48 protein-coding genes, 1 tRNA gene and 3 pseudogenes (2 of these 52 running past the window's edge) are annotated in these 57,671 nt (G+C 70.7%); 20 read left to right on the top strand and 32 right to left on the bottom strand.

The genetic code is table 11. From position 1 onward, the window contains the following. From DSC45_RS25220 to DSC45_RS25195, 6 genes are all read left to right on the top strand, one after another. Positions 1-333, top strand: partial view of an ABC transporter substrate-binding protein gene (locus DSC45_RS25220; RefSeq protein WP_119294217.1) — the 3' portion only. It extends 1,263 nt beyond the left edge of the window; 333 of the gene's 1,596 nt are visible here — the last part of the coding sequence; its start codon lies off the left edge, out of view; it ends in the stop codon at positions 331-333. A gap of 69 nt (positions 334-402) precedes the next feature. Then, positions 403-1,353, top strand: coding sequence for an ABC transporter permease (locus DSC45_RS25215; protein ID WP_119294216.1), 951 nt, complete (start codon positions 403-405; stop codon positions 1,351-1,353). A 1-nt stretch (position 1,354) separates the two neighbouring features. After that, the gene (locus tag DSC45_RS25210) at positions 1,355-3,328 is read left to right on the top strand and encodes a dipeptide/oligopeptide/nickel ABC transporter permease/ATP-binding protein (RefSeq protein ID WP_119294215.1); all 1,974 of its coding nucleotides are present in this window, start codon (positions 1,355-1,357) and stop codon (positions 3,326-3,328) included. Next, positions 3,325-4,374: an oligopeptide/dipeptide ABC transporter ATP-binding protein gene (locus DSC45_RS25205; protein WP_119294214.1), complete on the top strand. Its 1,050-nt coding sequence runs from the start codon at positions 3,325-3,327 to the stop codon at positions 4,372-4,374. The genes DSC45_RS25210 and DSC45_RS25205 overlap by 4 nt, the downstream gene beginning before the upstream one ends. After that, on the top strand, positions 4,371-5,306 hold the full coding sequence (locus DSC45_RS25200) for a dihydrodipicolinate synthase family protein (protein ID WP_119294213.1): 936 nt from the start codon (positions 4,371-4,373) through the stop codon (positions 5,304-5,306). The genes DSC45_RS25205 and DSC45_RS25200 overlap by 4 nt, the downstream gene beginning before the upstream one ends. Before the next feature lie 140 nt (positions 5,307-5,446). After that, on the top strand, positions 5,447-6,280 hold the full coding sequence (locus DSC45_RS25195) for a class I SAM-dependent methyltransferase (protein WP_162929348.1): 834 nt from the start codon (positions 5,447-5,449) through the stop codon (positions 6,278-6,280). Positions 6,281-6,301: 21 nt separating this feature from the next. Here the strand turns inward: DSC45_RS25195 and DSC45_RS25190 are convergent, their stop codons facing one another. Further along, entirely contained in the window at positions 6,302-6,817 is a 516-nt protein-coding gene (locus DSC45_RS25190) for a MarR family winged helix-turn-helix transcriptional regulator (RefSeq protein ID WP_119294211.1), read from the bottom strand. A 262-nt stretch (positions 6,818-7,079) separates the two neighbouring features. Between DSC45_RS25190 and DSC45_RS25185 the strand changes: the two genes are divergently transcribed. Further along, positions 7,080-8,642 carry an MFS transporter gene (locus DSC45_RS25185; RefSeq protein WP_240434846.1) on the top strand — a complete coding sequence of 521 codons (1,563 nt, stop codon included), beginning with the start codon at positions 7,080-7,082 and terminating at the stop codon, positions 8,640-8,642. A 40-nt stretch (positions 8,643-8,682) separates the two neighbouring features. Here DSC45_RS25185 and DSC45_RS25180 read toward each other — a convergent pair whose 3' ends face one another. The 4 genes from DSC45_RS25180 to DSC45_RS25165 form a co-directional block, all read right to left on the bottom strand. Then, positions 8,683-9,276: a TetR/AcrR family transcriptional regulator gene (locus DSC45_RS25180; RefSeq protein WP_119294314.1), complete on the bottom strand. Its 594-nt coding sequence runs from the start codon at positions 9,274-9,276 to the stop codon at positions 8,683-8,685. 292 nt (positions 9,277-9,568) lie between these two features. Beyond that, entirely contained in the window at positions 9,569-10,012 is a 444-nt protein-coding gene (locus DSC45_RS25175) for a nuclear transport factor 2 family protein (protein WP_119294209.1), read from the bottom strand. A 99-nt stretch (positions 10,013-10,111) separates the two neighbouring features. Beyond that, positions 10,112-11,191, bottom strand: coding sequence for a winged helix DNA-binding domain-containing protein (locus DSC45_RS25170; protein ID WP_119294208.1), 1,080 nt, complete (start codon positions 11,189-11,191; stop codon positions 10,112-10,114). 44 nt (positions 11,192-11,235) lie between these two features. Next, positions 11,236-12,930 carry an MFS transporter gene (locus tag DSC45_RS25165; protein ID WP_119294313.1) on the bottom strand — a complete coding sequence of 565 codons (1,695 nt, stop codon included), beginning with the start codon at positions 12,928-12,930 and terminating at the stop codon, positions 11,236-11,238. Between the two features lie 116 nt (positions 12,931-13,046). Between DSC45_RS25165 and DSC45_RS25160 the strand changes: the two genes are divergently transcribed. Further along, positions 13,047-13,961, top strand: coding sequence for a TetR/AcrR family transcriptional regulator C-terminal domain-containing protein (locus DSC45_RS25160; RefSeq protein ID WP_119294207.1), 915 nt, complete (start codon positions 13,047-13,049; stop codon positions 13,959-13,961). 18 nt (positions 13,962-13,979) lie between these two features. Here DSC45_RS25160 and DSC45_RS25155 read toward each other — a convergent pair whose 3' ends face one another. Together DSC45_RS25155 and DSC45_RS25150 are read right to left on the bottom strand one after the other, a co-directional pair. Then, entirely contained in the window at positions 13,980-14,708 is a 729-nt protein-coding gene (locus DSC45_RS25155; RefSeq protein ID WP_119294312.1) for an alpha/beta fold hydrolase, read from the bottom strand. A gap of 122 nt (positions 14,709-14,830) precedes the next feature. Beyond that, the gene (locus DSC45_RS25150; protein ID WP_162929343.1) at positions 14,831-15,310 is read right to left on the bottom strand and encodes a hypothetical protein; all 480 of its coding nucleotides are present in this window, start codon (positions 15,308-15,310) and stop codon (positions 14,831-14,833) included. On the opposite strand from DSC45_RS25150, the pseudogene DSC45_RS36605 reads away from it, so the two are divergent. Next, positions 15,266-15,385: pseudogene (locus tag DSC45_RS36605) on the top strand (NUDIX hydrolase); the annotation flags it as partial. The gene DSC45_RS25150 and the pseudogene DSC45_RS36605 sit on opposite strands and share 45 nt — an antisense overlap. A gap of 703 nt (positions 15,386-16,088) precedes the next feature. Here the strand turns inward: DSC45_RS36605 and DSC45_RS25140 are convergent. Further along, entirely contained in the window at positions 16,089-17,069 is a 981-nt protein-coding gene (locus tag DSC45_RS25140) for an AraC family transcriptional regulator (protein ID WP_240434837.1), read from the bottom strand. Between the two features lie 40 nt (positions 17,070-17,109). Here DSC45_RS25140 and DSC45_RS25135 point away from each other — a divergent pair, with 40 nt between their 5' ends. From DSC45_RS25135 to DSC45_RS36950, 4 genes and pseudogenes are all read left to right on the top strand, one after another. Next, positions 17,110-18,024 carry an alpha/beta fold hydrolase gene (locus tag DSC45_RS25135; RefSeq protein ID WP_119294205.1) on the top strand — a complete coding sequence of 305 codons (915 nt, stop codon included), beginning with the start codon at positions 17,110-17,112 and terminating at the stop codon, positions 18,022-18,024. 394 nt (positions 18,025-18,418) lie between these two features. After that, entirely contained in the window at positions 18,419-19,120 is a 702-nt protein-coding gene (locus DSC45_RS25130; RefSeq protein WP_240434845.1) for an SDR family NAD(P)-dependent oxidoreductase, read from the top strand. Positions 19,121-19,132: 12 nt separating this feature from the next. Next, a pseudogene (locus DSC45_RS36955) lies at positions 19,133-19,456 on the top strand (hypothetical protein); the annotation flags it as partial. Between the two features lie 606 nt (positions 19,457-20,062). After that, positions 20,063-21,187: a GAF and ANTAR domain-containing protein gene (locus DSC45_RS36950; RefSeq protein ID WP_346426678.1), complete on the top strand. Its 1,125-nt coding sequence runs from the start codon at positions 20,063-20,065 to the stop codon at positions 21,185-21,187. A gap of 22 nt (positions 21,188-21,209) precedes the next feature. On the opposite strand, the pseudogene DSC45_RS25115 reads toward DSC45_RS36950, so the two are convergent. Together DSC45_RS25115 and DSC45_RS25110 are read right to left on the bottom strand one after the other, a co-directional pair. Next, positions 21,210-21,553, bottom strand: a pseudogene (locus tag DSC45_RS25115) (hypothetical protein). A 233-nt stretch (positions 21,554-21,786) separates the two neighbouring features. Further along, entirely contained in the window at positions 21,787-22,908 is a 1,122-nt protein-coding gene (locus tag DSC45_RS25110) for a hypothetical protein (RefSeq protein WP_205571422.1), read from the bottom strand. Between the two features lie 332 nt (positions 22,909-23,240). On the opposite strand from DSC45_RS25110, the gene uvrA reads away from it, so the two are divergent. From uvrA to DSC45_RS25085, 5 genes are all read left to right on the top strand, one after another. Then, on the top strand, positions 23,241-25,709 hold the full coding sequence (gene uvrA / locus DSC45_RS25105; RefSeq protein ID WP_119294202.1) for an excinuclease ABC subunit UvrA: 2,469 nt from the start codon (positions 23,241-23,243) through the stop codon (positions 25,707-25,709). Positions 25,710-26,023: 314 nt separating this feature from the next. After that, positions 26,024-27,184 (top strand): glutathione-independent formaldehyde dehydrogenase, encoded by a 1,161-nt coding sequence (locus DSC45_RS25100; protein ID WP_119294201.1) that lies wholly within the window; start codon positions 26,024-26,026, stop codon positions 27,182-27,184. Positions 27,185-27,413: 229 nt separating this feature from the next. Beyond that, positions 27,414-27,605: a hypothetical protein gene (locus DSC45_RS36590; protein WP_119294308.1), complete on the top strand. Its 192-nt coding sequence runs from the start codon at positions 27,414-27,416 to the stop codon at positions 27,603-27,605. Beyond that, on the top strand, positions 27,602-27,865 hold the full coding sequence (locus DSC45_RS25090; protein ID WP_119294200.1) for a hypothetical protein: 264 nt from the start codon (positions 27,602-27,604) through the stop codon (positions 27,863-27,865). Before DSC45_RS36590 ends, DSC45_RS25090 begins: the two co-directional genes overlap by 4 nt. 126 nt (positions 27,866-27,991) lie before the next feature. Next, the gene (locus tag DSC45_RS25085) at positions 27,992-28,891 is read left to right on the top strand and encodes an SPDY domain-containing protein (RefSeq protein WP_119294199.1); all 900 of its coding nucleotides are present in this window, start codon (positions 27,992-27,994) and stop codon (positions 28,889-28,891) included. 462 nt (positions 28,892-29,353) lie between these two features. Here the strand turns inward: DSC45_RS25085 and DSC45_RS25080 are convergent, their stop codons facing one another. The 5 genes from DSC45_RS25080 to DSC45_RS25055 all read right to left on the bottom strand — a co-directional run bounded on the left by DSC45_RS25080 (position 29,354) and on the right by DSC45_RS25055 (position 33,127). Beyond that, on the bottom strand, positions 29,354-30,547 hold the full coding sequence (locus DSC45_RS25080; RefSeq protein ID WP_119294198.1) for an alcohol dehydrogenase catalytic domain-containing protein: 1,194 nt from the start codon (positions 30,545-30,547) through the stop codon (positions 29,354-29,356). A gap of 79 nt (positions 30,548-30,626) precedes the next feature. After that, positions 30,627-31,184, bottom strand: a complete 558-nt coding sequence (locus DSC45_RS25075; protein ID WP_097866011.1) for a type 1 glutamine amidotransferase domain-containing protein — start codon at positions 31,182-31,184, stop codon at positions 30,627-30,629. A gap of 108 nt (positions 31,185-31,292) precedes the next feature. After that, on the bottom strand, positions 31,293-31,706 hold the full coding sequence (locus DSC45_RS25070) for a GlcG/HbpS family heme-binding protein (protein ID WP_119294197.1): 414 nt from the start codon (positions 31,704-31,706) through the stop codon (positions 31,293-31,295). A 207-nt stretch (positions 31,707-31,913) separates the two neighbouring features. Beyond that, positions 31,914-32,219: a putative quinol monooxygenase gene (locus DSC45_RS25065; protein WP_097866013.1), complete on the bottom strand. Its 306-nt coding sequence runs from the start codon at positions 32,217-32,219 to the stop codon at positions 31,914-31,916. A gap of 644 nt (positions 32,220-32,863) precedes the next feature. Then, positions 32,864-33,127 carry a hypothetical protein gene (locus tag DSC45_RS25055; protein WP_097866014.1) on the bottom strand — a complete coding sequence of 88 codons (264 nt, stop codon included), beginning with the start codon at positions 33,125-33,127 and terminating at the stop codon, positions 32,864-32,866. 219 nt (positions 33,128-33,346) lie between these two features. Here DSC45_RS25055 and DSC45_RS25050 point away from each other — a divergent pair, with 219 nt between their 5' ends. Next, positions 33,347-33,694 (top strand): SPDY domain-containing protein, encoded by a 348-nt coding sequence (locus DSC45_RS25050; RefSeq protein WP_119294196.1) that lies wholly within the window; start codon positions 33,347-33,349, stop codon positions 33,692-33,694. A gap of 258 nt (positions 33,695-33,952) precedes the next feature. Here the strand turns inward: DSC45_RS25050 and DSC45_RS25045 are convergent. The 11 genes from DSC45_RS25045 to bldG all read right to left on the bottom strand — a co-directional run bounded on the left by DSC45_RS25045 (position 33,953) and on the right by bldG (position 50,121). Next, positions 33,953-34,026: transfer RNA gene (locus tag DSC45_RS25045), tRNA-Thr, on the bottom strand. A gap of 126 nt (positions 34,027-34,152) precedes the next feature. Further along, positions 34,153-35,691: an alpha/beta hydrolase gene (locus DSC45_RS25040; RefSeq protein WP_119294195.1), complete on the bottom strand. Its 1,539-nt coding sequence runs from the start codon at positions 35,689-35,691 to the stop codon at positions 34,153-34,155. Between the two features lie 124 nt (positions 35,692-35,815). Then, positions 35,816-37,021 (bottom strand): DNA polymerase III subunit delta', encoded by a 1,206-nt coding sequence (locus DSC45_RS25035; protein WP_119294194.1) that lies wholly within the window; start codon positions 37,019-37,021, stop codon positions 35,816-35,818. Between the two features lie 158 nt (positions 37,022-37,179). Further along, positions 37,180-40,323 (bottom strand): dTMP kinase, encoded by a 3,144-nt coding sequence (gene tmk, locus DSC45_RS25030; protein ID WP_119294193.1) that lies wholly within the window; start codon positions 40,321-40,323, stop codon positions 37,180-37,182. An 87-nt stretch (positions 40,324-40,410) separates the two neighbouring features. Further along, positions 40,411-43,272 carry a type I DNA topoisomerase gene (gene topA / locus DSC45_RS25025; protein WP_119294192.1) on the bottom strand — a complete coding sequence of 954 codons (2,862 nt, stop codon included), beginning with the start codon at positions 43,270-43,272 and terminating at the stop codon, positions 40,411-40,413. Between the two features lie 335 nt (positions 43,273-43,607). Continuing rightward, a complete protein-coding gene (locus DSC45_RS25020; protein ID WP_119294191.1) occupies positions 43,608-43,805 on the bottom strand; it encodes a hypothetical protein in 198 nt (65 codons plus the stop codon). Positions 43,806-43,932: 127 nt separating this feature from the next. Beyond that, positions 43,933-45,450, bottom strand: coding sequence for a DUF7059 domain-containing protein (locus tag DSC45_RS25015; protein ID WP_119294190.1), 1,518 nt, complete (start codon positions 45,448-45,450; stop codon positions 43,933-43,935). Positions 45,451-45,583: 133 nt separating this feature from the next. Beyond that, complete coding sequence (locus DSC45_RS25010) at positions 45,584-46,165, bottom strand: small secreted protein (protein ID WP_240434836.1); 582 nt, start codon at positions 46,163-46,165, stop codon at positions 45,584-45,586. 263 nt (positions 46,166-46,428) lie between these two features. Beyond that, entirely contained in the window at positions 46,429-48,909 is a 2,481-nt protein-coding gene (locus DSC45_RS25005; RefSeq protein WP_119294188.1) for a sodium-translocating pyrophosphatase, read from the bottom strand. Between the two features lie 325 nt (positions 48,910-49,234). Further along, on the bottom strand, positions 49,235-49,675 hold the full coding sequence (locus tag DSC45_RS25000) for an ATP-binding protein (RefSeq protein ID WP_119294187.1): 441 nt from the start codon (positions 49,673-49,675) through the stop codon (positions 49,235-49,237). A 104-nt stretch (positions 49,676-49,779) separates the two neighbouring features. Continuing rightward, positions 49,780-50,121, bottom strand: a complete 342-nt coding sequence (gene bldG / locus DSC45_RS24995; protein WP_119294186.1) for an anti-sigma factor antagonist BldG — start codon at positions 50,119-50,121, stop codon at positions 49,780-49,782. Between the two features lie 106 nt (positions 50,122-50,227). Between bldG and DSC45_RS24990 the strand changes: the two genes are divergently transcribed. Beyond that, the gene (locus DSC45_RS24990) at positions 50,228-52,654 is read left to right on the top strand and encodes a DEAD/DEAH box helicase (protein ID WP_119294185.1); all 2,427 of its coding nucleotides are present in this window, start codon (positions 50,228-50,230) and stop codon (positions 52,652-52,654) included. A 15-nt stretch (positions 52,655-52,669) separates the two neighbouring features. On the opposite strand, the gene DSC45_RS24985 is transcribed toward DSC45_RS24990, so the two are convergent. The 6 genes in view from DSC45_RS24985 to DSC45_RS24960 are tightly spaced (each overlapping or abutting the next) and all read right to left on the bottom strand, a layout consistent with a single transcriptional unit that may run on beyond the window. Further along, on the bottom strand, positions 52,670-53,962 hold the full coding sequence (locus DSC45_RS24985; RefSeq protein ID WP_119294184.1) for a cytochrome P450 family protein: 1,293 nt from the start codon (positions 53,960-53,962) through the stop codon (positions 52,670-52,672). Further along, on the bottom strand, positions 53,959-55,458 hold the full coding sequence (locus DSC45_RS24980) for a cytochrome P450 (protein ID WP_240434834.1): 1,500 nt from the start codon (positions 55,456-55,458) through the stop codon (positions 53,959-53,961). Before DSC45_RS24980 ends, DSC45_RS24985 begins: the two co-directional genes overlap by 4 nt. Next, a complete protein-coding gene (locus DSC45_RS24975) occupies positions 55,455-56,165 on the bottom strand; it encodes a GTP-binding protein (protein WP_119294183.1) in 711 nt (236 codons plus the stop codon). The genes DSC45_RS24980 and DSC45_RS24975 overlap by 4 nt, the downstream gene beginning before the upstream one ends. Then, on the bottom strand, positions 56,143-56,505 hold the full coding sequence (locus DSC45_RS24970; RefSeq protein ID WP_119294182.1) for a DUF742 domain-containing protein: 363 nt from the start codon (positions 56,503-56,505) through the stop codon (positions 56,143-56,145). Before DSC45_RS24970 ends, DSC45_RS24975 begins: the two co-directional genes overlap by 23 nt. Further along, a complete protein-coding gene (locus DSC45_RS24965) occupies positions 56,502-56,948 on the bottom strand; it encodes a roadblock/LC7 domain-containing protein (protein ID WP_119294181.1) in 447 nt (148 codons plus the stop codon). The genes DSC45_RS24970 and DSC45_RS24965 overlap by 4 nt, the downstream gene beginning before the upstream one ends. Beyond that, positions 56,945-57,671 carry the 3' end of an ATP-binding protein gene (locus DSC45_RS24960; protein ID WP_346426677.1) on the bottom strand. It continues 1,193 nt past the right edge of the window, so the window shows 727 of its 1,920 coding nt (coding positions 1,194-1,920); its start codon lies off the right edge, out of view — the gene reads right to left on this strand; it ends in the stop codon at positions 56,945-56,947. Before DSC45_RS24960 ends, DSC45_RS24965 begins: the two co-directional genes overlap by 4 nt.

The following is a 57,671-nucleotide window of genomic DNA, read 5'->3' as shown; positions in this document are numbered from 1 at the left end:
GCCGCCCCCGGCGACCCCTCGGTGTTCGGCAACGACGTCGACCTGCTGCTGCGCTGGTTCTACTACGGCATCTGGCCCGAGACCCGCTACGGCTGGGCCGAGAGCGCCGAGTACAAGAAGGTCAAGAAGCTCCTCGACCAGGCCGCCCAGTCCGCCGACGAGGACAAGCGCAAGCAGCTGTGGGGCGAGGTGACCGACCTCGTCGCCGACGAGGCCCCGCTCTACCCGATCCTGCACCGCAAGCTGCCCACGGCCTGGTCCGACGAGGCGCTCTCCGGCTTCAAGCCGCTGCCCACCACGGGCCTGTCGTTCATCGACGTGGCACGCGCCTGACCATCGGCATCGGCCCGGGGCACCCAGCGCGCCCCGGGCCCGATCCGCCCGACCGCTAGGAACACCTCGATGGTTGCTTTTCTCCGGCTCGCGATGCGGCGCGTCGCCATGATGCCGGTGATGATCCTCGGTATCGCGCTGCTCGTCTTCGTGGTACTTCAGTTCTCCCCGGCAGACCCCGCCCTGCAGGCGCTCGGCGAGGGCGCCAGTCCCGCGGCGCGCGCCGCCTTCGAAGAGGCGAACGGTCTCAACGACCCGCTGCCGCTGCGCTACCTGACCTTCCTCCAGCAGCTGGTCCAGTTCGACCTCGGGGTGACCGTGCCCCCGAGCCAGCCGGTCGGTGACCGGATCTCCGCCGCCTTCCCGCTGACCCTGCAGCTCACCTTCCTCGGCCTGCTGCTCGCGGTGGTCCTCGCCGTCATCGGCGGCGTGCTCGGCGCCGTGTACCGCGACCGCTGGCCCGACCAGCTCTTCCGCGTCCTGTCGATGGCCGGTGTCGCCATCCCCTCGTTCTGGCTCGGTGTGCTGCTCATCCAGCAGTTCTCACTGAACGTCAAACTCTTCCCGACCGGCGGCTACACCAACCCGGCCGACTCCTTCAGCGGCTGGCTCAACTCCATGGCGCTGCCCGCCGTTTCGCTGGCCGTCCCGGTCGCCGCCTCGCTCGCCCGCCTGGTCCGCACCTCGATGGTCGCCGAACTCGACCGCGACTACGTACGGACGGCCCGCGGCAACGGACTGCCGAACAGCCTGGTGATCCGCTCGGTGCTGCGCAACGCGCTCGTCACCCCGCTCACCGTGCTCGGCGTGAAGGTCGGCTATCTGCTCAGCGGCGCGGTCGTGATCGAGGCGATCTTCGACCTGCCCGGCATGGGCAAGCTCATTCTCGAAGGTGTCACCGGCGGCGATGTCGCCCTGGTGCAGGGCACCGTACTGACCATCGCCATCGCGTTCCTGGTGGTCAACGTCATCGTCGACCTGCTCTACCTGCTGGTCAATCCGCGCATCAGGACGGTGTGACATGTTCGCCACCGGCTCTCTGGCCACCAAACTCTCCCGGCCGGGCATCGCCTTCCGCAGGCTCCCGACCACCTCCCGCATCGCACTCGGCGTCCTGCTCGTCGTCATCCTCGGTGCCGTACTCGCCCCGCTGCTCACGCAGAATCCGCTGGCCACCGGCACACCCGTGCAGGCCCCGAGCGGCGAGCACTGGTTCGGCACCGACCGGGCCGGGCGCGACGTCTTCGCCCGCGTCGTGCACGGCTCGCGCTACTCGCTGATCATCGGACTCGGCGCGACCGCCGCCTCCCTCGTACTCGGCTCGATCCTCGGGTCACTCGCCGCCACCTCGCGGGGGCTCGGCGACGAGTCCGTGATGCGGACCCTCGACGTCGTCATGTCGTTCCCGCCGATCGCGCTCGCCGCGGTGCTCGTCGCGGTCTTCGGCACCAGCGTCCCGGTCATCATCTTCACCATCGCCTTCGTCTACACGCCGTCCCTGGCCCGGGTCGTACGCGCCAACGTCCTCGCCCAGTACGGCGAGGACTACGTGGCCGCCGAGAAGGTGATCGGAGCGCGCCGGGGCTTCATCGTGGTCAAGCACGTCGCCGTCAACTGCATGGCGCCGGTCATGGTGTTCGCGACCGTCATGGTCGCCGAGGCGATCATCTTCGAGGCCAGCCTGTCCTTCATCGGCGCGGGCGTGCAGGACCCCGACCCCAGCTGGGGCAGCGTCCTCGCCTACGGACGGCAGATCCTGCTGGCCGGCGGCTGGTGGGCGACGTTCTTCCCGGGCCTCGCCCTGCTGATCACCGTGCTCGCCCTGAACATCCTCTCCGAGGGCCTCACCGACGCCTCGGCCGCGCCGAAGGCGGCGGCCGCCCCCACCACCGAGAACGCCGACGAGCCGGCCCCCGACGTGCAGAAGGACCCCTCCGGCCCCGACGTCGACGCCGCACTCGCCAAGCTCGCCGCACGCGTCAACGCCACCGAGCCGCACATCAAACCCGTCGCCGAGGACGCCACCGAACTCCTCGTCGTACGCGACCTGTCCATCCGCTTCCCGGACCGCTACGGCGACACGGCCGTCGTCGACTCGCTGAACTTCACCGTGCACGAGGGCGAGACCCTCGGCCTCGTCGGCGAATCCGGCTGCGGCAAGTCGATCACCAGCCTCGCGGTGATGGGCCTGCTCGCCCGCAACGCCGAGACGAGCGGCGAGATCCTGTACCGCGGCAAGGACCTGCTGAAGCTGCCGCCGAAGCAGCGGCACGCCCTGATGGGCCCGGAGATCGCGATGGTCTACCAGGACGCCCTGTCCTCCCTGAACCCGTCGGTCCTGGTCGGCACCCAACTGCGCCAACTGACCTCGCGCGGCGGCACCAGGACACCCGCCGAGCTGCTCGGTCTCGTCGGCCTCTCGCCGGAACGCACCCTGCGCAGCTACCCGCACGAACTCTCCGGCGGCCAGCGCCAACGCGTCCTGATCGCCATGGCCCTGTCCCGCAACCCGCGGCTGCTGATCGCCGACGAGCCGACCACCGCGCTCGACGTCACCGTGCAGGCCCAGGTCGTCGATCTGCTGGTCGAGCTGCGCGACGAACTCGGCTTCGCCATGGTCCTGGTCAGCCACGACCTGGCCCTGGTCGGCGATCTCGCGCACCGCGTCGCCGTGATGTACGCGGGCCGACTCGCCGAGACCGGCGCCATCCGGTCCGTACTCACCGACCCGTCGCACCACTACAGCCGCGGCCTGCTCGGGTCGGTCGTCTCGCTCGAGGCGGGTGCGCAGCGGCTGCACCAGATCCGCGGAGTGGTGCCGGCGCCACGGGAGTTCGGGACGGGCTGCCGGTTCGCCTCCCGGTGCGCGGCCGTTACCGACACCTGTCGCACGACACCGCCCGACATGACCGTCCGAGGCGACGCCCACGACCACGGCTTCGCCTGCCACCACCCGGCCGAGGCCGCCGTACAGCTGGAGGAGAGCGCCCTGTGATCAGGCTCGACAGCGTCCACGTACGCCACAAGGCGCGCAGCGGAGGCCTGTTCCGGCGGGATGCCGTGTACGCGCTCACCGACGCGACCCTGGAGATCGGCAAGGGCGAGATCGTCGGGATCGTCGGCGAGTCCGGCTGCGGAAAGTCCACCCTGGCCCGGGTCCTGATCGGACTACAGAAGCCCACCGAGGGCCAAGTCGCCTTCCATGGCGGTGACTTGTGGAAGATGACCGGTTCCGACCGGCGTGACAACTTCGGTTCGTCCGTGGGCGTCGTCTTCCAGGATCCCGCCACGGCGCTCAATCCGCGGCTCACCGTCGAGCAGATCCTGCGCGACCCGCTCGACGTGCACCGGCGCGGCAGCCGCGAGGAACGCACGGCCCGGGTGCGCGAACTCCTCGGCCTGGTCGGCCTTCCCGGCCACACGCTCGGATCGCTGCCGGGCCAGCTCTCCGGCGGCCAGCGCCAGCGCGTGGCGATCGCCCGCGCCCTGGCGCTCGAACCGGAGCTGATCGTCGCCGACGAACCGACCTCCGCGCTCGACGTCTCGGTCCGCGCCCAGGTCCTCAATCTCCTCATCGACCTGCGCGAACGCCTCGGCCTCGCCCTGGTGTTCATCTCCCACGACATCCAGACGGTGCGCTACCTGGCCGACCGGATCGCCGTGCTCTACCTCGGCCGCATCGTCGAGCAGGGCCCGGCCGAGCAGGTCGCGTCCGCGCCCCGCCACCCCTACACCGAGGCACTGCTCTCGGCGACGCCGAGCCTGCTCGAGACGACCGAACGCATCGTCCTGACCGGCCCGGTCCCCTCGGCCACCAACCCGCCGTCGGGCTGCCCCTTCCGTACCCGATGCCCCTCGGCCGACTCGGCGTGCGCCGGGGTGTTCCCCGAGCCTTCGACCGGCACGGGCGGACACCGCTGGCACTGCGTCCATCCCCGAACCCCCGACACACCGACGTCCCTTCCCGAGGCCCAGCTCTCAACTCCCGGGCCCGACACCGGAACCCCGGCCCCCGCAACGTCCGCAAGGAGCCACGCATGACCGCTCGCGCCCCCCGCTACACCGGCGTGATCCCGCCCGTCGTCACCCCGCTGACCCCCGACGGCGACATCGACCGGCCCTCGCTCGAGCGGGTCGTCGGCCATCTCATCGACGGTGGCGTCAGCGGACTCTTCGCCCTCGGCAGCTCCGGCGAGACGGCGTATCTGACGCCCGCGCAGCAGGACGAGGTGATCAAGGTCATCGGCGCGGCCTCGGCCGGTCAGGTGCCCGTGGTCGTCGGCGCCATCGAGACCACCACCAACCGGGCCGTGGGGCGCGGGCGCGCCGCCGTCGGACTCGGCGCGGACGCCGTCGTCGTCACCGCGCCGTTCTACACCCGCACCCACGACACCGAGATCGACCGGCACTTCCGTACGATCGCCGCGGCCCTCGACGTCCCGGTCCTCGCCTACGACGTGCCGGTCTGCGTACACACCAAGCTGACGCCCGAAATGCTGCTGCCGCTCGCCGCGGACGGGGTGATCGCCGGAGTGAAGGACTCCAGCGGCGACGACGGCTCGCTGCGGCGGCTGATCATCGGCGCGCGGGCGCTGCCGGAGTTCTCGGTCCTGACCGGGCACGAACTCGTCGTGGACGCCGCCATGTTGTCCGGCGCCGACGGCTCGGTGCCGGGCCTCGGCAACGTGGACCCGCACGGCTACGTACGCCTCCACGAGGCCGCCGTACGCGGCGACTGGGAGACGGCCCGCGCCGAGCAGGACCGCCTGGTCGGCCTCGCCGGGATCTTCTCGGCCGCCGACGGCACCACGGCCTCCGCGACCGCGGCGGGCCTCGGCGCCTTCAAGACGGCCCTGATGCTGCGCGGCGTCATCACGTCCCACACCATGAGCCCGCCGATGCGCGCACTCGACGCCGCCGAGACAGCCCGGGTGGCCGAGTGCCTGGACCGGGCGGGGCTCACGCGGGCGTAAGCCGTGGCCGCACGGTCCTGGTCGCCTGCCGCACCCTGAGAGGTACGAGGGTGCCCGAGGGGCGGAGCGGATGTTCCATGGAAGTACATCCGGCCGTCCCTCCACCGCGACGGCTGCCTTGCGAGCCGGGGGAGCAGCGCGTGAGCGAGAACGAGCGGACGTCTCAGTCGTATGTGATGGACAGTACGTCCGAGGAGACCCGGCGGCTGCAGCTGCAGAGCGCGGTGTACCGGCAGGCCTCCGAGCATCTGCTGCGGCGCGCCGGAATCGTCCCCGGGATGCGGGTCCTCGACGTGGGGTGCGGCCCCGGGGACGTGAGCATGCTGCTGGCGGAACTGGTCGGGCCGAGCGGTTCGGTGATCGGCGTCGACCTCGACGAGCACCTGCTCGGCGTCGCCAAGGACCGGGCTGCCGCCGCGGGGCTCGGCGACCGGATCGAGTTCCGGCAGGACGACATCACCGCTCTGGCCCTCGACGGACAGGTGGACGCGGTGGTCGGCCGCATCATCCTGCTGCACCTGCCCGACCCGGCCGGCGCTCTCGACTCGTTGCGTCAACTGGTCCGTCCCGCGGGGCTGGTGGCCTTTCTCGAGCTCACCATGTCCGTGTTCCGCTCCATGCCCTCGGTGCCGCTGGTCGAGAAGTCCCGCTCCTGGGTGATCGACGCCTTGCTCGCCGCGGGAGTGGATCCGTACGCGGGGGACAATCTGGCGGCGATGTTCCGCGGCGCGGACCTGCCCGTCGACGGCATGGCCACCGCCTCCCCCGCGTTCGTGGACCCCGCGCAGGCCGCCGACCTGCCCGCCGCGACCGTCCGCGGCCTGGCCCCCGTACTGATCGCGCACGGGATGATCACGGCCGAGGAGCTGGACACCGACACCCTGGAGAGCCGGCTCCGCGAGCAGCTCACCACCTCTCGCGCCACCGTCTTCATGCCCCAACTGGTCGGCGCGTGGAGTCGGTTGCCGGCCTGACCGCACCGCAGACCCAGGGTCTCAGCCCGCGCTCCCGCCGGCGCCCGGCCCCGGCGGCCGGTACTCGTCGCCGAGCAGGGCGTCCATGGCGCGGGTGAGGTGACCCACGAAGTCCTCGAACTCCTGGAGCCGTTCCGGGGTGTAGCGCGCCATCTCGGCCGTCATCCGGGTCGAGTACGGGCCGAAGAATTCCTCCGCACGCGGCCGGATGTCCGGACTGCTGCGCAGGGTCACCACCCGGCCGTCGGTGGCCTCACGGGTGCGGACGACGTGTCCGGCCTGCTCGAGCCGGTTGAGCAGGATCGTCGTGGCGCCCGAGGACAGGCCGATGCGCGCGCGCAGCCGGGCCGGCGACAGCGGCTGGCCCTGGTCCTCCGCGAAGAGGATCTCGGTGAGGGCCACGGCATCGGTGGAGTGCAGGCCGAGCCACTCCGCGAAGCGCCGGGTGAACTCGGCGTAGTTGGCGCCGTAGGCGCGCAGACCGTCGATGACCCGGACGTGCTGCGCCGTCATGCGGTCGAACTCGGGCTTCGCCATCCCGTACTCCACTCTCCGTCCGGCGCGGATCGCCGTTCCACCACGTCGATTGACAACCTACCCTCCGAGTTTTACCTTTGCCACAAAGCTATTTAGCTTTGTCATAGAGGTACTTTCTCGTACTCTCCGTGGCGGGGCGGACTGGAGCGGGGTCGTGGTGGACAGCACGGATCGGCCGGAGGGCGGGGCGACAGGGGCGAAGGGCGGAACGACAGGTGCGGAGCCGTCGCCGCACCCCCACCCCTGGCTCGGTCTCATCGCGGTGGCCCTCGGCGTCGCCCTGATCGTCGTCGACCTGACGATCGTCAACGTCATCCTGGCGCCGGTCATCGACGACCTCGGCATCAACTCCGTCCAGGCACAGTGGATCCAGGAGTCGTACGCGATCGTCTTCGCGGCGCTCCTGCTGATCACCGGACGGCTCTGCGATCTGCTCGGAGCACGCCGCGTCTTCGTCGTCGGCCTGCTCGTGTTCGCCGCGACGAGCCTGCTGGCCGCGCTCGCGCCGAGCGGTGCGCCGCTCATCCTGGCCCGGTTCCTGCAGGGTGTGGGCGGCGCGATGATCCTGCCCGCCTCCCTGGCCCTGGTGAACGCGACGTTCTCGGGCCGGGCCCGCGGGCAGGCGTTCGCCGTCTGGGGCTCGACGATCGGCGCCGCCGCGGCGGTCGGGCCGCTGCTCGGCGGCTACCTCGCGGACCACTCCTGGCGCTGGGCCTTCGGCATCAACATCCCGCTCGGGGCACTCATCCTCGTCGGTGTCCTGCGGTACCTGCCCGTGTCGCCGCGCCGCCCCGGCCGGGTGGACCTCGCAGGCGGCGCCCTGTCCGCGGCCGGGCTCGGGCTGCTGGCGTTCGGTCTGATCGAGGGCCGCACCCACGGCTGGCTGCTCACCACGCAGCCGCTGGGGGCCGGCGGCCTGTCCTGGTCCGGCGGCCCCTCCCCCACCCTGACGGCCTTCGCACTGTCGGCCTGCGCGCTCCGGGCGTTCTGGCGCCGCCAGTCCGCACTCGCCCGCCGTGACGCCCAACCCCTGGTGGACGTACGGCTCTTCGCCCTGCCCTCCTTCCGCAACGGCAACGCGGTGACCCTGCTCGTCGGCCTCGGCGAGTTCGGGATCATCGCGGTGCTGCCGCTCTGGCTCCAATTCACCCTCGGCTACAGCGCGTTCCAGGCCGGCCTGGCACTCGTCGCCCTGGCCGTGGGCAGCTTCTGCGCCAGCGGGATGAGCTTCTCGACGTCCGCGTCGGCGCTCGCCCAGGTACGGGCCGGACTCACTCTCGAGGCCGTAGGTCTCACGCTGCTCGCCCTCGTCGCCGCGGCGGACAGCCCCTGGTGGCCCATCGCCCTCGCCCTCTTCCTGTACGGGACCGGAGTGGGCCTCGCCACCGCCCAGGTCACCAACGTCGTCCTGGCGGACGTGCCCGCCGAGAGCGCCGGACAGGGCTCCGGCATCCAGAGCGCGGCGCGCGAACTCGGCGCGGCCCTCGGCATCGCCGTCCTCACCACCCTGTTCTTCAGCACTCTGTCCTCCGGCCTGTACGACCGGCTCAGGTCGGACGGGACTCCGGCCGCTGCCGCGGAACACCTGAGCGGGACGGTCACGGACAGCGCGGGCTCGGCCATCCCCGCACTGTCCGCCGACCCACGGACCGAGGCGGCCGCGCAGTCCGCGCGCGAGGCGATGACCACAGCGCTCCAGTGGTCCGGCCTCCTGGCGGCGGGACTGCTGGTACTCGCCCTCGCGGCCACGCTGTCGATCGGGCGGCGGAGGTCGTCCCCATCGGGGGAGCTCGGCGATCGAGGAGGTGCGGAGTCGGCCCCGTAGGAACTCCGGGCAGGCTTGCGATGCCCGAACAACCCCTGCTTCAGGGCTTGATGGAGTTCCAGATCCGGTCCGGCAGGACGGCCGCGGCCTCATCGAGGTCGACGTCGCCGAGGCCCGAGACCCAGCGGCGGGCCACAGCGACGACCGGGCCCATGATCAGCGCCTCGAGCAACGGGGTGGACAGCGGGGCGAGTTCTCCTGCCGCCACGTACCCGTCGAGCCACTCCGCCAGCGGCGAGAGCCGCGCCTCCTGAGCGTCGCGAATCCGCCGTGTGTCCGCCATTCCGTACCGGTCGGCGTAGGCCGAGTGCAACAGACGGGCGGCGTCCGGGTGTTCCTGGACGAAGGTGAGATAGCCGCTGACCAGGTCCTGTACACCGGACCGCGCGGAACGGGACCGGGCGACCGCCGTGACGAGTGCTTCGAGGAGGCGGCCGAGCCAGCGCCCGAGCAACGCCTTCATCAGCCCGTCCACACTGCCGAAGTGGTGGTAGAGACTGCCGAGGCTGACACCGCTCGCTCCGGTGAGGGCACTGACCGTGACGCCCTGTTCGCCGGATTCCGCATACAGGCGGAGTGCTGTGTCCAGGAGACGGGCGGCCGTCTCCTCTCCACGCTGCTGCTTCGGACTCATGGTGGACATCAGCGTAAAGCACGCAGATTCCGCTTCCGGACGCCCGTTTCTAGAGCGATCTTCTAGAAATGCCTTCCACTTCGGCACATCGATGGTCCAGACTGATCCCGCGCCCGAGCCTGCGCCGGTCCGCCTGCGCTCAGGGGGAGCAACGCGGGACGGCACGGACCGAACGGGACCGTGCCCGGACCGGCCTCGGGGGAGGCTCGGGCGCGAACCTCTCACGGGGCGCGTCTGCGACGAGGTCCTTCCGCACGGCGCCGTCCCCGCCGCCCCGTCGTGCCGGCGGCTCCTACCGTCCTTCGGTGTCGAACGCCCGGTGAACGGCGAGGCTGTCCTCGTAGATGTGGTGCCGGACCACCAAGCCGCCCTCGAAGGTGAGGTGCATGGCGAACCGAGCGCGGTACGCACGTCCGGTGGGCCGGGCGGCCTGGCGGATCTCGCCGGTCACGACGGCGTCGTTCCCGTCGACGAGGATGCGCTCCACCTCGGTCGCCACCTGGTCCGGCACGTGGTGCTCGGCAAGTTCGCGATAGTGCGCGGCCGCGTCGGCCCGGGTGGACCGATGACGGATCCAGGGCGTGGCAGCACGGCCGTGCTCGGACTCCGGCCAGTTCAGCTTCCATTCGCCCCGCTCGGCGTACAGCTCCGCGATGTGGTCGGGGTCGCCCGCACCGATCCTGCGAAGCAACTCCTCCACCGCGGTACGTGTGTTCATGGACGTGGCTGTGGACATGCTCGGCCCCTCCGTCTGATCCGCGGTCCGCTCACGCGGCGAAGCCTCAGGCTAGCCAGCGGTGTTCAGCGGGGGCGATTACCTCGGAGGTAGGCAAGGTCAACCCCGCAGCGCACCCTGGTCGCCGGACGCGTGGAAGCGGGCCACGTCGGCGCTCTCGCGGGCGATGCCCGCCACCACTCCCGCCGTGAACGGCTCGCTGCCGGGGAACGGCTCCACCCGCGGCTCGACGCCGCCACGCCCGCCCGACCAGGTGCCCACCGCCCGGCCGTCGACCATGACCGTGGGACGGATCATCCCGCCGCCGGGCCAGACCCGGCGCTCGTCCGCTGCGGGTACGGACAGCTCTCTACTCCCGTACGCCAGAAGGTAGTTGTCGAAGGCGGGGAGCAGCCGCACATCGGGTTCCGGGGCACCGGCGGAGCCGTCCTCGCCCGTCGCCGCCTCCCCGGCCGCGCTCGTCCCGGCTTCCGCCCAGGCCCGTTGAGCCACGGACTTCCGCAACCCGCTCCAGCGGGCGAAGTCTTGAGCATCGCTCGGCCCGTGTGCCGACCGGTACCGCCGGGCAAGCTCGACCTCCGCGTCCCGGCCGGAGAAGGAGAGCGGACCGGAGTCCGGCAGCCAGTCGTCGAGCAGTACGAAGGCCGCCTCCCCGTCCCGATGCGGACCGTGGCAGATGAGCCCCGACAACGCAGCCCGACGAATGAGGTGAAAGGCGGACTGGCCTCGCCTTGGGACGCCCGACGTCCCGAGCAGAGCCGTCAGTTGCGTCCGGTTCAACGGACCTTCACCGTCGATCGCCCGCACGATCAAACGCTCGGCCCGCGCGCACATCCCCTCGTCGAGGCCCAGCTCACGCAGTCGACGCGCGCCCCGCGCGAGGTGCACCGGACCGAACAGCCCCAGCAGCCGGCGGACATCGGCGGCGGGCACGATCTGAAGCGTGCCCCGCATGAACCACCCGCGTACCGCGGTGCGTTCGACCTCGATGGCATCCCGCACCCCGTCCGCGTCCAGGCCGACGACACGAGCGCGCAGCCCCAGACCGGCGGCACCGAAATCCTGCGCCTGAACGGCACACACCTGCTCCAGAGCACCGGCGACGGACGCGGCCCTCGCCTGCCCGCCGACCAGCTGCGCGCGTGCCCTCGACAGCCGGCGCCCCGTACTCGTGTCCACAGCTCCCCTTCTCGCGGCCGCCCGCCTCGCGCAAGCGCACGCAGTCAACGCCCCTTGTACTCAGCCGACTTACCGCGATCCGCCGCCCCATCCGCCGCCCTCCCGGACACGGACGCCGGGGTCGGATCCGCGGTCGAGGTCGAGGCCGACGTCGCCGCCGACGTCGCCGCCGGAGCCGGAGCCGAAGCCGAAGCCGACGATACGGACGGACCCCCGCCCCCAGCCACCCCCCGCAGCACCAGCACCGAGACCACCCCCGCCGCAGCCATCACCCCGGCCGCGGCGACCGCCGCCAGGCCCATGCCGTGGGTGAAGGCCTCACGCGCGGCCGTCAGGAGCCGGTCCGCGTCCGCGCCGGGCAGTCGGCCGGCCACCGCCGCCGCGCCGCCCAGCGTTTCGCGTACCGCCTCCCTCTGGCCGGCGTCCGGCAGCAGGCCGGGCGGCACCGCGTCGGCCATGTCCCGGCCGTATACGGCGGCACCGATCGACCCGAGCAGCGCCATGCCCAGCGAACCACCCAGCTCCTGGCCCGACTCGAGCACGGCCGCGGCCGATCCGGCGCGGTCCGGCGGGGCGGCGCCGAGGGCGAGTTCGTTGGCCAGGGTCATCGCGGCGACCAGACCACCGGCGTAGAGCGCACCGCCGGCCAGGGTGAACCACAGGGGCGAGTCGACCCGTACCTGCGTCATCCACAGGAAGCCGCACGCGGACAGCAGGAAGCCGCCGGCCATCACATGAGCACGCTCGAAGCGTTGCGCGAGCACCGCCGCGCACGGTGCCACGACGGCCACCCCGGCCGCCGGCACCAGGCTCCACAGGGCCGCCTCGAAGGGCCCCAGACCGAGTACCGACTGCAGGTACTGCGTGAGGAAGACGGCCATCCCGACCGTCGCGAACATCGCGAGCAGGTTGGCGCACACCGGACCGCCGAACGCCCGCCGCCCCAGCAGTCCGAGGTCGACCATCGGGTGCGCCGCGTGCCGCTGCCGCAGGACGAAGACCACCCCGAGCACCAGACCGGTGGACAGCGCGAGCGCGGGCAGCGGGTGCCAGCCGTCCCGGGCCAGCTCCTTGAGCCCGTGGATGAACGGGAGCAGCGCGGCGAGCGACAGCACCGACCCCGGCAGATCGAAGCGGCCGTCGGGCCGCGGCCTGAACTCCGGTACCAGGAACGGTACGAGGACCAGCAGCAGCACCATCGCCGGCAGGTTCACCAGGAACACCGACCCCCACCAGAAGTGCTCGAGCAGCAGCCCGCTGAGCACCGGCCCGAGCGAGATCCCGGTGGTCATCACGGCCGTCCACACGGTGACCGCGACGGCACGCTGGCGGGCGTCGGCGAAGAGGTTGCGGATCAGGGCGAGCGTCGAGGGCATCAGCGCGGCGCCACCGATGCCGAGCAACGCCCTCGCGGCGATGAGCAGTTCGGACGTGTGGGCGTACGCCGCGAGCACCGAGGCCGCGCCGAAGACGGCGGCTCCCGCGAGGACGAGACGGCGCCTGCCGATCCGGTCACCGAGCGCTCCCATGGTGATGAGCAGCCCGGCGAGCACGAAGCCGTACATGTCGAGGATCCACAGCTGCTGCGTCGCGCTCGGCGCCAGATCCTCGCTGACGTAGGGGATGGCGAAGTACAGGATCGAGACGTCCATCGAGACGAGCAGCAGCGGCAGCATCAGTACGGCGAGGGCGATCCATTCCTTGCGGCCCGCGCGGGGGCCGGGTGCTGTGTTCTCCATGTCCGCCACCAGAACCGAACACCTGCGTACGCCACAAACACCCCCCTAGTGCACCTCCCCCTATCCCCTGTACCACCTGCCATATTCACCATCTGGTGCACTAGTACAGTTCACCCATGAGCACCGCCCCGCCCTACCTCCGTATCGCGGCCGGCATCCGTCGCCGTATCGAGTCCGGCAGCCTCGCACCCGGCGACCCGGTGCCGTCGACGCGGCGGATCACCGAGGAATGGGGCGTGGCGATGGCGACCGCCACCAAGGCGCTGGCGACGCTGCGGCAGGAGGGTCTGGTGCGGGCCGTGCCCGGAGTCGGCACGGTGGTCACCGAGCCGACGACCGAACGCCGGGTCGCGCCGGGCGCGGCCCTGACCCGCGAACGCATCGTGCGCACCGCCATGGCCCTCGTCGACACCGAAGGACTCGCCGTCCTCTCGATGCGCCGCGTCGCGACCGAGTTCGGCGTCTCCACGATGGCCTTGTACCGACACGTGCCGAACAAGGGTGAACTGGTGCGGCTGATGTCGGAGGCGGTGTTCCAGGAGGAGCCGCCGGGCCCGGTCCCGGTCGGGTGGCGGGCCCGACTGACCCGCGAGGCACGGTGGTTGTGGTCGGCGTACGAACGTCATCCGTGGCTCGCACGGGCGATGGCGTCCCTCACCCGACCGATGGCGTCCCCGCACGCGATGCACTACGCGGAACGCGTCCTGAGCTCGGTGAAAGGCCTCGGCCTCAGCCCGGAGCAGATGCTCCACATCCATCTGAGCGTCCTCGGATACGCCCAAGGCATCGCGCTCGCCATCGAGTCGGAGTCGCAGGCCCGGCAGGACACCGGCATGTCACCCGAGGAGTGGATGGCCTCCCACGAGCCGCGGATGGAGCAGATCCAGACGTCCGGCGCGTACCCGGTCCTCTCCACCCTCTTCGGCGACGGCGACTTCGACCTGGAGCTCGACTCCCTCTTCGAGTTCGGCCTGGACCGCCTCCTGGACGGCATCGAGACCCTGATCGAGCGCCAGCGGCGCCGACCCTGATCAGGGTCGCCCGAACCGTCAGGCGGTATCCAGTTCCCGGGCGAAACGCCGTACCGCGTCCGTAAAGGCCTCCGGCTGGTCGAAGTTGACCAAATGCCGTGCCCGCGGGATGAGTTCGATACGCGCCTGCGGGTGCTCAGCCGCGAACTCCCGCTCCCCGGCCCGGAACACCATGTCCTTCTCGCCGTTCAGGATCAGCACCGGCGCCGCGACGTCCCGCATCGCCTCCGCGCCGAACCGCCCGAGCACCTCGCCCCACGCGGCGGGCAGCGCAGCGAAGCCGTACCCGGCCCGCACGGTCGGACCCGCCACGTCCGGCGTGTACATCCGGCGCAACAACCAGTCGTTCCACCGCGTCAACCGCTCCTCGGAGACTCGCGGCACCAGACCTGCCACCCAACGGTACGGAGTCGCCCACCGGCCCCGGGTCGAGGCGCTGGCACCCGCGAGCACCAGTCCGCCCAGCAACTCGGGCCGCACCCGCGCGAATTCGAGCCCGACGTACCCGCCGAGCGAATGCCCGACGACCAGAGCGGGACCCCGGCCGAGCGCATCCACCGCCTCCGCCACGACCTCCGCGGCCGCAGCCAGGCTCCACGGCTCACCACGCCGCGCCCCGTGCCCGGGCAGATCCACCGCCTCGACGTCGAACTCCTCGCGCAGCGGCCCCAGTTGAGGACTCCACTGCGCCGCACTGAAACGCGTCCCGTGCACCAGAACGATCCCCGGCGCCCTCCCGCTGACCATCCCCGCCACCACCCCGACATCGACACCCAGACATCGACACCCGGACATCGACACCCGGACCAGCGCCCGGACAGGCGCCCGGACAGGCGCCCGGACTTCGGCCGACTGTAAGCGACCCGCCCCTACCCCACCCGCCGGCCCCGACGACGCAGCAGCACGATCCAGCCACCCAACGTCGCCACCCCACCGACCGCGGTGAGGCCGATCCCGAATCGGCTCGGCGCCGAGACCTCGATGGTCAGCGCGACCGTGTCGTTCCCGGGCGTGCGGTCGCACTTGCCCACCGCATGGACCGCGCCCCGGGCGCCGGGCACCTTCCGATCGACGCGGATGCGCACGTTCAGCGTGCCCTCGGCGCCCTTCTCGCCGGCCAGGTCGTCGAGGGCCTCCGTCCACAGCGGGCAGATCCGCACGCCCGGCCGGCCCGGCGCATCTCGGCAGGCGTCGGGCATGGGACCGCCATCCACCTCGTACGGAGCTCCGACGTCCGTCGTGCCCTCGGGCGGCTCGATCTCGAAGTGGTCGGGGTTGAGTCCGGGCGGGCGGCCGCCGTTGACGTCGCGCACACCGAAGAACTGGCCGCACTGACATGGGTCGCCCACGGCGAGATCCCGGAGTACGTGCCGTACAGGCTGTTCGTGCCGGTACAGCGACACCTGGACGCCGCTCCGCGGTAGCTCGCGGCGATCCGAAGGACAAGGCGAGAGCCCAGGCCAAGGCGGGCAAGAGGGCCGAGAGCACCGGAAGCCCAAGAAGTAGGCCCCCGAGCGGCTCCGCTCACCCAAGCACTCCCACGGCAGCCCCGCCGCGCGGCCCGGCACGCGCCGAACATGAAAAAACCCCAGGTCACGGCGAGTGATCCCTGGGGTAATTCCGAGCCGCCTTCGGGATTCGAACCCGAGACCTACGCATTACGAGACCGAGAGCGATCGTGCCGAGTGGTGCCGCGCCGTGCTCCCTGATGACGTTTTCCCAGATCAGACCATGTGCGCCGGTCTTCCCCGTGCGGCCTCGTACTGGCTCGTCCAAAGGCGTCTGTCCACCGGCTGTCCACCGGAGCGCCCCTCCGGGCGGCTTCCAGTGACCATTGAGTTGCGCGCGTGGGACGACCCGAACCGACATGACCCCTCCGTCCGACGCACTTGTCAGAGTCTCACAACTGCTGCTCGCGCTCTCGGCGACCTCCTCGCTCGATGTTGCGACCCAGCCGATGTGGGTGGTGCGGCACCGGGTGTGAGTAGCCAGGGTCCAGAAAGCGCCGCCGAGATTTACCTTGCAGGGGTCGGGCTATTCCGTCGGCGCCTCGCTCTGGAAAGCGCGGACACCTTGCTCAAGGGGCTTCTCGTGCGGGCCCGAGTGGGGCGGGGCATCGGCGTCGAACTATGCGAGCTGAGTTTGCAGTCGTGCTTCGTCGCGGTAGTACCGGGGGGACGTTCCGACGACGCGCCGGAATGCCGTGCTAAAGGCGCTCTCCGATTCGTAGCCCGTCGCGGCGGCCAGCTCGGAGATGGAGCGGGTGTCGCTGCGCAGAGCGTCGCGGGCCAGGCTCATCCGCCATTCGATGAGGTAGGTCAGGGGCGCTGTGCCGACCTTGGCCTTGAACGTGGCGGCGAACGCGGACCGGGACATGTGGCTGATCGCGGCGAGGTCGTCGAGCGTCCAGCGCCTGCCGACGTTCGCATGCATGGCGCGCAGGGCCGCGCCGATGCCGTCCTCGACCAGGGCACCGAGCCAGCCGATGGGCCGGTCGGTCTGGTCGGCGTGGACGCGCAGCATGTGGACGAGGATGAGCTGGGCGAGATGCTCCAGGACCAGGGACCGGCCGACGCCGGCGGATTCCATCTCCGCGACCGTGAGGGCGGACAGGTTCGACAAAAGGGCCCCGCGCGGGTCGCCTGCCCGGACGAGGACGACGGGCGGCAGCACGTCGAAGAGCACCGAGGCGTTGGCCTCCTCGAAGACGAAGTCGATGCAGCAGACGTAGGTGTCCTCGTCCGCCGTCGCACCGATGCGCACCTCGCCGCCGGTCTCGCGCTCGTGGAACACCGTGGCCCGGTCCGCAGGCACGTCGAAGGCGCTGGCCAGGGTGTACGCGGGGGGATTGTTCAGCAGGAAAAAGTCGCCCTTGCCCAGGAGCAGTTGCTCGCAGCCCTCCACCTCCATCCAGCACTCGCCGTCGAGGACGACGCCCAGCTTCACGTGCGCATAGGGGGCGAAGCGCACGGCCCAGGGCGAGGCGGCGTGCACCCGCGCAGGGACGACGGCCTGCGTGCGCAGCAGGCGCAGTACGTCGACGATCGGGTCGCCTGATCCGACAGCGCCACCCCTGCTGGACGATGCGTAAAGTTTCTCAGAAGACACATTATTCATCATACGCGCGGGTGCTCCTACGGTTAAGCCCATGAGCAACGCACAGACGGTGCCCGCAACCGGCACCCCCACCACAGACGCCCTGCCTGCCAAGAACTACAAGATGATCGATGCGCTCGACCACCAGCTGCGGGTGTACGACGAGGGGCCGACAGACGCGCCGACCCTGGTGATGTTCCACGGCGCCCCGCACAACTCCCTCGAATTCCGCTTCAACGTACCCGCGCTCGTGCAGGCCGGATACCGCGTCGTCATCCCGGAGCACCTGGGTGCCGGCGGATCCGACCGCCCCGAAAACGTCGAGCTGTACGCGGGCCACCACGACTACGAGCGCGCCCTGGCGGTCGTCGACGCCCTGGGCATCGACACGTTCTACGTAGAGGGCGGCGACCGCGGAAGCCTCCCGCTGTGGATGCTCGCGGCCCTCAACCCCGAGCGGGTCCTCGGGCTCATCTCGGAGAACGTCAGTCACCTCAACGGCTTCTTCATCGACCCGGCCCTCGACCAGCGCAAGCGGTCCTGGTACATGTCCTACTTCCAGTTTGAGGCCGCGGAAGAAGCGCTTCGCGCAAACGACTGGGCACTGGCCCGGGAGTTCTTCGACTGGCACCCCGACATGGAGCACATCATCGCCGACTGGGAACGGCCCAACGGCCTGAACGCCAGCTGGCTCAACTGGTACCACGCGACCGTCCACCCCGACCACGCCCCCAAGGCCGAGCCGCTGCTCGACGTGAGCGTGCCCGTCCTCCAGCTCTACTCCATGAACGACCCCTACATCGGCCCGGAGCAGCTGATCACCGGCCGGGAGTTCATCAAGGGCCCCTTCACCCTCAAGCGCATCGGCGGCGCCGGGCACTTCATCGCCCGCAACGCCCCCGACGTGTTCAACCGCGAGGTCATCACGTGGCTCGACGCCCGCGAGAGTGAGCGCCGCGGCAACTGAGACCAACCGGGGAAAGCCCGTCCGCGGAACGAGCCTCGGGCGACCCACCCCGCTGCGCCGCAGCCTATCCACGCCCGGGTCGCCCGAGGGGGCGGCGCCTACCGCCGCCTCCTTTCTGGACGATCAATGAAGTTTCCCGGACTTCACGTTATGGAATGCGCCGGCCCACATCCCGCACAGTGAAGAAAGCGGGCCACCTGGACAGAGTGCCCGGACCCGGACGGCCCTCAACTCAGTCCCTGCCCGCAGTGCTCGCTGCCCAGACGGCTGAAGCATGGCGCAGCACGCGAACGACCGAACAAATCCCCTTCTCGGTAAGGAACTACCCATGTCGAAGTCGCTCACCGGAAAGACCGCCCTCGTCACCGGAGGCTCGCGCGGAATCGGGCGCTAGATCGCCGAGCGCCTCGCGCAGGAAGGCGCGCTCGTCGCGCTCACCTACAACGCCAGCAAGGACGGTGCCGAAGAGACGGTCGCCACGATCGAGAAGGCCGGCGGGAACGCTTTCGCGCTCCACGCTGACCTGGCCGACGCGGAGTCCATCCCCCACCTGTTCAACCGTCTCGACGACGACTTCTTGCAGCGCACGGGAACCCGGACCCTCGACCTGCTCATCAACAACGCAGGAAACTCGGGCTGGGGCAGCCTCGCGGACGCCACACCGGACAGCTGGGACACCATGTTCGCCGTCCACGCCCGCGCCCCCTTCTTCATCGTCCAGTCAGCGCTGAGCCGCATCGCGGACGGCGGACGGATCATCAACGTCTCCTCCGGCGCCGCCACGCGACCGATGCAAGCCGTCCCCGTCTACTCCATGGCCAAGGCCAGCATCAACAACCTCACCCACGCCCTCGCGATGGAGCTCGGCCCCCGGGGCATCACTGTGAACGCCGTCGCCCCCGGCTGGGTACGCACCGACATGAACGCAGCCGTCCGCGAGAACACCGAGATGACAACCGCGATCGAGGCCGACACCGCCCTGGGGCGCTTCGGCGAAGTCACCGACATCGCCTCCGTCGTGGCCTTCCTCGCCTCCGACGAGAGCCGCTGGGTCACCGCCCAGATCATCGAAGCAAGCGGCGGGTACAAGCTCTGATCCCGGCGTCGCGTGGCTGGCGTCCGCAAAGTGCCGCTGAGATTCGTGGTGCTGGCCGGCTACCTGGTGGATGCTCGATCTGACGGGGCAGGGGGCGGCGCGGGTGGAGCTGCGCCGGATGACGGCCGGGGATCGGCCGGCGGACGCGGCGTGAGCCGGGAGCTCCGCCTCCTTACCGCCCGGCAGGAAGCGGTCCTGGCGGTGAGCCGGGTGTGGCTCACCGAGCACGGACACGGGCCCACGGTGAGGGAGATCGGTGCCCGGGTCGGTCTTGCCAGCACCAGTTCCGTGGCCCACCAGCTCGGCCGGCTCGAAGCACGGGGCCTGATCTCCCGGACCGGCCGGGACTGGAGCACGTGCGTCCTGGTCAAGGAGCCGCCCGCACGACGGCCGGGCCTGCGGAGCCGGGGGCCCGGCGTGGGAGCGGACGGGTATGGGCGACGACCTGCCCCCTGACCTTTCGTGTGTGCGGATCCTGGAGATATGGGCGGCCCGCTACCTTACGCTATCCGTGCTCGGATCGCGGCCGTCGAGCGGCAGCAGGCCCAGCAGCAGCCCCCGGCGCCCACGGCCGCGCCTCCGTCGCGGCCCGCCGCCGGGCCGGGCCATGCCCGTACACCGGAATGGGGCCTGGCGGAGGCCGGTATCGGGGCCCCCACCACCGAGGTGCACCGAGGTGACTGCTGGGCCCGGGGCCGGTCGTTGGTGGCGGTCAGTGCGGAGCGTGCCCGCCGTCACCGAGCTGGCTGGTGGTGCGCAGCCGTGCGCGGTGTGCCGCCCGGACCGCGTGTTCAACCGGCAGTAACTCAGCGAGGTGCGCGAGGGCTTGGGGTAGTTCGGTGGGGGTGGTTGTGGCCGAGAGCACTCGCGTGAGTAGTGGAGCTCGGGGCAGATAGCTGGTGGTAGACACAAGGACCGGGTCTTGCAGGAGGCTGGGTCGGGATGGGTATGGACTGGCAGCGTTTCGCGCAGCAGATAGCGGCGATGGCGCATGACTTGCTGGAGCAGGAGTCGCTGGCCGGGACGCTGGAGCGGATCGCCGGGTCGGCGACGGAGCTGGTCGAGGGATGCGACGCGGCCGGGATCCTGATCCTGCGCGGCGACAAGGTGCAGACGCTGGCGGCGACCGGGGCGTTGGCCGAGGAGAGCCATCGGTTGCAGGAGCGCCTGAAGGAGGGGCCGTGTTTCGACGCGGCCCGCCGCCGGGACGGGGAGCGGGTCTTCCGGATCCCCGACATGACCACCCTTCAGCAGCGATGGCCCGCTTTCGCCCCTCGGGCGGCCGAGCTGGGCATCGGCAGCATGATGGGCTTCCTGCTGTTCACCGACGAGGAGAACCTCGGTGCCCTGAACCTCTACTCGCGGCTCCCGGGCCGGTTCACCGAGACCAGCGAGACAGCCGGGTGGGTGCTCGCCTCCCACGCCGCCATCGCCCTGTCCAGCGCCCGCAACCACGCCCAGTTGGCGGAGGCCGTGACCACCCGGCATGTGATCGGTGAGGCCATGGGCATCCTGATGGCGAGACGCCGTATCGCCGAGAACGAGGCGTTCAACGTGCTGCGCGGCTACTCGCAGAACAACAACGTCAAGCTCTGGCGGTGTGTGAGCAGGGGGCCCTGCCGCAGTCCTGACCCCGGCCGGGGGGGGGCGGGTCCCCCGGCAGCCGTTCCGCACCGGGGGCCCTGGGCCCGGTGGGGGCGCCTGCGCGGCCTCGGCGTAGGCCTCCTGGAAGCGGAGGATGCAGGGGGTGCTTCCTGGGAGAAGAAGGAGGAGTGGCCGACCGGCCCATCGACCGAAAGTGCGCCAAGCGGGCACTCGGGCCTGAGGCCAGGACGCACCGGCAGCGCCCGCCCCGCTCCACCCGACTTCGGCAGACTTCGCCGAGCACCAGGCCCGGTGCCGCGCTGGATAGGGCCTGCGGCAGACCGCGCCGTATGGGTGTGCGGGACAGGCCCGGGTCCCCGGAGGGCCCGGACCTCTGGTGCCGGTGGCGGCCCTGCCACCGGCACCAGGCCCCGCCCAGGCCTCCGCCGTAGGGCTGAGCGCGGTAAAGCACTTATGCGGTGAACCGCGCCCCGGCGCTGCAGGGTCAGTTGAAGACGACGGAGCGGACCTTGAGCCGCTCCGAAGCACCGCCGGTGTGGGGTCGCAGGGGGAAGGAATCGCCCTCGCAGTCGGTGCCGGTGAAGACGGTCGCCCAGGCATCTGTGCGGTTCTTGGGCGAGTGGGCGGGCCGTGGGTTGTCCTCGCCGACACCAGGAAGGTTCAGACACTGGCCGCTGGGCGGGCTGTTGAGGAAGCCCGAGGCCTCGTATCCCTCCACGGTCGTGTAGTCGTAGCGGAACTGCCCGGTGGCGGCCGACGCCGAGGCGGGGTGGTGATGAGGAGGACGCCGACGCCGAGAGCGGCGGCCAGGGCGGAACGAAAACGCATCGACAGATCTTTCTACTGGGGGAACGTTGCCGTGGCTGTGCCTGCCCGACGAGCCCGAGCCGCACCCCTCCTTCACCCTTACGGACAGTGACGAAACGTGCTGCTCCCTCGAATGGCCCGCGGGTGCGGGTCGCGGCCATTCTGGTCCGCTCAATAATCCGGCCCTCGACGTCGCGGCCTCAGTTCGTCTGGGCGCCGATGGATTCGGCGTATGCGGGGGCCCGTCAATCTGCCTAGTCGCCGCGGTCGTCCCGCAGGGCGCGGCGACGTTCCTGCTCACGTTTGGGGTACGCGGCTGCCCGGATCGCTTCGTCGCTTTCAAGGCCCGATCCCAGTGCGCCGCCCACCGTGGCGACCGAGGCTACGAACCAAGACAGCGTCCAGTACTCCGTCGCGTGAAGCGGGTTCCGGGTCATGGAGGCGAACACCTGGTCGTTGAGGATGAACAGCGCCCACAGCAAGTTGATAACCAGCAGACCCACGTAGCAGACGAGCACCCCGATCCCCACGGTCAGGACGGTTGAGGTGTTGTAGAGCCGGGCTTTCTGTTTCTCCTCCGGCGAGCCTCGCCCTGTTCGATGCCACAGATTCGCGTCTACGATCAACCAGCCGATCATGAGTCCAACGGAACCGACCATGGCGATCACGAGGCGTGGCGTGCTCAGGGACGCGGCCAGGCTCCAGACGGTGGAGTTCACGGTGGCGATGGCTCCTGTGGCGAGTGCGGCCGCCAGGGCCTTGGACAGCCCCGGCACCAGCCGCCACGGCCGGTTGGCGCGGACCATACCCACGAGCACTCTGAGGTATCCGCGCGGGCCGCCGGTGACGTAGCGCAGATCGACGGGTTCCTCCTCATCGACCGGGCCCCGGCGGACAGGTGCGAGAGGACCATCGAAAGGCTCCAGCGGTGGCTGGCTTCGCAAAGCTCCCTCAACCCCGTGGGCCCTCGGGCTTGCCAAGCTGAGCACGGCCTCTTCCACGGCCCGCCGCGCCTTCTTCTGCAGCCGCCAGCCCCCCAAGGACGGAAGAGACAGCAGCGCAACGCCGTGTTCGTGATTCAGATCCACGACGAGCTTGCGCCTGTGGGAGTGCAGCGGAAGGTCGGTGAGGGCCACGACGATGTCCCAGTTCTCGGCACTTCCGCGGTCGATGACCCGGCTCATCAAGGTGAGTGGGTCCTCGGTTCCTGCGGTGAAGGGCTCGCTGACCACTCTGACGTCGAACCGTCGCCCCTGGCCTGATTTGCCGGCGAGCCGATCAGGAAGCATCCGGGCCATGCGCTGCGCGATCTCCGTCGGGGCATCCGGGTCCGCGAGGAGAACCACGTTCGTAACGCCCTGCGATGCCGCCGCCATGGCAGGACCCTTCTGGTCGGCTCTTCCCGCGAACGCAGGTGTCCACAGGATGCCCCCGGGATGGCACCGTCGCCACGCGAGTGTCCGGCTCGCGCCGACAGGTACAGGTGATGCGGCCAGGACTCCTCCGGCACCCCGAACACCCGCTCACGCCCGAACCGCATACCGCGCCACCGGCCACCCGTCCGGAGCTCTGACCCGGACGGACTGATCGTGCTCGCTGCACGTCGTCAGGCATCGGCAGACTCGGAACAGCGATTCGGGCGCTCGGGTGACCGAGGCCCGAAGGTGCCTGCCGCGCGGTTCCCGGCGCGATCAGGTACTCAGGAAGGGTGGACGAGGACGCGATCGACCCCTTCGTACATGTCCGGGGTGCCAGTGAGAACAACCTGCGGAACATCGATGTCGATGTTCCGCGGGACGCGATGGTCGCCTTCACGGGCGTCTCCGGCTCCGGCAAGTCCTCGCTCGCGTTCGGCACGCTCTACGCGGAGGCGCAGCGGCGCTACTTCGAGTCTGTGGCGCCGTATGCCCGGAGGCTGTTGCAGCAGGTCGGTGCACCGCATGTGCAGGAGATCACCGGACTGCCGCCGGCGGTGGCCCTGCAGCAGCGACGCGGGTCGCCCAGCTCCCGATCGACGGTGGGCACGATCACCACGTTGTCCAACCTGCTGCGCATGCTGTACTCCCGTGCCGGTACCTATCCGCCCCGGGCCGCGCGGCTGGAGGCCGAGTCGTTCTCACCCAACACCGCAGCGGGTGCCTGCCCGCATTGCCACGGACTGGGTGTCGTCCACGATGTCGCCGAGGAACTGCTCGTCCCGGACCCCTCGCTGAGCATCCGCGAGGGCGCGATCGCCGCCTGGCCCGGGGCCTGGCAGGGCGCCAACCTGCGCAGCGTCGTGAGCGGCCTGGGCATCGACATCGACCGGCCGTGGCGCAGGCTCAGGAAGAAGGACCGGGATTGGCTCCTGTACACCCACGAGCAGCCCTCCGTCTACATCGAGCCGGAGGAGGACCGCGTCGACTACGGCTACCAGGGCACGTTCTGGAGCGCCCGCAAGCACATCATGCACGTCCTTGCCGACTCCAAGAGCGAGAAGATGCGCGAACGGGCGCTCCGGTTCGTCAGGAGCGTGCCCTGCCCCGAGTGCCACGGCAGCGGACTGCTGCCCGAGGCGCTCGCCGTGACCTTCGCCGGACGTTCCATCGCTGAAGTCAACGCGATGCCGCTGACCGAGGTCGCGGCGCTGCTGCGACCAGCCGCGGAGCGGTCCGAGGCCGACGCCACCACTTCCACGGCCCGGTCCGGGGAGACGACCGAGGTCGCGGTCCGGATCTGCGGCGATCTGATCGCGCGGGTCGACGTACTGCTCGACCTGGGCCTCGGATATCTCAGCCTCGGGCGCCGCTCGACGACCCTGTCGCCCGGCGAGGCGCAGCGCCTGCGGATCGCCACACAACTGCGCTCGGGGCTGTTCGGCGTCGTCTACGTCCTCGACGAACCCTCCGCGGGCCTGCACCCGGCCGACGCGGAACCGCTGCTGCAGGTGCTGGAGCGCCTCAAAGCGGCGGGCAATTCGCTGTTCGTCGTGGAGCACGACATGGACGTCGTACGGCGGGCGGACTGGGTGGTCGACATCGGCCCCGGCGCGGGTGAGGGCGGTGGCCGCGTGCTGTACAGCGGCCCTGTCGCCGGTCTGGAGCAGGTGGAGGAGTCGGCCACGAGCCAGTATCTGTTCGGGCGCGCCGAGCCGCTCGAACACCGGCCGCGCACACCGCACGGCTGGCTGCACCTGAGCGGCGTGTCCCGCCACAATCTGCACGACGTGTCCGTGGACGTACCGCTGTGCGTCCTGACGGCGGTGACGGGCGTGTCGGGTTCCGGGAAGTCGACGCTGGTCACGCAGGTACTCGCCGAGGTCGTCCGAGGCCACCTCGGACTCGCCCCCGAGGAGACGGGCGAGGCGCGACTGGAGGTCGATGTTCAGGACGCTTCGGGGGTCGAGTCGTTCGACCGGCTGGTCCTGGTCGACCAGCGGCCCATCGGGCGTACTCCCCGGTCCAATCTGGCCACGTACACGGGGATGTTCGACGCGGTGCGCAAGCTGTACGCGGCGACGGACGAGGCCAGGGCGCGCGGCTACACGGCCGGCCGGTTCTCCTTCAACGTGCCCGAAGGGCGGTGCGAGACCTGCCAGGGCGAAGGATTCGTCGCGGTGGAACTGCTGTTCCTGCCCGGTACCTATGCACCCTGCCCGACCTGCCAGGGCGCGCGGTACAACGCCGAAACGCTGGAAGTCACCTACCGCGGCAAGAACATCGCGGACGTACTGGCGCTGTCCGTCGACGCCGCCGCCGAGTTCCTGTCCGCCGTCCCGGCCGCCGCCCGCAGTCTGGAGACGTTGCGCGAGGTGGGACTGGGATACCTGCGGCTGGGGCAGCCCGCAACGGAGCTCAGCGGCGGTGAGGCACAACGCATCAAACTGGCCACCGAACTGCAGCGGGCCCGCCGCGGCCACGCGCTCTACCTGCTCGACGAACCGACGGCGGGCCTGCACCCCTCGGACGTCGCACTGCTGCTGCGGCAGCTGCACCGCCTCGTCGACGCGGGCAACACGGTCGTCCTCGTCGAGCACGACCTGGACACGATCACCACCGCCGACTGGGTCATCGACCTCGGACCGGGCGGCGGCGACACCGGCGGGCGAGTAGTCGCGGCGGGCCCGCCGGCCAAGGTCGCGAAGGCCCGCCGCAGCGCCACGGCGCGCTATCTCGCGGCCCGGCTCGCAGGCTCGTGACCCGGAAGGGGTCGGGACAGGTGACCTCCGCAGTGCGTCGAGAATCCTCACTCGCCTCAGGGGTTGCTTTCGACCTCGGAGCGTCGGGGAAGTGACTGCGCGATATTGCTGATCATCGAGCGCGGCGGATATCTGTCTTCTGAAGAGTCGCGTACAGCCAAGGCAAGTGGGAGTGTGGAGAGAGGGAGAGACGCGGAGACGTCCCCTTCGAAACACGCCGGACGGCTGGCAAAGCCGCCGTGGTGCCGTCGACTATCCGCCGCCAAGCGCATGCAGCGATGGCGCTCGCGTGTAACGGCGAAGAGGGATTGATCATGAAGGCTGCGGTGTACGAAGGACCCCGCACCATAGCGGTGAAGGAAGTGCCGGACGCGAAGATCGAGCACCCGACCGACATCCTCGTGAAGATCACGAGTACCAACATCTGCGGTTCCGACCTGCACATGTACGAAGGCCGCACCTCGTTCGAGACCGGCCGCACACTGGGCCACGAGAACCTGGGGCAGGTCGTCGAGGTCGGCTCCGCGGTCACCAAGGTCAAGGTCGGCGAGTACGTGTGTTTGCCGTTCAACATCGCGTGCGGTTTCTGCAAGCAGTGCGAGCAGGGCCTGACCAACTACTGCCTGACGATGCAGCCGGAGCCCGCCCTGGCCGGCGCGGCATACGGCTTCGCCGAGATGGGCCCATACCAGGGCGGCCAGGCCGAACTGCTGCGCGTGCCGTACGGCGACTTCAACGCCCTGCGGCTGGGCGAGGACGCCGCCGAGCGCCAGCTGGACTACGTCATGCTCGCCGACATCTTCCCCACCGGGTATCACGCCACCGAGATGGCAGGCGTCAAACCCGGCGACCAGACCGTCGTCTTCGGCGCCGGACCGGTAGGACTGATGGCCGCCTACTCCGCGATACTCAAGGGCGCCGGACGGGTGTGGGTTGCCGACCACCACCCGGACCGGCTGCGGCTCGCGGAGGAGATCGGTGCGATCCCGATCAACACCAACGACCAGGACCCGTCCGAGGTCGTCAAGGAAGCGACGCTCGGGCTGGGTGCCGACAACGGCTGTGAGTGCGTCGGCTACCAGGCCCACGATCCGCAGGGGCACGAGGACGCAGCGCTGACGATGAACGGGCTGATCGACGCCGTCCGATTCACCGGTGCCCTGGGTGTTGTGGGCGTCTTCCTCCCCGAGGATCCGGGCGGAGCCGAAGCACAGGGAGAACTCGAGGCCAAGGGCAAGGTGCCGATCGATTTCGGCATGATGTGGTTCAAGGGCCAGAAGGTCGGCACAGGGCAGGCACCGGTGAAGCGGTACAACCGGGCGCTGCGCGACCTCATCGCGGGCGGCAAGGCAGAGCCGAGCTTCCTCGTCTCGCACGAGCTGAACCTCGACGAGGCCGCAACGGCCTACGACCACTTCGACGCCCGCGACGACGGCTGGACGAAGGTCGTGCTGCACCCGAACGGCGCCGGCTGACACCGCGTCCCCGGAGGGGCCAGGCCTATCAGCGCCGTTTGCACGATGGCCGGACTCTGCCAGAGCGCAGTGCTGCACTGCACAACTCTCCGGGACGGGCCGACGTGTTGGTTCAGCACCGGAACTCGGCCCCGGCCCCCGGGCCCGGCGCTTTCGTGGTACCGACGCAGTTGCGTGACTGTCCGGGTGGGCCCGATGACCGGATCAGCCAACCCCTGTCGGGCGACAGCTGGATTCCACGGCCGTCGCCGGGCTCCAGGCGCGCGCCGAACGCCCGCGCTCGGACGCTGACCGGTACGCCGCCGTCCTGGACGACATCGCCGCCGACGGCCTGCCCTCGGTAGAGGACCGTACGCCGTGGGAGGAGCTGCCTGAGGCCCAGCTCGCCCGGCTCGCCGCGCAGCACCCGGCCGTCGCCTGACGGCCCGACAGCGCGCCCGGATCGCGTTCAGCGACGCCGCCGCGAAACAGGTGGAGGCCATCACCTCCGAGGCCGAGCTTCATGCCCTGGACCGCGCCCCGGTCGTCGTCTCCGTGGACCCCGAGGCGGGGGAGCTGCTGCCCGGCGACCCGGTCAACCCGAGGCTGCGTGAGTACACCGACACGGTTGAGCGCGTACGGCTCCCGTACTGGACCAGCAGCTTGGGTACCGTGATCGTTGTCGCCTACGTCGAGGTGTAGCAGCACGTCAGGCGGTGTCGCTCTGCCACTCCCACCAGCCGGGGTCGTCACGGGGCTCGTAGTCGGACCGGCCGCCGGGCCCGTACGCCCCGTGAGGGCTGATCAGCAGCGCACCGTCCGCCCGCCATGTATCTGGCTGGTTCCAACGGGACCGGCGAGGCTGGCTTCGCGCCCGTCGCCCACTGGCCCCATCAGTACCTCGATGAGGGCCCCTGCCAGCTCCTCGTGACCTCTCCCGACCAACGGATTCGGATCGGCTGGCTCGGCGACGACTTCGAACTGTGGAAGATCAGCGCAGCCGAGGACGCCTTCTCGGCGTCTCGCTGGACGGCGACGTTCAACCACGTCACCCCGGCCGAGATGGTCGCCGGCCTCACCGCCGCACTGGTCCAGGACTACGACGAAGCCATCGCCTCCGACACCCTCGGCCGCTTCTTGACAGGGCCAACCGTCCCCTGGAGGGACACCGTCCGGCCGCTGACCGATGCCGGCTGGAACCTTGACGGAGCTGCTGAACTCGGCACCGTCGAGATCATCGCTCCTGACGACCAAGCGGGCATCCTTATCGATCGGCGCGGATACGGCTCCGACCGCACGACCGTCGAGCTGTGGGCTGGCCCGCCGGGCTGGGGCACTCGTGCCGAAGCGACGTTCACGGCCCGCACCCCGTCCCACTTGATCGCCGAAACCGCCGCTGTGATGGCGAAGTCGACCCCGGTGGTCCGCGAGCGCCACCAAGTCGACCGGCGGATGCAGCACCTGGTCACTATGACCCCTGTCGCGTCGGCCACGCCGATCGCCGAGGCTCACGTCTCGCGCGCTCCAACTCCGCTGGACGTACGCCGCACCGCCGTCACCCAGGCCGTACACCGTGCCGCGCGGGCTCCACGCACGGCAGCCGACCTCCGGGTGATGGCCGCCCAGAGCCGCTCCACGGGGCCGGGCCAGAAACGGACGGGACACCCCGCGCCCGCGACCTCTGCCCGCCTGCCGGCTAGCTCGCCGGCGCCCCGGCGCGGACGCTGAGAGCCCATCTTTGAATCCCTGTTGATCTCGTACACGCACAGTCCCGGCTCTGCGAAGGGCTGGTCTACGCTCACCACGTGGGCCTGTGTTTGGAACTCCTGATCGTCGACTGCGCGTACATAGAAGCAGCGTCGGCCGAGAATGCGGGCAGACCTGGTGGAGACCGCTGCGTTCGGCAGTGGCGACGTCCGGGAGGCCCGACGGCCGGAGGGATGATCCTGGCCTGAGGCCCACGGCAGCCCCTGGTACGTGCGCTACGAGTTCCGCAACACGCTCACCTCGTACGAGCCGCACTTCTGGGCCGGTGAACGCTGGGACACCCCCTCATCCGCCCCTGCGAACTCACGAGCGACGGCGTAGTGAGCAGGCCGTCGCGAAGCGACGGACTGCCCATTCTCACGCCTGCTCGGTGCGGCAACGTGAGGGGCGGCGAGGTAGGCATTGTTTCTCGGATCGCGGGCCTCAGGCGGGAATGAGGCCGTGGGGGTCGATGATGAACTTCTCGGACGCTCCCGCGTCGAAGGTCGCGTAGGCGTCGGGGGCGTCGTCGAGGCTGATCACCTTCGTGTTGAGCATGGCGCTCAGGTAGGGCATGCGGTCCCAAAGGATCGCCATCATCAGCTCGCGGTTGTAGTGCATGATCGGTGCCTGCCCGCCGGCGATCCGCGGCGACTTGATCCATGCCTTGCCGAAGTCGATCGGGTACGTTCCCTCTTGCTCGGCCTTCGACTTCGCGAGCGGGTCGGCGCCGTAGACGCCGATGACTCCGGTGGCTCCGCCCGCGCGGGTGGCGTCGATCACCTGGTTGATGGCGTGGGCCGGGTCCATGTCCTTGGCCTCGCTGCCGATGCCGTGTGCCTCGGTGCCGACGTAGTCGACTGCGCAGTCGACCATGGGTTCGCCCAGGATGGCCTCGATCTGGTCGGTGAGCGCTGTGTCCTGGCTCAGGTCGATCGTCTCGCAGCCGTTCTTCTTCACCAGTTCCAGGCGGTCCTTGTGGTAGTCGCCGACGATGATGCAGGACGCCCCGAGGAGGCGCGCCGCTGCTGCGGCGCAACGGCCGACCGGGCCGGCGCCGGCGATGTACACGGTCGAGCCCGGCTTGGCACCGGCCTCCATGAGACCGTGGAACGCGGTGGGCAGGATGTCCGAGAGCAGCGCCAGGTCACGGATCTTCGCCATGGCCTGGTCCCTGTCCGGGAAGCGCAGGAGCTGGAAGTCGGCGTAGGGGACGAACAGGTATTCGGCCTGGCCGCCGGTCCAGTCGCCCAGGTTGAAGCCGTACGCTGCGCAGGACACCTCGGGGTTCGTGGTCTCGCAGACTTCGGTCCGGCGCGCCCTGCAGTTGCGGCATCGGCCGCAGGCGACGTTGAACGGGACGGATACGAGGTCGCCCTCACTGAGGAACTCGACGTCGGGGCCGATCTCGATGACCTCCCCGGTCATCTCGTGCCCCACCACCATGCCCTGGGGCACCGGGAAGGATCCGCGGTAGATGTGCAGGTCGCTACCGCAGATGTTGGTGGCGACGATCCTGAGGATGACTCCGTGCGGGGCCTTCTTCCCGTTCGGCATCTGAAGCTTCGGGAAGTCCAGGGACTCAACACGCATGTCTTTGGGGTTCTGGAAGGTGACGGCGCGGTTGCTGCTTGCCATGACGATCTCCTCTGCTGATCCACGGCGACTCGGCCGTGGGGGTGCCGGATATCATTCGGTGGCTTGCGACTTCTCCGGGTCAGGCGGGTTGCACTGCGGCGGCGAAGCGTTCGATGATCGCCTTGCAGAAGGCGGGGAGGTCCTGCGGGCTGCGGCTGGAGATCAGCTGGTCGTCGATCACGACCTCCTCGTCGACGACCTCGGCGCCGGCGTTGCGCAGGTCAGTACGAATGCTGGGCCATGAGGTGAGGCGGCGCCCGCGTAGCACGCCAGCCTCCGCCAGTATCCAAGGTCCGTGGCAGATGGTGGCAACGGGCTTCCCGCTCTCTACGAACGCCCTCACGAAGGCGACGGCGTCGGGGTCGGTGCGCAGCTGGTCGGGGTTCATGGTGCCGCCGGGCAGCAGGAGCGCCTCGTAGTCGCTCACGCGGGCGTCAGCGACCGTCTTGTCCACGGTGAAGGTTCCGGCCGGGTCGATGTCCATCTGGCGCGCGTTGATCTCGCCGGTGTGGAGGGAGAGGAGTTCGGCCTGCGCTCCAGCGCCCAGCAGTGCGCCGAGAGGCTGTTCGAGCTCGACGCGCTCAACGCCGTCCGTGGCCAGGATGGCGACCTTCCAGCCGTGCAGTTCGTTGGTCATGGTGCGTGGTTCCTTCCGGTTGTCGGCGGGGGACCGGTTCGGGTCCGCGCTGCCGTCGAGGTGGAGGAGGACCTTGGTCCAACCGTCCTCGCGGTGGCCGGCCAGTCGTCAGAAGGCCGTCGCCGCAGCCTCGGCCACGGTCTGGTCCTGCTCACCGCTGCCGCCGCTGACGCCCACGGCGCCGACGATCCGGCCGCCGTGCCGCAGCGGGACACCGCCCGCGAAGATCATGACGCGTCCGTTGTTGGATGCGTTGATCCCGAAGAACTGCTCACCGGGACCCGCGTTGGCGGCCAGGTCGGCGGTACTGATGTCGAAGGCCCGGGACGTGAATGCCTTACTGATGGAGATGTCGACGCTCCCGATCCACGCCTCGTCCATCCGGATGTGCGCGACGAGGTTGCCACCGACGTCGACGACGGCGATGTTGCTCGGCGAGCCGATCTCGTCGGCCTTGGCCTCCCCCGCAGCGAGGACTCGCCGGGCGTCCTCCAGGGACACGGACTCCATCTTGATGGTCATGGCAAGGTCCCTTCTGCTGTGGGTACGCGGTTGTCGCCTGGTGTATTCCGACCCCGCGCTCCGCCTACCGAGCCGAACCTCGCGTGCTCCGATGCGCACGGCAGGCCCACCCCATGACGGCCCAATCGATCACCGGTGCGGCAATTCGGGCGCCGACCGGGACCAGTCCGACGCGCTCGCCGGCGCGTGGACCAGGCAGTTTGGTCTTCAGGGGAGTTTGTGGGCGAGGACGTCGAGTTGCTCGACGGACGGCGGTTGGGCGAACAGCTCACCGGCTCGTTCCGTCAAGGCGCTGCCCAGACGGCCGGCGAGGTGGGCCTGGCGTGCGTCGTCGTGAGGGAAGGCGTCGAAGATGGCGAAGGTGGACGGGCTCAGGCGTACGGCGAACCAGGCGACGGTGTCGGGCTCCTCCAGCACGATGGCAAGACCGTCGCGGAGAAAGGCGGCGACCTCTTCCTCCTTGCCGGGCTGGGCCTCGACCTGTACGTGCAGCGCGACGTTGATGTTAGCCATGAGGGGACTCCTTTCGGGTGCTCGGTCGCCCGGGAGCGGCCGGGCACTGCCGTGACCGGTTGGCGTCGAAACGGGTCTCCTGTACGGCCGCGCCGATGCCTGGCGGCGGATGAGGTGTGGCTCTTGCTGACCCCCGGCCCGCCCGCGGCGCCAGCCTGGTGACAACGCACGGCCCAGGACGCCCCACGATCGCAGCTGGGGCGGGCTCTCGCTCACCGAAGGTGCTCCTCGCTGGTGAGGCCGCCGAGCCGTGCCCTACCAACCCTCCCACTGCGGGCCGCGCTGTCAAATCCACGGCATACGCGATGGGTGAGAATGAACCGTCCACCAGGACCGTCTGCACGCCCTGTCCCGGCGTGGGTACGTGCCGGACTTCTACGAACTGGACCGGATCACCGAAACGGCAGTCAGCCTCCGCGTCGCCCACGCCGAGAGCCGTGCGTACCTCCAGGCGATCCGGCGCGTGGTGGAGGCTCGGGAGGCCGCCGCACCCGAGGTTGAGGCACCGGCGGTTCGGCTGGCTCAGGCCGCTGTCGCCCGCTCCGGGAAGACGCGGCACGCCCCGGGGGCCGCGCCCGAACCGTCCTCTCCGGCGGCGGTCGTAGGGCCGTCAGCGCCCACAACGGGGCCCCGACGTTGAAGGCTTAGCTCCGATTCTCGTCGCGGTGGCCCTCTTCGGCCCGGGGGCCCACCGCGCGGACCAGCTCCTCCACCGTCAGCTCCACGCGCCGGCCTTCGGCGACCCGGCGCTCCACCGTCTCCTCGTCCGGCCACCGGTCGGGCTGTGCGCCGACTCCCCACTGGCCGTCGGCGACCATCGCGATGTCGCCCACGGTCCAGGGCCGTCCGGCGGCGCGGATCTTGCGTTCCAGTCCGGCGCCGTCCCAGTGTCTGCTCGCCTCGGCCATCCCCTGCTCCCCTTCACCGACGTGCGGTCCCTCACCGCAACCCAGGTACGACAACCGCGGTCGCAGATCCATTCCCGTCCCGGCGACCGCTCGCTGGTGGTCTCCAGTTCGCCCACGGCAGACGGCATCCCCGGGGAAACGACTACGCACTTCGGCATGCCGCATGCCAACGTACGGGTGTTGGGAAAACCGCAGCTCAACGAAGGGATCCATCTAACCGTGAGCCCCTCTTCCACCCTCCTTCCGGCCGTTATCCGCCCCGCAGCGGATGCTCTCAACTGGCTCTCCGCCGACCACGGTGCGGGCGCGGTGCTCGATCTCCTGGACGCACTCGGGTGGGCGATCGTCGACACCCCCGAGGCCAACGTCCACGCGACCAGCCCCGACGGTTGTGTCTACGTCGACTGGCTCCCCGAGGACCCGTCGGCCTGGCAGCGCAACATCGTCTGGCACGTCCGGGTGCAGCCCGCCGATGGCGACGCATGGGTCCAGGAGTTCGGTCTCCACACCCCCTCCGAGGCCGTTGCCGGATTCCTCGCCGCCTTGGTCACCAACTCCTCGTGCTGACTGCCAATCAGGCTCCGCTCATACATCCACCGACGGCTCGACGACTCCCCGTTGTCAGGCCGACCAGCCCTCTCAAGGTCCACCGTTCACGGAGACTCCCTTGCCCCAGTACCTGACCGTCGGCCGCCTGCACGCCTGTCCACCGGTTGTCCACCGGTGGCGATCATGGCGCCCCGAGCGGGACACATCACCGCCGAGAATAGATCAAGAAAAGCACAAAGGCCCAGGTCAGAGGCTGTCTGTCCTGGGCCTTTACTGAGCCGCCTTCGGGATTCGAACCCGAGACCTACGCATTACGAGTGCGTTGCTCTGGCCATCTGAGCTAAGGCGGCCTGCCTGCTGGACACGGAAAGACCTCTCCCGCACGGGAAGAGGTTCGCATCAGCGGCGACCATAAGTCTACAGGCTTTTGCGGGTGCCCCGGACCAGGGGCGGTGAGGGCCCCGAAGGGCCCCCGGTCAGCACTTCTTGCCGTCCTTCGGGGGCTTGCCCTCGAGGAGGTAGCGGTTGATCGCGGTGTCGATGCAGTCGCTGCCGCGGCCGTACGCGGTGTGGCCGTCGCCGTCGTAGGTCAGGAGGGTGCCGGAGCTGAGCTGGCCGGCGAGGGCCTGCGCCCACTTGTAGGGCGTGGCGGGGTCGCGGGTGGTGCCGACGACCAGGATCGGGGCCGCGTCCTCGGCCTGGATGCGGTGGGCGGTGCCGGAGGCGTCGACCGGCCAGTTCGAGCAGTTCAGGGAGGCCCAGGCGAGGCCCTCGCCGAAGACCGGGGACGCCTTCTCGAAGTCGGGGAGGCCCTTGACGACGTCCTCGGGGTTCTTGAACGCGGGGGGCAGGTCCAGGCAGTTGACCGCGGCGTTGGCGGACATCAGGTTCGCGTACTTGCCGTTCGGCTCGCGCTCGTAGTAGCTGTCCGAGAGGGCGAGCAGGCCCGAGCCGTCGTTCTCCTTGATGGCGGTGGTGAGGCTGTCCCTGAGCTGGGGCCAGGTCGCCTCGTCGTACATCGCGGCGATCACGCCGGTGGTGGCGAGCGCCTCACCGAGAGTGCGGTTCTCGCCGGTCGGGATCGGCTTGGAGTCGAGGCGGCGGAAGAAGTCCTTCAGGCGGCTGCCCGCGTCCGCCGGTGACTTGGTGCCGAGGGGGCAGTCCTTGAGCTTGACGCAGTCACGGGCGAAGGCCTGGAAGGCGGTCTCGAAGCCGGCCGTCTGGTCCCGGTTCATCCGGCGGGCCGGCAGCGACGGGTCCATGGCGCCGTCCAGGACGAGGCGGCCCGTGCGCTGCGGGAAGAGACCGGCGTACGTCGCGCCGAGGAACGTGCCGTACGAGGCGCCGACGTACTGCAGCTTCTTGTCGCCGAGTGCGGCCCGCAGGACGTCCATGTCGCGGGCCGCCTCGACCGTGGAGACGTGCGGCAGCATCCGGCGCGAGTTCTTCTCGCAGCCCTGCGCGAACTCCTTGAACGAGGCCACCAGCTGCTTCTGCTCGCCCTTGTCGTCCGGAGTCATGTCGGTCTCGGTGTAGGCGTCCATGCGGGCGCCGTCCAGGCACTTCACCGGCTCGCTGCGGGCCACGCCGCGGGGGTCGACGGCGACCATGTCGTACTGCGCGCGGACCGGCTCGGGGAAGCCGATGCCCGCGTACGCCTGGAGGTACTCGATCGCGGAGCCACCCGGGCCGCCCGGGTTGACCTGGAGGGTGCCGAGTCGCTTGCCGGGGCCGGTGGCCTTCTTGCGGGCGACCGCGAGCTTGATGTCGCCGGCCGAGGGCTCCTCGTAGTCGAGGGGCGCCCTCATGGTGCTGCACTGGAAGCCGGGGACACCGCAGTCGCGCCAGTCGAGCTTCTGGTCGTAGTACTTCTCGAGACCCTCCGGAGTACTGGCGGGGAGCGCGGAGGACGAGGCGCCTGTGGACGAACTCCCCGACGAACAGCCGGAGATGAGCAGCGCAGCGGCCGCGAGCAGGGAGCCGCCGGTGCGGAGCAGAGGTCGCCTGGATTCCATGCCCGCGAGCGTAACTCTCCGACGAGCATGCATGCACACTCCGTGTCCGGCCGGGCTCGTACGGGTGAGGGACGTCGCGGCTGCGCGTCCGGCGGCGTACGGGCCGTGCGGGCCGCGGCTCCGGTCAGCCGGAGCGCAGCGAGACGGCCATCGCCTCGACGGCGAGCAGCGGTGCGACGTTGCGGTCGAGGGCCGTGCGGCAGGCGCCGATCGCCTCGATGCGGCGGAGCGTGCCCTCCGGGGATCCCTCCCGGGACAGCCGCTCGAGCGCGTCCTGCTGGTCGGTGTTGGCCAGGGCGATGCGGGAGCCGAGCTGGAGCGCGAGGACGTCGCGGTAGAAGGCCGTCAGGTCGATCAGGGCGAGGTCGAGACTGTCGCGCTGGGTTCTGGTCCTGCGGCGCTTCTGGCGGTCCTCGAGCTCCTTCATGGCGCCGGCCGTGCCGCGCGGCATCCGGCCGCCCTCGGCCGCGCCCATGGCGGCCCGCAGTTCCTCGGTCTCCTTGGTGTCGATCTCCTCGGCGACCTGTTTCGCGTCCTCGGCGGCGGCGTCGATCAGCTCCTGGGCCGCCTTGAGGCAGCCACCGACGTCGGCCACCCGGAGCGGCATACGCAGTACCGCCGCCCGGCGCGCGCGTGCCCGCTCGTCGGTGGCGAGCCGGCGGGCGCGGCCGATGTGTCCCTGGGTCGCGGCGGCGGCGGTCGCGGCCACCTCCGGTTCGATGCCGTCCCTGCGGACCAGCATGTCCGCGACCGCGGCCACCGACGGGGTACTCAGGACGAGGTGGCGGCAGCGGGAGCGGATCGTCGGCAGGACGTCCTCGATGGAGGGCGCGCACAGGAGCCACACCGTGCGGGGGGCGGGCTCCTCGACGGCCTTCAGGAGGACGTTCCCCGCGCCCTCGGTGAGGCGGTCGGCGTCCTCGAGCACGATGACCTGCCAACGGCCGCCCGCGGGCGACATCTGCGCGCGGCGTACGAGGTCACGGGTCTCCTTGACGCCGATGCTCAGCAGGTCGGTGCGGACCACCTCGACGTCCGCGTGGGTGCCGACGAGGCTGGTGTGGCAGCCGTCGCAGAAGCCGCAGCCCGGTGCGCCGCCGAGCGCGCGGTCCGGGCTGGTGCACTGCAGGGCGGCGGCGAACGCGCGGGCTGCGGTGGAACGGCCGGAGCCCGGCGGACCGGTGAACAGCCAGGCGTGGGTCATCCTCGACGCCTCGGGCACCTCCGCCCGCTGCGCCTCGGCCGTGACCCGGGCGTCCGCGTCCCTGGCCGCGCCGTCGAGCTGCGCCGAGACCCGTTCCTGGCCCACCAGGTCGTCCCATACGGCCATGCGGCACCGCCTTTCGCGTCGTTCCACAGCTGCCCGTCGCGCGCTCCCCCGGCCCGGGCGCCCGGGCCTGCCGGGACTGCGGCGGCGCGCCCGATCGTGCCGGTCCATTGTGGAGCACGGGTCCGACAACGCCGGACCACGCGGCGGACCGCCGGTGCTCAGCGGCGGCCGCGGCCGCCCTTGTCCTCGTCGTGCGGGCCGAGGAGTTCGTCGGCAAGGGTGGGCAGGTCGTCGAGCGGGGTCTCCTCCGCCCAGTCCGAACGCGGACGGCGGCGCTGGGGCTCGGCGGACGAGTCGACCTGCGGGAGTTCGCGGGTGTGGTCCTCGCCGCCCTGCGCCGGGCGCTCGCCCCGGAAGTAGCCGGGCGGTACCCGGCCGGAACCGGTGTCGGTGCCGGCCGGTCCGCCGTCCTCCGGAGCGGGCGGCTGCGGCAGTACGGCCGTCTCGTCGTTCGCGGGGCCGTCGGGCACCGCGGGCAGGACCGTCGTCTCGTCGGCGGGCGAGGCGGAGCCGTCGGACGGCGGTAGGAAGACCGGCGTCGGCACCGTCGTCTCGCTGTCCGGAATCGGCGTGGGCACGGTCACTTCGTTGCCCACGACCGGGGTGGGCACCGTGGTCTCGTTGTCGGCGACCGGTTGCGCCGATTGCTCGGCGGCAGGGGAATCGTCACCCGAGCCGGAAGCGGAACCTGAGCCGGAATCGACCTGCGGACCGGCCCCCGCCGCGGCCGCGGCCTCCGCGGCCCGACGTGCCTCTTCCGCCCGCAGCAGGGATTCCTCGGCCTTGCGCTGCTTCTCAAGGCGCCGTTCCTCGGCCTCGGCGCGCAGCCGCTCCTCCTCCTCGGCCTGCCGGCGCCGGCGCTCCTCCTCGGCCGCCCGCACCTGCTCCTCGGCCTCGCGCCGCCTGCGCTCCTCCTCGGCGAGACGGCGGGCCTCCTCGGCCTGCTGCCGGGCCTCCTCCGCGCGGCGTTCGGCCTCGACCCGGCGGGCCTCCTCGACCTCGCGCCGCTTGCGTTCCTCCTCCTCGGCGCGGAGCTGGGCGAGCTGCTCCTGGCGCTCGCGCTCGAGCCGCTCCTCCTCGGCCTTGCGCGCGGCCTCCTCCTCGGCCTTCCGCCTGGCCTCCTCCTCGGCCGCCTTGCGCGCCTCCTCCTGGGCCTTCACCTCGGCGTCGGAGAGCGGCAGCATGCGGTCCAGCCGGTGCCGTACGACCGTGGTGACGGCCTCGGGGTCCTGCGCCGCGTCGACCACCACGTAGCGGCCCGGGTCGGCCGCGGCGAGGGTCAGGAAGCCGGACCGTACGCGCGCGTGGAACTCGGCCGGCTCCGACTCGAGCCGGTCCGGCGCCTCCGTGAAGCGCTCGCGGGCGGCCTCCGGCGAGACGTCGAGCAGCACCGTCAGATGCGGCACCAGGCCGTCGGTGGCCCAGCGCGAGATCCGCGCCACCTCGGTCGGCGACAGGTCGCGGCCCGCGCCCTGGTAGGCGACGGAGGAGTCGATGTACCGGTCGGAGATGACCACGGCGCCGCGCTCCAGGGCGGGCCGTACGACGGTGTCGACGTGCTCGGCGCGGTCCGCCGCGTAGAGCAGGGCCTCCGCGCGGTGCGAGAGTCCGGCCGACGAGACGTCGAGCAGGATCGAGCGGAGCCGCTTGCCGACCGGGGTGGCGCCCGGCTCGCGGGTGAGCACGACCTCGTGGCCCTTGGACCTGATCCAGTCGGCCAGAGCCTGGGCCTGGGTCGACTTGCCCGCGCCGTCCCCGCCCTCGAGAGCGAGGAAGAAGCCGGTGGCGGCCGGTGCCTGCACCGGGTCGCCGCCGCGCAGCGCCTCACCGAGGTCGCGCCGCAGCGGGACTCCGGAACGGTCGTCGGTACGGGCGAGAACCAGGGCGGCGACCGGCAGCAGCAGCGCGCCGGCCAGCATCAGCGTGAAGGCGGCGCCGCCGTGGGCGAACACGAACTTGCCGGAGACCAGGCGGTGCGGGCCGATGGCCGCCGCGAGCAGCGGCGCGGCGAGTGCCCCGACGCCGATCGTCAGCCGGACCACGGCCTGCAGGTGCTCGGTGGTCCGGGCACGGCGGGAGTCCTCGACCTCGAGGTCGAGGAGGGCGTGCCCGGTGTTGGCCGCGACACCGGCGGCGAGGCCGGCGAGCGTGACGATCAGGAGCACGGTCGTCGGGTCGGGCACCAGACCCGCGGCAAGCAGGGCGACGCCGGTGACGGCGGTCGCGAGGGCGAGCAGCCGACGCCGGGACAGGGCCGGCAGCACCGAGGGCGCCACCCGGATCCCGACCGCGGAGCCGCCGGTCAGGCCGACGACCAGAAGCCCGAAGAGGACGGGCCCGCCGGAGAGGTCCTCGGTGTGCAGTACGGCGACGGCGACCGAGGCCGCGATCGCGCCGGCGACCGCGGCGCAGGCGAGGACGATCAGCGGGACGGCGCTGGTGCGTCCCTTGTCGACACCCGATCCGTTCTTGGGCCGGCGCAGTCCCTCCAGCGGGGAGCGCGCTCGCGGCGTCTCGGTGTCGGGGAATTCGATGAAGTAGATGACGGACAGCGAGGCCGCGAAGAGTCCGGCCGCGACGTACGAGGCGAGGGCGGCCTGGTGCTGCTCGAACCAGACGACACCGGCGCCGATCAGATTGCCGATCAGCGTGAACCCGATCAGCGCCAGCGCCGCCACGGGCAACGAGACGAACGCCGTGCGCAGCGACAGCCGGCGGAGCGCGTCCAGATGGTCGGGCAGCGGCCGGACCGCCGCGCCCTCGATCGGCGGCGCGGGCAGCAGCGCGGGCGCCGCACTCTCCCGCGCGACCGTCCAGAACCGCTCGGTGACTCCGACCACGAACCCCGTCACGAGCAGCACGGCGAGTGCGCTGTCCGGCGTCCAGTCGACCCACAGCGGCGCCACGATGAGCAGCAGTGCCCGCAGACCGTCGGACACGATCATGGTCCAGCGCCGGTCCAGCGGGCCGCCGGGCGCGGTCAGGGCGGTGAGCGGCCCGAGCAGGACCGCGCCGAAGAGCAGGGTCGCGAGGATCCGTACGCCGAAGACGGACGCGACGGCGAAGGCCTCCCCGCGGTACCCGCCGCCGAAGGCCCCTTCGACCCGGGCTGCCTGCCAGGCGAGTACCACCAGGACGAGGAGGGCGAGTGCGTCGCCCACGCTCCCCACGAAGTGGGCGCTCCACAGGCGCTTCAGCGGGGCGGTCCTGAGGAGGGCGCGGACGGCGCGCTCCCGGGAATCGGCCGCCAGGGCATCGTCGCGGTCGCCGTTCCCGACCGCCTGCTGGTCCGCTCGCGTCATCCCGACAGCCTATCGGCAGGCCCTGACACTCCGAAGCCCCGTCCGAACAAACGGACGGGGCTTCAGGGTGGTGCAGAACGGCGCTTTTCAGTCCTCCGAGGACGCGGACGCCGCCGATGCGGTCGTCTTCTTCGCCGGGGCGGCCTTCTTGGCCGTCGTCTTCTTGGCGGGCGCCTTCTCGGCGGCCTTCTTGGCCGTCGTGGTCTTCTTGGCGGCGGTCTTCTTCGCCGTCGTCTTCTTGGCCGCGGTCTTCTTGGCGGGCGCCTTCTTGGCCGCCTTCTTCGCGGTCTTCTTGGCGGGGCCCTTGGCCCGCTTCTCCTCGAGCAGTTCGAAGCCGCGCTCGGCGGTGATCTCCTCGACGGAGTCGGCGGCCCTGAGCGTCGCGTTCGTCTCGCCGTCGGTGACGTACGCGCCGAAGCGGCCGTCCTTCACCACCACGGGCTTGCCGCTGACCGGGTCCTCACCGAGCTCCTTGAGCGGCGGCTTGGCGGCGGCCCGGCCGCGCTGCTTGGGCTGGGCGTAGATCGCGAGCGCTTCGTCGACGGTGATCGCGAAGAGCTGCTCCTCGGTCTCCAGGGAGCGCGAGTCGGTGCCCTTCTTGAGGTACGGGCCGTACCGGCCGTTCTGCGCGGTGATGTCGACGCCCTCGGCGTCCTGGCCGACCACGCGCGGCAGCGACATCAGCTTGAGCGCGTCCTCGAGCGTGACGGTGTCCAGGGACATCGACTTGAACAGCGAGGCGGTCCGCGGCTTCACGGCGTTCTTGCCCGTCTTCGGGGTGCCCTCGGGGAGCACCTCGGTGACGTAGGGGCCGTACCGGCCGTCCTTGGCGATGATCTCGCGGCCGGTCGACGGGTCCGTGCCGAGCGCGAAGTCGCCGCTGGGCTTGGCGAGCAGCTCCTCCGCGAGATCGACGGTCAGCTCGTCGGGTGCGAGGTCGTCGGGCACGTCGGCGCGCTGGTGGTTCTCGGCACCCTTCTCGCCGCGCTCGACGTAGGGGCCGTAGCGGCCGACGCGGAGTACGACGTCGTCGCTGATGGGGAACGAGGAGACCTCGCGGGCGTCGATCGCGCCCAGGTCGGTGACGAGTTCCTTGAGGCCGCCGAGGTGGTCCCCGTCGCCGTTGCCCGCGTCCGAGGCCGCGCCCGAGGCGTCGCCCTCGCCGAAGTAGAAGCGCCTCAGCCACGGCACGGACTGTGCCTCGCCGCGCGCGATGCGGTCGAGGTCGTCCTCCATGCTGGCCGTGAACCCGTAGTCGACGAGCCGGCCGAAGTGCTTCTCCAGGAGATTGACCACGGCGAAGGACAGGAAGGACGGCACCAGGGCGGTGCCCTTCTTGAAGACGTAACCGCGGTCCAGGATCGTCCCGATGATCGAGGCGTAGGTGGACGGGCGGCCGATCTCGCGCTCTTCGAGCTCCTTGACCAGGCTGGCCTCGGTGTACCGGGCCGGAGGCTTGGTCGCGTGGCCGTCGACCGCGAGCTCGTCGGCGCTCAGGCCGTCGCCCTCGGCTACCTGCGGGAGGCGCCGCTCGCGGTCGTCCAGCTCCGCGTTCGGGTCGTCGGCGCCCTCGACGTAGGCCTTGAGGAAGCCGTGGAAGGTGATCGTCTTGCCGGAGGCGCTGAACTCGGCGTCGCGGCCGTCGCTCGCGGTACCGGCGATCTTGACGGTGACCGAGTTGCCGGTCGCGTCCTTCATCTGGGAGGCGACGGTCCGCTTCCAGATCAGCTCGTAGAGCCGGAACTGGTCGCCGCCCAGGCCGGTTTCGGCCGGAGTGCGGAAGCGGTCGCCGGAGGGACGGATCGCCTCGTGCGCCTCCTGCGCGTTCTTGACCTTGCCGGCGTACGTGCGGGGCTTGTCCGGCAGGTAGCTGCTGCCGTAGAGCTGGGTGACCTGGGCGCGGGCCGCGGTGACCGCCGTGTCGGACAGGGTCGTGGAGTCCGTACGCATGTAGGTGATGAAGCCGTTCTCGTACAGCTTCTGGGCCACCTGCATGGTCGCCTTCGCGCCGAAGCCGAGCTTGCGCGAGGCCTCCTGCTGCAGGGTCGTCGTACGGAACGGGGCGTACGGCGAGCGGCGGTACGGCTTGGACTCGACGGAGCGGACCGCGAACTGCGTGTCCTCGAGAGCCGCGGCGAGAGCGCGGGCGTTGGTCTCGTCCAGGTGCAGGGTGTCGCTCTTGAGCTGCCCGACCGAGTCGAAGTCGCGGCCCTGCGCGATGCGCTTGCCGTCGACGGCGGTGAGCCGTGCGACCAGCTTCGACGGGTCGGACGCGTCACCGGTGCGGCCGGTGCCGAAGGTGCCGGTGAGGTCCCAGTACTCGGCGGAGCGGAAGGCGATGCGCTCGCGTTCACGCTCGACGACGAGCCGGGTGGCGACCGACTGCACGCGGCCGGCCGACAGGCGCGGCATGACCTTCTTCCACAGGACCGGCGAGACCTCGTAGCCGTAGAGGCGGTCGAGGATGCGGCGGGTCTCCTGGGCATCGACCATGCGCTTGTTGAGCTCGCGCGGATTGGCGACGGCGCCCTGAATGGCGGCCTTGGTGATCTCGTGGAACACCATGCGCTTGACCGGGACCTTGGGCTTCAGGACTTCGAGGAGATGCCACGCGATGGCCTCGCCCTCGCGGTCCTCATCCGTGGCGAGGAAGAGTTCGTCGGAATCCTTGAGCAGGTCCTTGAGCTTTTTGACCTGTGCTTTCTTGTCCGCGTTGACCACGTAGATCGGCTGGAAGTCGTGCTCGACGTCCACCCCGAGGCGGCGCACCTCGCCCGTGTACTTGTCGGGCACCTCGGCGGCGCCGTTCGGGAGGTCGCGGATGTGCCCGACACTCGCCTCGACGACATAGCCGGGGCCCAGGTAGCCCTTGATCGTCTTCGCCTTGGCAGGCGACTCGACGATGACGAGTCGGCGGCCGCCTGGTGCGGTCTCGCTGGTCGGGGACAACGTGGCTCTTCTCTCCGGTCGACACTGGATTGCGGTCAGACAGTTCACCGACACTGCGGTCAGTACGCTGACGCTGCGGAGTGTGACGGTACATCCCGCCCCCGTGTCAAACGGGAAAAGCCCGCAACGGCCACTCGAACGGTAACCCGACTACCGCCATTCCTGCCGCCCGGAGTACCGAGCTGCCACCGCGGCCGTTTCCGGAGTGCTCCCTCTCAGATTCCCGGGTGATCTCCACCGGCTTCCCCGGCGGGGCTCTTCCTGCGATTCATGCCGCCCCTGCGCGCGCGCCTTATTGCCCAGCGGCCGTCTCCGGTATTCCGGGAGCTCCCCGCTCAGATTCGTGTGAAGCACCACACCCCGAGCACCAGCGCCGCGGCCCCGGCGAGCGAGGTCAGTGCGGCGGACGTCACGGGGTTCGCTCCGTGTGCGACCGGCGCGCGATGCACGACCCGGGCGCCCGTCCACGTCAGCAGGCCCGCGCCGAACAGTGCGAACACGATGCCGGCGAAGATCGCTGGTCCGCTCTCCATGCCCGTCTTCCTTCCACCCGTGGTCCAGGGGGCGACGCTGACACGGCAGAGCTACGGCGGAACGTCGCCGGGCCGAACCCCGGGTGAACGACGGACGGGAACACCCGGTACGGCGGCCCGCCCGGTCTCAGACCACCGGCTCCAGGAAGCCCTGTTCGACGAGGAGCCTGATCTGCTCCGGGCTGCGCTCCCGCAGCACCACCGGGTCCTCGCCCACCAGCTGCGCGATCGCGTCCAGGATCCGGCCCGCGCTCAGCGTGCCGTCGCACACTCCGGCGAAGCCCGCGCCGACCGTGTCCACCTGGGTGGCCCGGCGCATACCGCGGTGCTGACGCAGCACCACATGCTCGGGGTCCTCGGAACCCGGCAGTCCGACCTGCTCCTGGACCACCTCGTCGGCCAGCTTGAAATGCCCGGCGAGCAACGCCGCGTCGTCGTGCGCCCGCAGCCAGTCCTGCCGCTCGAAGTGTGCCCGGGTGGTCTCGCCGAGCGGCTGCTCGACGGGGTGGGGCCACTCCTCCGCGACGATGGACGGCTCCTGGGCACCGGACTTGCGCAGGGTGATCCAGCCGAAGCCGACCGCCCTGGTCCGCAGTTCCTCGAACTCGTCGAGCCAGGCCTCGTAGCGGGCCGCGTACGCGTCCGGCTCGGTGCGGTGGTCACCGGCGTCGCGCAACCACAGTTCGGCGTACTGCGTGACGTCCTGGACCTCGCGCTGCACGATCCAGGCGTCGCAACCGCGCGGCACCCAAGAGCGCAGCCGGTCCTGCCACTCCTCGCCCGCCACGTGCTGCCAGTTGGCGAGGAAGTGCGCGTACCCGCCCTCGTTCAGCCGCTCGCCCGCCTCCTGCACGAGGGTGCGGCACAGATCGTCACCGGCCATGCCGCCGTCCCGGTAGGTGAGCCGGGCGCCCGGCGAGATGACGAACGGCGGATTGGACACGATCAGGTCGTAACGGGCGTCCCCGACCGGCTCGAAGAGGGACCCCTCGACGAGCTCGGCGTCCGGCGCCCCGGACAGCGCGAGAGTGAGCCGGGTGATGTGCAGGGCACGGGGGTTGAGGTCGGTGGCCGTCACCCGCGTCGCGTGCTGTGCCGCGTGCAGCGCCTGGATGCCGGAACCGGTGCCGAGGTCGAGTGCGCTCGCCACCGGAGTACGGACGGTGAGGCCGGCCAGGGTGGTGGAGGCGCCGCCGACGCCGAGCACCACGCCCTCGTCGTGGCTGCCGATCCCCGCCGCGCCGCCGACCGCGCAGCCGAGGTCGGAGACGATGTACCAGTCCTCGCCCGAAGGGCCGCCGTACGGCCGCACGTCCACGTTCGCGCGGAGTTCTCCCCCGGCGTCCTCCCCGTCGGCCGTCAGCCAGCCGGCCGCCAGGCAGTCGTCGACCGGCAGAACGCCGGACACGCGCGCGTGGGGCACGTTCTCCTGGAGCAGGAAGAGCCGCACCAGGGTCGGCAGCGGGCCGTCGCCGCGGGTGGCGCGCAGCGCGGGCACGGTCTCGCTGCGGGCGAGGGCGGTGTAGGCCGGGGCACCGAGCAGGTCGAGGAGTCCGTCGACGGTGAAGCCGGCGGCGAGGAAGGCCTCCCGCAGCCGGGCCGCGGTCAGGGGATGGTCGGTCCTGGGCAGAGTCGTCGTACGCACCCGGCCATTGTCCTCCGCGGGGCGCCACTCGGCGGCCGCACCCACGCCGAACGGGCCCGTACGCGCGCGTACAGGCCCGTCGAGGAGCGCATCCGTGCCGGTCGAGAGCCCGTCGGACGGGTCCCCGTTCGGGTCAGGCGCTGGAGGGCTTCGGCGAGATGCTCTCCGACTTGCACTCGGACTGCTTGGAGATGGCGTCGCCGACCTCGCCCTCGAGCAGCGACTTCAGCGCGCCGTCGCCCTGCTTCTGGATCTTGCCGAGGTCCTTGCCTACCTTCTCGAGGCCCTTGGAGAAGGCGTCGAGGCCCTCCGGGGAGTCGTCCTTGGCGTCCAGCTTGTCGACCTGGGTCTTGAGGTCGGCGTAGCCCTTGGAGGCGGAGGTGAGGTCCGCGATGGCGTCCTTCTGGATCTTCTCTCCGTCGTCGACCGGCGGCGGGCCCGCCTTCTTCAGGGCGCTCGCGATGGCCTTGTCCGCGTCGGAAATGGCCTGGAAGGCCTCCGAGTCGGCCTTCTTGACGTCCTCCGGCTTGCCGTCCGCCGCGGTCGAGATGATGGTCTGCTGGGCCTTCACGCTCTTCTCGAGCTGCGGCTGGATCTGGCCGCACAGCGACTTCGCCCAGTCGTTCAGCTCGTCGTCCTTGTTGTCGCTGCAGCCCGACAAGGCCAGTACCAGTACCGCACCGCCGGACAGTGCGGCTGCAAGCTTCTTGTTCACCGGATTGGTCCCTTCCATGGCTCTCGGCCCCGGAACATACACGCCAAGTGGGCGACAACCGCGAGTCGTACGTCCGGTTCGAACGCTATTGAAGCCATTTGCACCAAGGAGAGCAGTATCACGGAAACAAAAGCGGGGCGGACGACGCATCAAAAAGCGTCGCCCGCCCCGGCGTTGAGCCCAGCGGTGTACTCAGCGGTCCACTCGGCCGACGGGCCGGAGGACCGCCCGGCGGGCGGGCCCGATCCCGGCCCGTCCTGAACTCAGGACGAAACCGCGGCCGCATCCGCCGAGTTGGCGCCCCGGTCGGCCTCCTCGTCGTCCCCGACGGTGATACCGCGCCGTTTGGAGACATAGACCGCGACGACGATGACCACGATCGAGAGTACGGCGATCACCGCCCGCACCCCCGCACTCGCGTCGTCGCCGTAGCTGAACTGCACGACCGCGGGTGCGATCAGCAGTGCCACCAGGTTCATCACCTTGAGCAGCGGGTTGATCGCGGGGCCCGCGGTGTCCTTGAACGGGTCGCCCACGGTGTCGCCGATGACCGTCGCGGAATGGGCCTCGCTGCCCTTGCCGCCGTGATGGCCGTCCTCGACGAGCTTCTTGGCGTTGTCCCAGGCGCCACCGGAGTTGGCGAGGAAGACCGCCATCAGGGTGCCCGTCCCGATCGCCCCGGCCAGGAACGCGCCGAGCGCTCCGACACCGAAGGTGAAGCCGACCGCGATCGGCGTCATCACCGCGAGCAGACCCGGCGTCGCCAGCTCCCGCAGCGCGTCCTTGGTGCAGATGTCGACGACCCGTCCGTACTCCGGTTTCTCCGTGTAGTCCATGATCCCGGGGTGCTCGCGGAACTGCCGCCGCACCTCGTAGACCACGGCACCGGCGGACCGCGCCACCGCGTTGATCGCGAGCCCCGAGAAGAGGAACACGACCGCGGCGCCGAGGATCAGACCGACCAGGTTGTTGGGCTGCGAGATGTCCATGACGAGGTTCATCGGAGCCCCGTCACCGAGTTTCTCGCCCACGTCCTTCGCCGCGCCCGCGATGGCGTCGCGGTACGAGCCGAAGAGCGCCGCCGCCGCGAGTACGGCGGTGGCGATGGCGATGCCCTTGGTGATGGCCTTGGTGGTGTTGCCCACCGCGTCCAGGTCGGTGAGCACCTGGGCGCCCGCGCCCTCGACGTCGCCGGACATCTCGGCGATGCCCTGCGCGTTGTCGGACACCGGACCGAAGGTGTCCATGGCGACGATCACGCCGACCGTGGTGAGCAGTCCGGTGCCGGCCAGTGCCACCGCGAAGAGCGCCAGCATGATCGACGTGCCGCCGAGCAGGAACGCGCCGTACACCCCGAGACCGATCAACAGGGCGGTGTACACGGCCGATTCGAGACCGAGCGAGATACCGGCCAGGATCACGGTCGCCGGACCGGTCAGCGAGCTCTTGCCGACATCCTTCACGGGACGCCTGCTGGTCTCGGTGAAGTACCCGGTCAACTGCTGGATCAGGGCGGCCAGCACGATGCCGATGGCCACGGCGACCACGGCGAGGATCCGCGGATCGCCTCCCTTGGACTGGATCACCGCATCGGTGACACCGTCGAGTTCGGCGTAAGTGGCCGGCAGATACGCGTACACCGCGCCCGCGACGAGCACCAGCGAGATGACCGCGGAGATGAAGAACCCGCGGTTGATGGCGCTCATGTTGTTGCGATCGCTGCGGCGTGGGGCGACCGCGAAGATGCCGATGATCGCCGTGACCACACCGATCGCGGGCACGATCAGCGGGAACGCGAGGCCGGCGTCGCCGAAGGCGGCCTTGCCGAGGATCAACGCGGCGACCAGCGTGACGGCGTAGCTCTCGAAGAGGTCGGCGGCCATTCCCGCGCAGTCGCCGACGTTGTCGCCCACGTTGTCCGCGATGGTCGCGGCGTTGCGCGGGTCGTCCTCCGGGATGCCCTGCTCGACCTTGCCGACCAGGTCCGCGCCCACGTCGGCGGCCTTGGTGAAGATGCCGCCGCCGACCCGCATGAACATGGCGATGAGAGCGGCTCCGAGACCGAAGCCCTCGAGCACCTTGGGCGCATCCGCCGCGTACACGAGCACCACGCAGGCGGCGCCGAGCAGACCGAGCCCGACGGTGAACATGCCGACCACGCCACCCGTACGAAACGCGATCTTCATGGCCTTGTGGGAAACGGCGGTGAGATCCTGCGCCGACGCGGCCTGGACGGTGGCGCCCTTTTCGTCGGTGGCCGCCCCCGAATCCGTATCGGAGGCCGTGCCGGTGATCGCGGAGGACGAGACCGCGGTCGCTTCGCGAGCGGCTGCCGCCACCCGGACATTACTGCGGACTGCGAGCCACATACCGATATAGCCGGTGGCCGCGGAGAAGAGCGCTCCGATCAGGAAGAAGATCGAGCGCCCCGCCCGCTGATTCCAGTCGTCCGCAGGTAGCAGCAGGAGCAGGAAGAACACGACGACTGCGAATACGCCGAGCGTGCGCAACTGCCGTGCCAGATATGCGTTTGCCCCTTCCTGTACGGCTGCCGCGATCTTCTTCATGCTGTCGGTGCCCTCGCCCGCGGCGAGCACCTGGCGCACCAGGACACCGGCGACGGCGAGGGCCGCCAGGGCGACGACTCCGACGAGTACCACGATGAGGCGGTTGTCGGAGGTGAGCACTGCGGCTGCGAAGGTTGAGGGATGGTCCAGCTGATGAGGGGTAGAAAGCCCCGCCATTCGTCCTCCTTGACGCTTGGGCTGAGCTCAAGATGTGGACGGATTGTAGGGAGCGGGATCTGATCAAAACAGTGGGCTGCAAACGGAATTAATCTTCGTCCGCTCGTCAGCAAATGATCGCACTTAAAGATTACGCCCGATAGTGCTAATGCCCCAGAGGCATTGACCGTACTTCACTCGAAGATCGACGATCAGTTCGCCACCGGGAAAATCATCCGCGACCGTACTGCGGGAAAAAGAAAAAGGCCCTGCTCAAACAGGGCCTTCGGGCGGAGCCTTCGCGCGGGGTCTGGACCGGGGGCGCGGCGGCCGCGCCCGTCGTCGCTCAGGTCGGCAGCGGTTCCGGTGCCGTCGGCCAGCTCATCCTGATGAGCCCGCCGTCCGGCGACGAGGAGACCTCCACATCGTCGACGAGCCCGCTGATGACGGCGAGGCCCATCTCGTCCTCGCCCTCCGCCTCGGGGTCGTCGAGGGCCGCGAGGACGCGCGGCACGGAGCCGTTGCTCACCGTCGCGTGCGGGGCCTCGTCACCGACCTCGATGGAGAACTGCTTCTCGTCCTCGGTCAGCGCCACCCGGACCGGAGCCTCGATCCCATGGCTCTGGTGCAGGCCCACGGCGCGGGAACAGGCTTCCCCCACCGCCAGTCTGACCTCGTCGAGAACCGCCTCGTCCACTCCGGCCCTGCGCGCCACCGCGGCCGCCACCAGCCTCGCGGTCCTCACGTGCTCCGGCAGCGCACTGAAGCGGAGTTCAACGGTGGGCATGCGTCCCCCTCGGATCTTCGAGCGTGCTTGCGGGGGGCCGGGCCGATGGCCCGGTACCCCCCTTGATCGAGCTTCCCGGGCACAGAGCCCGGGCGCACCCACCGTCAGTCGGTGGCCGCCACCGCCTCGTCGACCGAGGCGTGGATCGGGAACACCTTGGTCAGGCCGGTGATCCGGAAGATCTTCAGAATGCGCTCCTGGTTGCACACCAGGCGAAGTGAACCCTCATGGGCCCGCACTCTCTTGAGACCGCCGACCAGCACGCCAAGTCCGGTCGAGTCGAGGAAGTCCACGCCCTCCATGTCGACGACCAGGTGAAAACTGCCGTCGTTCACCAACTCGACCAGCTGCTCGCGCAGCTTGGGCGCGGTATAAACATCAATTTCGCCACCGACCTCGACGACCGTACGATCGCCGACGGTACGGGTCGACAGGGACAGGTCCACGGATCCTCCAGCACCTTGCTATCGAGCGCTCGCCCCTCGGACGCCTGGAATCCCAGGCCTGAGGCGGTCGCCAGCCGCGATGGCATTCAATCACCTATAGGCAGGCGTGCACGACGCCTTCGGACCATTGTCCGTCACGCCAGTGACACACTCGGTGCCGATGGCCAAGAATCAGCGCCCCGGGCACACCCCGCCGGGCACGTCCGTGCGGCCCTCGCCGCAGACGGTCCTGGACCGGCTGGCCGCGGGGGGAGACCGGGCTGCGCGCATCACTCATACGGAGCACCTGCCCCCGCGGGCCGGTCGCCATGCCGTCTGGCCGCACCGCATCCGCCCCGAGGTCGTCGCGGCGGTGCAGAAGGCCGGGATCGCGGACCCGTGGGCCCACCAGGCGCAGGCCGCCGAGCTGGCTCTCGACGGCCGCAGCGTGGTCGTCGCGACCGGCACGGCGTCGGGCAAGTCGCTGGCCTATCTCGTCCCCGTCCTGTCGGCCCTCCTGGACGGCTCCGAGGCGCCCAACGGCCGCGGGGCCACCGCGCTCTACCTGGCGCCCACCAAGGCACTCGCGGCCGACCAGTGCCGCGCGGTGAAGGAACTCGCCGATCCACTGGGCAAGTCGGTACGGCCCGCGGTCTACGACGGGGACACCCCGTTCGAGGAGCGCGAGTGGGTGCGCCAGTACGCCAACTACGTACTGACCAACCCGGACATGCTGCACCGCGGGATACTTCCCTCCCACCCCCGCTGGTCCTCGTTCCTGCGCGCCCTGCGCTACGTCGTGATCGACGAGTGCCACACGTACCGCGGAGTCTTCGGCTCGCACGTCGCACAGGTGCTGCGCCGGCTGCGGCGGCTGTGCGCGCGCTACGGATCGGAGCCTGTGTTCCTGCTCGCCTCGGCCACCGCGGCCGAGCCGTCGGCCGCCGCCGGGCGGCTCACCGGGCTGCCCGTCGAAGAGGTCGCCGACGACGCCTCACCCCGCGGCGATCTGGTCTTCGCCCTGTGGGAACCGCCGTTGACCGAACTCCACGGCGAGCAGGGCGCCCCGGTGCGCCGTACGGCCACCGCGGAGACCGCCGACCTGCTCACCGATCTGACCTTGCAGGGGGTGCGCTCGGTCGCCTTCGTACGGTCCCGCAGAGGCGCCGAGCTGATCTCCGTGATCGCCAAGGAACGACTGGCCGAGATCGACCGGTCCCTGGTCGGGCGCGTCGCCGCGTACCGGGGCGGCTATCTGCCGCAGGAGCGCCGCGCTCTCGAGCGGGCCCTGCACTCGGGCGACCTGCTCGGACTCGCCGCGACCACCGCGCTCGAGCTCGGCGTGGACGTCTCAGGACTCGACGCCGTCGTCATCGCCGGATATCCCGGAACCCGCGCCTCGCTGTGGCAGCAGGCGGGACGCGCGGGGCGGACCGGAGGCGGGGCACTGGCGGTCCTGGTCGCACGGGACGATCCGCTCGACACCTATCTCGTGCACCACCCGGAGGCGATCTTCCAGCGGCCGGTGGAGACCACCGTCCTCGACCCGGGCAATCCGTATGTCCTGGCGCCGCACCTGTGCGCCGCCGCGGCCGAACTCCCTTTGACCGAAAGTGATCTGTCGCTCTTCGGGCCGGGGACGGAGGAGGTGCTGCCGCAGCTGGAGGCGGCGAAGCTGCTGCGGCGCCGTGCCAAGGCCTGGCACTGGACGCGCCGGGAGCGGGCCGCCGACCTGACCGACATCCGGGGGCAGGGCGGTCCGCCCGTGCAGGTCGTGGAGTCAGGCACCGGGCGGCTGCTCGGCACGGTGGACGCCGCCGCCTCGCACACCGCCGTTCACGAGGGCGCCGTCCACCTCCACCAGGGGCGTACGTATCTCGTCGAGAAGCTGGACCTGGAGGATTCCGTCGCGCTGGTGAAGGAGGCCAGCCCGCCGTACTCGACGACGGCACGGGACACCACCGCCATCTCCGTACTGGAGACGGAGGTGACGGTCCCGTGGGGCGAGGGACGGCTGCACTACGGCTCCGTCGAGGTCACCAACCAGGTTGTCGCCTTCCTGCGCCGGCGCCTGATCACCGGTGAGGTGCTCGGCGAGTCCAAGCTGGACCTGCCGCCGCGCACGCTGCGTACCCGGGCCGTGTGGTGGACGGTCACCGAGGACCAGCTGGACGCGGCGCGGATCAACCCGGAGATCCTCGGCGGCGCCCTGCACGCCGCCGAGCACGCCTCGATCGGCATCCTGCCGCTCTTCGCGACCTGCGACCGGTGGGACATCGGCGGCGTCTCGGTGCCGCTGCATCCGGACACCCTGCTGCCGACCGTGTTCGTCCACGACGGGGAGCCGGGCGGCGCGGGCTTCGCCGAGCAGGCCTTCCGTACCGCCCGTGAGTGGCTCACCGCCACTCACGGGGCGATCGCGTCCTGCGAGTGCGAAGCCGGCTGCCCGTCCTGCATCCAGTCCCCGAAGTGCGGCAACGGCAACGAGCCCCTGCACAAGCGGGGCGCCGTCCGCCTCCTGACGGAACTGCTCAAGGGCGCGCCTAAATCCTGACGGCGCGCTGCCTTGTCAGGTGCGCGGCGCCGACGAACGGCCCGCGTGCGGCCGTACCGGAAGCCGGTTGACGCTGTTGCCCACGAACGAGGCGTGGCGGGGGAGTTCGGGTTCCGGCACCGCGAGATCGAGGTCCGGGAAGCGGCCGAAGAGCTGCTCCAGGGCGATCGTCGCCTCCATCCGCGCCAGCGGCGCACCCATGCAGAAGTGCGCGCCGTGGCCGAGGGAGAGGTGGCGGGTCGTACCGCGGGTGATGTCGAAGCGGTCGGCCTCGGGGCCGTGCGCCTTCGGGTCGCGGCCGGCCGCCGAGTAGCCCGCGAGCACCGGGGTGCCCTTGGGGATGGTCGTACCGTCCAGGGTGAGGTCGCGGGTCGGGTAGCGGAACGGGAAGTAGCTGACCGGGCTGTCCCAGCGCAGCGTCTCCTCCACCACGTCCGACCAGGTGGCCTTCCCCGCCTGTACGAGGGCGAGTTGGTCGCGGTGGGTGCACAGGGCGCGGACCGCGTTGGTGATCAGGTTCAGGGTGGTCTCGTGTCCGGCGATGATCGTCAGCATCAGTGTGCCGAGAAGTTCGTGCGGGCCGAGACGGTCGCCGTTCTCCTCGCGGGCGGCGATGAGAGCACTCGTCAGGTCGTCGCCCGGCTCGGCGGCACGCGAGGCCGCGACCTGACCGAGCACCTCCACCATCTCCTTGTTCGCCGCCATGGCCTCCTCGGGGCCGATGTCGGTGGCGACGATCTGGTTGGACAGGTGGTGCAGGCGGTCGTGGTGCTCGGCGTCGACACCGAGGAGTTCGCAGATGACGCCCATCGGGAGCGGCAGCGCGAAGTGTGCGCGCAGGTCGGCGACCCCGTCGCCGTCGGCCGCCGCGGCGTCCAGACCGTCCAGGAGCGACAGGGTCAACGCCTCGATACGCGGCTGCAGTTCGGCTACCCGCCGGGCGGTGAACGCCTTGCTCATCAACGACCGCAGGCGCCGGTGGTCGGCGCCGTCCGCGGTGGTCATACCCTGCACGGTGGCGAACGTCTTCAGCGGCCAGCCGTCGGGTATCCGGCCTTCCCGCAGGTCGGTGAAGTGCTCGGCGTTCTTGGCCACGTCGGGGTGGGCGAGGAACTCCTTGAGCGCGTCATGACCGAGTACGGCCATGCCGGCCACGTCTCCCGGAAGCGTCACCGGGGCGACGGCTCCCTGGGCGAGCAGCCGGGCGTTGGAGGCGTGCGGGCAGCCGCCCGCCGGGTCGAGACGGTGGGACGGCCCGGGTGCGGCTGCGTCGCCGCCGGTCGTGGGTGCGTCGGGATGTGTGGTCAACGGAGGCTCTCCTGCTCGTGGGACGGAGATACGGCCGGGGGGTGGGCGTCTGCGGAGGGCTCCTGGGCGTCGCTCGGGCGGCGCCTGCGGAGGTCGGTGAAGGTGACCGGGAGTGCGGCGAGCCCCTTGCTCCAGGGAGACTTGATCCACTCCAACTGCTCTTGCGGGATGGACAGTTCGAGATCCGGCAGCCGGTGCAGGATGGTGTCCACCGCGGTACGGGTGATGAGCCGGGCCGGGTCCTGCGCGGGGCACAGGTGCGGTCCGGCACCGAAGGCGAGGTGCGCGCGGTTGCCGACCACCGGGCCGCCGTCGTCCGGCAGGATCGCGGGGTCCATGTTCGCCGCGGCGAGGCCGAGGATGAGCATGTCGCCCGTACGGATCTGCCGGCCGCCGAAGACCATGTCGCGTGTGGCGTAGCGGGCCGGGAAGTTCTGGGTGGGCGGGAAGCGCCACAGGACCAGGTCGAGCGCGTCGTCGACGCTGAGCCTCCCGCCGGTCAGCGAGGAGCGGAACTGCGGGTCGCAGAGCAGCACCCGCAGGGTGGTCGCGATCCAGTTGACGGTGGTCTGGTTGCCGGCGACGAACATGACCACGAGGTTGTGCAGCACCTCGTCGTCGGTGAGTTGGGCGGGGTGGTGGAGCAGGGCCGAGGTGACGTCGTGGCCCGGCCTCAGGCGCTTCTCCTTGATGAGGGCGTCGAGGATGGCGCCCACGCGCCTGCTCGCGTCCGCCGACGCGCTGGTGGCGGCGACGGTGCCGGCGAGTGCCTCCACCAGCTGCCGGCCGGTCCGTTCGTCGACACCGAGGAGCGCGGTGATGACCCGCATCGGCAGTTGGCGCGCGTAGTCGGCCACCAGGTCGGCCCGGCCGGTCGCCGCGAAGGAGTGGATGATCTGCTCCGCGGTGTCGCGCACCAGGCGCCGCAGCTCGTGGCCGTTGATCCCGGACAGCGCGGTGGAGACCGCGGCTCGCATCCTGCGGTGCTGCTGCCCGTCGGAGAACAGCAGCGCGGGCCGCCACCCGACCATCGGCAGGATCGGGGAGTCCGCGGGCACCCGGTTCTCCCTCAACAGGCGCCAGCGGCGCGGGTCGTGGGAGAAGTCCTGCTCGTCTCGGGTCAGCCGGAGCAGTTCGTGGTAGCCGAGTACGAGCCAGGCGTTGATGCCCGGGGCCACCGACACGGGCGCCACCGGGCCGTACACCTGGCGCAGTTCCTCGTACAGCCCGGGCAGGCGGTCGCCGTCCACGTCCGGGCCGTACAGGGCGGTCGGGCCGGTCTCCGCGGAGCCGGACCGGACTCCGGTGACGGGGCACTGGCCGGGCGGGCCCGACGAGAACCCTTGCGCAGGGCCGCCCGGCCGGCCGGGGTGGGACGGATCCGTGCCGGGGGCGGACGGCTCGGTGCCGGGGGCGGACGGCTCGGTGCCGGGATGGGGCTGCTCGGTGCCGGGATGGGGCTGCGGTTGCCCGGCCGGCGAGTGCGGCGATGTCATCTGGACTCCGTGGCAACGTGGATGAGGTGGCGTACGAGGGCGATCAAGGCCCGCACGGACGACGCCGGATCGCGGGCGTCGCAGGCCACCAACGGGGTCTCCGGCAACAGGTCGAGGGCCGCCCGCAGTTCGTCGTCGGGGTGCTGAGGGCTGCCGGGAAAGACGTTGGCCGCCACCGCGAACGGCAGTCCGAGATCCTCCAGATTGCCGAGCGCGTCGAACGACGCCTCCAGATCGCGGGTGTCGATCAGGGCGAGCGCACCGAGCGCTCCCTTGGCCAAGTCCCGCCAGGCGGGCAGGAACCGCTGCTGTCCGGGAGTGCCGAACAGGTACAGGACCAGGTCCCCGTCCAGCGTGATCCGCCCGAAGTCGAGGGCCACGGTGGTGGTGGTCTTGGTGCCGGACACCGCGGTGTCGACCCGGGCGCCCGCCTGGGTCATGACCGCCTCGGTGAACAGCGGTTTGATCTCCGAGACGGTGCCGATCAGCGTGGTCTTGCCGACCCCGAGCGGGCCTACGACCAGGATCTTCGCGGCGCCCGCGACGCTCGGGGCGACGTACTTGCCCGCCTCGGTGGCAGGCGGCACGGGGGCGGTCGGTGGCGCGGGGAACGTCGGCGGCGCGACCGGGGCCGGCGGGGCGGAAACCGCGGGGTCCGGCCCGGCGGCGGCCTCGCGCGGCACGTCAGAGGCGGCTTTCGAGACCATGGAGGACCTTTCTGAGCATGGTCACATCGGCGCGTTCGGCCGTAGGTATGGGCGGGCGGGTCACGATCAGTCCCCACTCGATGAGATCGGCGAGCAGCACCTGGACGACGGAGGGCGGCTGACCGATGTGCGCGGCCACCTCGGCGACCGAGAGAAGCCCCTGACAGTGCGCCAGGATCTTCTGGTGCTCGGGCTGGAGCGACGCGGGGAACGCCTCGTCGGTCGCCATCACCAGCGACTCCCAGGCCAGCGTCTGGGCATCGGACATCTCCCGGCCGCGCGTGATGACGTACGGGCGGATCGCCGAGGTCGTCCGCTCCTGTGGCCGGCGGTCGGTCATGACGAGGCGGCGGCTGGGTCCCGCGGCTGGCTGGTCAGATGGGCGCCGATCTTCGCGACCAGCAACTGCATCTGCTGCGCCACCAGGCCGACATCCGCCTGAGGGTCGGTCGCGACGCCGAGATACGCCCCCTCCCCGGCATGGGTGAAGAGCACGAACCCGTGGTCGGACTCCACCATCTGCTGCCGTACGCGAGCCCCGGTGCCGAACAGCAGTGACGTGGTGGAACGCCCCGTCATCGTCATCGCCGCGCACGCCGCCGAGAGCGCCTCGGCCTCGTCCACGCTGAGCGCCGCCACCGGGCCGGTGAGGTTCGCCGCGGACATGTGGCCGAGCCGCAGCCCGTCCTCGGAGACGACCACGGCGTGCCGGACGCCCGGTATCTCGGTCAGCGGGCGGAGCATCCAGCCCAGGTCGGGAAGGGGGGCGATGGTTCCGGTCACGGCCGGCCTCCGTCGTACTCGTCGGGGGTTGGGGGTGGAGACGGTTCGAGGGGAGGCAGCGGGGCCGCCGTCGTGCCGGGGCCGGGAGCCGGCGGATCCGTCGGGGGTTCGTCGGCGTGCAGTTCCGCTCGACCGCGCAGGGTGCCGGACACGACGCTGGCGATCGACGCGCCCGCCGCCTCCGGGGTCCAGGGGTCGGTGGCCGGAGCGGGCTGCGGTACGGGAGCGGGCCGTTGCTGCTGTGCTGCGGCAGGCAGGGACTGCATGGCCGCATGCGCGGCGCCGCGGCGACTACGACGGCGCGGCAGACCGGTCGGGGTCTCGGCGGGGGCGGCCGGCTCCGACGGGTCCGGCTGGGCGGCGGAGGTCGCGGAACTCTCGAGGGGGCCGGAGGTGACGTGGGGCGCGGCGGGGGGTGCCGGTGATCCTGTGGCCTCCGCCGGGGTCGGAGCGGTGGAACGGGTGGTCCGGTCCGGGGCCGCCTGGGCGGGGGGCTGGGCCTGGGCAGCGGGCTGGGCCTGGACCGCGGGCGCCGCCGGTCCCCCGGCAGGGGCAGGCGGCTGCGGAGGCGCCGTGTCCGGCAACGGCTGTGCGGAGAAAGGCAATTGCCCACCATTCGTGGTCGCCGACGGAACCGGCGCACCGGCCCCCGCAGAGGCAGAGGCCAGATCGGCGGACTCAGCCCACGCCGCCGACGGGCCTGCTCCAGCAGCCGGTTGACCG

The sequence above is a fragment of the Streptomyces sp. YIM 130001 genome, assembly GCF_003574445.1.
GTDB lineage: Bacteria > Actinomycetota > Actinomycetes > Streptomycetales > Streptomycetaceae > Streptomyces.
Note: the sequence above shows the minus strand (reverse complement) of the source record. Positions and strands in the feature narration are given on the sequence as shown.

What these genes read in the sequence shown, in the direction of transcription:
- DSC45_RS25135 (WP_119294205.1), top strand. Translation starts at nt 17,110, where the DNA reads ATGAGCAACGCACAGACGGTGCCCGCAACCGGCACCCCCACCACAGAC.
- DSC45_RS25180 (WP_119294314.1), bottom strand. Translation starts at nt 9,276, where the DNA reads ATGAGTCCGAAGCAGCAGCGTGGAGAGGAGACGGCCGCCCGTCTCCTG.
- DSC45_RS25210 (WP_119294215.1), top strand. Translation starts at nt 1,355, where the DNA reads ATGTTCGCCACCGGCTCTCTGGCCACCAAACTCTCCCGGCCGGGCATC.
- DSC45_RS25200 (WP_119294213.1), top strand. Translation starts at nt 4,371, where the DNA reads ATGACCGCTCGCGCCCCCCGCTACACCGGCGTGATCCCGCCCGTCGTC.
- DSC45_RS25040 (WP_119294195.1), bottom strand. Translation starts at nt 35,691, where the DNA reads ATGGAATCCAGGCGACCTCTGCTCCGCACCGGCGGCTCCCTGCTCGCG.
- DSC45_RS25000 (WP_119294187.1), bottom strand. Translation starts at nt 49,675, where the DNA reads ATGCCCACCGTTGAACTCCGCTTCAGTGCGCTGCCGGAGCACGTGAGG.
- DSC45_RS25165 (WP_119294313.1), bottom strand. Translation starts at nt 12,930, where the DNA reads ATGGAGAACACAGCACCCGGCCCCCGCGCGGGCCGCAAGGAATGGATC.
- DSC45_RS25160 (WP_119294207.1), top strand. Translation starts at nt 13,047, where the DNA reads ATGAGCACCGCCCCGCCCTACCTCCGTATCGCGGCCGGCATCCGTCGC.
- DSC45_RS36950 (WP_346426678.1), top strand. Translation starts at nt 20,063, where the DNA reads ATGGGTATGGACTGGCAGCGTTTCGCGCAGCAGATAGCGGCGATGGCG.
- DSC45_RS25005 (WP_119294188.1), bottom strand. Translation starts at nt 48,909, where the DNA reads ATGGCGGGGCTTTCTACCCCTCATCAGCTGGACCATCCCTCAACCTTC.
- DSC45_RS25020 (WP_119294191.1), bottom strand. Translation starts at nt 43,805, where the DNA reads ATGGAGAGCGGACCAGCGATCTTCGCCGGCATCGTGTTCGCACTGTTC.
- DSC45_RS24980 (WP_240434834.1), bottom strand. Translation starts at nt 55,458, where the DNA reads ATGACATCGCCGCACTCGCCGGCCGGGCAACCGCAGCCCCATCCCGGC.
- DSC45_RS25175 (WP_119294209.1), bottom strand. Translation starts at nt 10,012, where the DNA reads ATGTCCACAGCCACGTCCATGAACACACGTACCGCGGTGGAGGAGTTG.
- DSC45_RS25085 (WP_119294199.1), top strand. Translation starts at nt 27,992, where the DNA reads ATGTATCTGGCTGGTTCCAACGGGACCGGCGAGGCTGGCTTCGCGCCC.
- tmk (WP_119294193.1), bottom strand. Translation starts at nt 40,323, where the DNA reads ATGACGCGAGCGGACCAGCAGGCGGTCGGGAACGGCGACCGCGACGAT.
- DSC45_RS25080 (WP_119294198.1), bottom strand. Translation starts at nt 30,547, where the DNA reads ATGGCAAGCAGCAACCGCGCCGTCACCTTCCAGAACCCCAAAGACATG.
- DSC45_RS25155 (WP_119294312.1), bottom strand. Translation starts at nt 14,708, where the DNA reads ATGGTCAGCGGGAGGGCGCCGGGGATCGTTCTGGTGCACGGGACGCGT.
- DSC45_RS24975 (WP_119294183.1), bottom strand. Translation starts at nt 56,165, where the DNA reads ATGGTCTCGAAAGCCGCCTCTGACGTGCCGCGCGAGGCCGCCGCCGGG.
- DSC45_RS25075 (WP_097866011.1), bottom strand. Translation starts at nt 31,184, where the DNA reads ATGACCAACGAACTGCACGGCTGGAAGGTCGCCATCCTGGCCACGGAC.
- DSC45_RS25070 (WP_119294197.1), bottom strand. Translation starts at nt 31,706, where the DNA reads ATGACCATCAAGATGGAGTCCGTGTCCCTGGAGGACGCCCGGCGAGTC.
- DSC45_RS25215 (WP_119294216.1), top strand. Translation starts at nt 403, where the DNA reads ATGGTTGCTTTTCTCCGGCTCGCGATGCGGCGCGTCGCCATGATGCCG.
- DSC45_RS25190 (WP_119294211.1), bottom strand. Translation starts at nt 6,817, where the DNA reads ATGGCGAAGCCCGAGTTCGACCGCATGACGGCGCAGCACGTCCGGGTC.
- DSC45_RS25055 (WP_097866014.1), bottom strand. Translation starts at nt 33,127, where the DNA reads ATGGCCGAGGCGAGCAGACACTGGGACGGCGCCGGACTGGAACGCAAG.
- DSC45_RS25110 (WP_205571422.1), bottom strand. Translation starts at nt 22,908, where the DNA reads ATGGCGGCGGCATCGCAGGGCGTTACGAACGTGGTTCTCCTCGCGGAC.
- DSC45_RS24970 (WP_119294182.1), bottom strand. Translation starts at nt 56,505, where the DNA reads ATGACCGACCGCCGGCCACAGGAGCGGACGACCTCGGCGATCCGCCCG.
- DSC45_RS25065 (WP_097866013.1), bottom strand. Translation starts at nt 32,219, where the DNA reads ATGGCTAACATCAACGTCGCGCTGCACGTACAGGTCGAGGCCCAGCCC.
- DSC45_RS25035 (WP_119294194.1), bottom strand. Translation starts at nt 37,021, where the DNA reads ATGGCCGTATGGGACGACCTGGTGGGCCAGGAACGGGTCTCGGCGCAG.
- DSC45_RS25100 (WP_119294201.1), top strand. Translation starts at nt 26,024, where the DNA reads ATGAAGGCTGCGGTGTACGAAGGACCCCGCACCATAGCGGTGAAGGAA.